Source organism: Azospirillum sp. SYSU D00513, from assembly GCF_017356015.1.
Taxonomy (GTDB): Bacteria; Pseudomonadota; Alphaproteobacteria; order Azospirillales; family Azospirillaceae; genus Azospirillum.
The window spans coordinates 1-55,903 of sequence record NZ_JAFIQV010000022.1; the positions used below are offsets into that span (position 1 = coordinate 1).

The 55,903-nt window shown below is 67.5% G+C and carries 52 protein-coding genes and 1 riboswitch (1 of these 53 cut by a window edge); of the genes, 29 read left to right on the plus strand and 23 right to left on the minus strand.

The window, feature by feature from the left end:
* Window positions 1-125: 125 nt before the first annotated feature.
* Together JUB11_RS16905 and JUB11_RS16910 are read right to left on the minus strand one after the other, a co-directional pair.
* Window positions 126-566, minus strand: coding sequence for a CBS domain-containing protein (locus JUB11_RS16905; RefSeq protein ID WP_207459748.1), 441 nt, complete (start codon window positions 564-566; stop codon window positions 126-128).
* A gap of 58 nt (window positions 567-624) precedes the next feature.
* Window positions 625-1,665: a 2-dehydropantoate 2-reductase gene (locus tag JUB11_RS16910; RefSeq protein WP_207459749.1), complete on the minus strand. Its 1,041-nt coding sequence runs from the start codon at window positions 1,663-1,665 to the stop codon at window positions 625-627.
* A 206-nt stretch (window positions 1,666-1,871) separates the two neighbouring features.
* Here JUB11_RS16910 and JUB11_RS16915 point away from each other — a divergent pair, with 206 nt between their 5' ends.
* The 7 genes from JUB11_RS16915 (at window position 1,872) to JUB11_RS16945 (ending at window position 7,932) form a co-directional block, all read left to right on the plus strand.
* The gene (locus tag JUB11_RS16915; protein WP_207459750.1) at window positions 1,872-2,612 is read left to right on the plus strand and encodes a sulfite exporter TauE/SafE family protein; all 741 of its coding nucleotides are present in this window, start codon (window positions 1,872-1,874) and stop codon (window positions 2,610-2,612) included.
* Window positions 2,613-2,719: 107 nt separating this feature from the next.
* On the plus strand, window positions 2,720-3,718 hold the full coding sequence (locus JUB11_RS16920) for an NAD(P)H-quinone oxidoreductase (protein ID WP_207459751.1): 999 nt from the start codon (window positions 2,720-2,722) through the stop codon (window positions 3,716-3,718).
* A 22-nt stretch (window positions 3,719-3,740) separates the two neighbouring features.
* On the plus strand, window positions 3,741-4,592 hold the full coding sequence (gene panB / locus JUB11_RS16925; protein ID WP_207459752.1) for a 3-methyl-2-oxobutanoate hydroxymethyltransferase: 852 nt from the start codon (window positions 3,741-3,743) through the stop codon (window positions 4,590-4,592).
* 130 nt (window positions 4,593-4,722) lie between these two features.
* A complete protein-coding gene (locus tag JUB11_RS16930; RefSeq protein WP_207459753.1) occupies window positions 4,723-5,169 on the plus strand; it encodes a GNAT family N-acetyltransferase in 447 nt (148 codons plus the stop codon).
* A 216-nt stretch (window positions 5,170-5,385) separates the two neighbouring features.
* Window positions 5,386-5,838, plus strand: coding sequence for a CBS domain-containing protein (locus JUB11_RS16935; protein ID WP_207459754.1), 453 nt, complete (start codon window positions 5,386-5,388; stop codon window positions 5,836-5,838).
* Window positions 5,839-5,985: 147 nt separating this feature from the next.
* Window positions 5,986-6,915 carry a histone deacetylase family protein gene (locus JUB11_RS16940; protein ID WP_207459755.1) on the plus strand — a complete coding sequence of 310 codons (930 nt, stop codon included), beginning with the start codon at window positions 5,986-5,988 and terminating at the stop codon, window positions 6,913-6,915.
* Window positions 6,916-7,017: 102 nt separating this feature from the next.
* Window positions 7,018-7,932: an EamA family transporter gene (locus tag JUB11_RS16945; protein WP_207459756.1), complete on the plus strand. Its 915-nt coding sequence runs from the start codon at window positions 7,018-7,020 to the stop codon at window positions 7,930-7,932.
* 1 nt (window position 7,933) lies between these two features.
* Here JUB11_RS16945 and JUB11_RS16950 read toward each other — a convergent pair whose 3' ends face one another.
* Window positions 7,934-8,698 (minus strand): NUDIX domain-containing protein, encoded by a 765-nt coding sequence (locus tag JUB11_RS16950; RefSeq protein ID WP_207459757.1) that lies wholly within the window; start codon window positions 8,696-8,698, stop codon window positions 7,934-7,936.
* 269 nt (window positions 8,699-8,967) lie between these two features.
* Between JUB11_RS16950 and pyk the strand changes: the two genes are divergently transcribed.
* On the plus strand, window positions 8,968-10,443 hold the full coding sequence (pyk, locus tag JUB11_RS16955) for a pyruvate kinase (protein ID WP_207459758.1): 1,476 nt from the start codon (window positions 8,968-8,970) through the stop codon (window positions 10,441-10,443).
* A gap of 102 nt (window positions 10,444-10,545) precedes the next feature.
* Here pyk and JUB11_RS16960 read toward each other — a convergent pair whose 3' ends face one another.
* The 3 genes from JUB11_RS16960 to JUB11_RS16970 form a co-directional block, all read right to left on the minus strand.
* A complete protein-coding gene (locus JUB11_RS16960; RefSeq protein WP_207459759.1) occupies window positions 10,546-11,235 on the minus strand; it encodes a GntR family transcriptional regulator in 690 nt (229 codons plus the stop codon).
* Window positions 11,236-11,433: 198 nt separating this feature from the next.
* Window positions 11,434-12,294: a thiamine phosphate synthase gene (locus JUB11_RS16965; RefSeq protein ID WP_247887119.1), complete on the minus strand. Its 861-nt coding sequence runs from the start codon at window positions 12,292-12,294 to the stop codon at window positions 11,434-11,436.
* Window positions 12,251-12,424 (minus strand): BrnT family toxin, encoded by a 174-nt coding sequence (locus JUB11_RS16970; protein WP_207459760.1) that lies wholly within the window; start codon window positions 12,422-12,424, stop codon window positions 12,251-12,253. Before JUB11_RS16970 ends, JUB11_RS16965 begins: the two co-directional genes overlap by 44 nt.
* A gap of 592 nt (window positions 12,425-13,016) precedes the next feature.
* On the opposite strand from JUB11_RS16970, the gene JUB11_RS33210 reads away from it, so the two are divergent.
* The 3 genes from JUB11_RS33210 to JUB11_RS16985 all read left to right on the plus strand — a co-directional run bounded on the left by JUB11_RS33210 (window position 13,017) and on the right by JUB11_RS16985 (window position 15,471).
* Window positions 13,017-13,376: a response regulator gene (locus JUB11_RS33210; protein ID WP_207459761.1), complete on the plus strand. Its 360-nt coding sequence runs from the start codon at window positions 13,017-13,019 to the stop codon at window positions 13,374-13,376.
* 392 nt (window positions 13,377-13,768) lie between these two features.
* Entirely contained in the window at window positions 13,769-14,497 is a 729-nt protein-coding gene (locus JUB11_RS16980; protein WP_207459762.1) for a polymer-forming cytoskeletal protein, read from the plus strand.
* A gap of 293 nt (window positions 14,498-14,790) precedes the next feature.
* Window positions 14,791-15,471 (plus strand): DUF882 domain-containing protein, encoded by a 681-nt coding sequence (locus JUB11_RS16985; protein ID WP_207459763.1) that lies wholly within the window; start codon window positions 14,791-14,793, stop codon window positions 15,469-15,471.
* A gap of 127 nt (window positions 15,472-15,598) precedes the next feature.
* Here JUB11_RS16985 and JUB11_RS16990 read toward each other — a convergent pair whose 3' ends face one another.
* Window positions 15,599-17,626, minus strand: a complete 2,028-nt coding sequence (locus JUB11_RS16990) for a methyl-accepting chemotaxis protein (RefSeq protein WP_247887120.1) — start codon at window positions 17,624-17,626, stop codon at window positions 15,599-15,601.
* 390 nt (window positions 17,627-18,016) lie between these two features.
* On the opposite strand from JUB11_RS16990, the gene JUB11_RS16995 reads away from it, so the two are divergent.
* From JUB11_RS16995 to glxR, 5 genes are all read left to right on the plus strand, one after another.
* Complete coding sequence (locus JUB11_RS16995; RefSeq protein WP_207459765.1) at window positions 18,017-18,214, plus strand: hypothetical protein; 198 nt, start codon at window positions 18,017-18,019, stop codon at window positions 18,212-18,214.
* 20 nt (window positions 18,215-18,234) lie between these two features.
* Entirely contained in the window at window positions 18,235-20,004 is a 1,770-nt protein-coding gene (gcl, locus tag JUB11_RS17000; protein ID WP_207459766.1) for a glyoxylate carboligase, read from the plus strand.
* Between the two features lie 328 nt (window positions 20,005-20,332).
* Window positions 20,333-21,250: an IclR family transcriptional regulator C-terminal domain-containing protein gene (locus JUB11_RS17005; RefSeq protein ID WP_207459767.1), complete on the plus strand. Its 918-nt coding sequence runs from the start codon at window positions 20,333-20,335 to the stop codon at window positions 21,248-21,250.
* Window positions 21,251-21,413: 163 nt separating this feature from the next.
* The gene (gene hyi / locus JUB11_RS17010; protein ID WP_207459768.1) at window positions 21,414-22,199 is read left to right on the plus strand and encodes a hydroxypyruvate isomerase; all 786 of its coding nucleotides are present in this window, start codon (window positions 21,414-21,416) and stop codon (window positions 22,197-22,199) included.
* Window positions 22,200-22,256: 57 nt separating this feature from the next.
* On the plus strand, window positions 22,257-23,162 hold the full coding sequence (gene glxR / locus JUB11_RS17015; RefSeq protein ID WP_207459769.1) for a 2-hydroxy-3-oxopropionate reductase: 906 nt from the start codon (window positions 22,257-22,259) through the stop codon (window positions 23,160-23,162).
* A gap of 96 nt (window positions 23,163-23,258) precedes the next feature.
* Here glxR and JUB11_RS17020 read toward each other — a convergent pair whose 3' ends face one another.
* The 3 genes from JUB11_RS17020 to thiC form a co-directional block, all read right to left on the minus strand.
* Window positions 23,259-24,086, minus strand: a complete 828-nt coding sequence (locus JUB11_RS17020) for a GNAT family N-acyltransferase (protein ID WP_207459770.1) — start codon at window positions 24,084-24,086, stop codon at window positions 23,259-23,261.
* Window positions 24,087-24,341: 255 nt separating this feature from the next.
* A complete protein-coding gene (locus tag JUB11_RS17025; RefSeq protein WP_207459771.1) occupies window positions 24,342-24,620 on the minus strand; it encodes a hypothetical protein in 279 nt (92 codons plus the stop codon).
* 27 nt (window positions 24,621-24,647) lie between these two features.
* Window positions 24,648-26,465, minus strand: a complete 1,818-nt coding sequence (gene thiC / locus JUB11_RS17030) for a phosphomethylpyrimidine synthase ThiC (RefSeq protein WP_207459772.1) — start codon at window positions 26,463-26,465, stop codon at window positions 24,648-24,650.
* Window positions 26,466-26,596: 131 nt separating this feature from the next.
* Window positions 26,597-26,708, minus strand: a riboswitch (TPP riboswitch).
* 189 nt (window positions 26,709-26,897) lie between these two features.
* On the opposite strand from thiC, the gene JUB11_RS17035 reads away from it, so the two are divergent.
* Window positions 26,898-27,092, plus strand: a complete 195-nt coding sequence (locus JUB11_RS17035) for a hypothetical protein (protein ID WP_207459773.1) — start codon at window positions 26,898-26,900, stop codon at window positions 27,090-27,092.
* Between the two features lie 131 nt (window positions 27,093-27,223).
* Here the strand turns inward: JUB11_RS17035 and oxlT are convergent, their stop codons facing one another.
* The 9 genes from oxlT to pqqA all read right to left on the minus strand — a co-directional run bounded on the left by oxlT (window position 27,224) and on the right by pqqA (window position 37,639).
* Window positions 27,224-28,486 carry an oxalate/formate MFS antiporter gene (oxlT, locus tag JUB11_RS17040; RefSeq protein WP_247887121.1) on the minus strand — a complete coding sequence of 421 codons (1,263 nt, stop codon included), beginning with the start codon at window positions 28,484-28,486 and terminating at the stop codon, window positions 27,224-27,226.
* A gap of 449 nt (window positions 28,487-28,935) precedes the next feature.
* The gene (gene coaD / locus JUB11_RS17045; protein ID WP_207459775.1) at window positions 28,936-29,508 is read right to left on the minus strand and encodes a pantetheine-phosphate adenylyltransferase; all 573 of its coding nucleotides are present in this window, start codon (window positions 29,506-29,508) and stop codon (window positions 28,936-28,938) included.
* A gap of 125 nt (window positions 29,509-29,633) precedes the next feature.
* Window positions 29,634-32,399 carry a formate dehydrogenase subunit alpha gene (fdhF, locus tag JUB11_RS17050; protein ID WP_207459840.1) on the minus strand — a complete coding sequence of 922 codons (2,766 nt, stop codon included), beginning with the start codon at window positions 32,397-32,399 and terminating at the stop codon, window positions 29,634-29,636.
* A gap of 5 nt (window positions 32,400-32,404) precedes the next feature.
* Entirely contained in the window at window positions 32,405-34,108 is a 1,704-nt protein-coding gene (locus tag JUB11_RS17055) for an NAD(P)H-dependent oxidoreductase subunit E (protein WP_207459776.1), read from the minus strand.
* A gap of 210 nt (window positions 34,109-34,318) precedes the next feature.
* A complete protein-coding gene (pqqE, locus tag JUB11_RS17060; RefSeq protein WP_247887122.1) occupies window positions 34,319-35,452 on the minus strand; it encodes a pyrroloquinoline quinone biosynthesis protein PqqE in 1,134 nt (377 codons plus the stop codon).
* Window positions 35,449-35,739 (minus strand): pyrroloquinoline quinone biosynthesis peptide chaperone PqqD, encoded by a 291-nt coding sequence (pqqD, locus tag JUB11_RS17065; RefSeq protein ID WP_207459777.1) that lies wholly within the window; start codon window positions 35,737-35,739, stop codon window positions 35,449-35,451. Before pqqD ends, pqqE begins: the two co-directional genes overlap by 4 nt.
* A 56-nt stretch (window positions 35,740-35,795) precedes the next feature.
* Complete coding sequence (gene pqqC, locus JUB11_RS17070; protein ID WP_207459778.1) at window positions 35,796-36,599, minus strand: pyrroloquinoline-quinone synthase PqqC; 804 nt, start codon at window positions 36,597-36,599, stop codon at window positions 35,796-35,798.
* Entirely contained in the window at window positions 36,596-37,525 is a 930-nt protein-coding gene (gene pqqB / locus JUB11_RS17075) for a pyrroloquinoline quinone biosynthesis protein PqqB (protein ID WP_207459842.1), read from the minus strand. Before pqqB ends, pqqC begins: the two co-directional genes overlap by 4 nt.
* 18 nt (window positions 37,526-37,543) lie before the next feature.
* Entirely contained in the window at window positions 37,544-37,639 is a 96-nt protein-coding gene (gene pqqA, locus JUB11_RS17080; RefSeq protein ID WP_348771455.1) for a pyrroloquinoline quinone precursor peptide PqqA, read from the minus strand.
* Window positions 37,640-37,930: 291 nt separating this feature from the next.
* Here pqqA and JUB11_RS17085 point away from each other — a divergent pair, with 291 nt between their 5' ends.
* A complete protein-coding gene (locus tag JUB11_RS17085; RefSeq protein WP_207459779.1) occupies window positions 37,931-39,313 on the plus strand; it encodes a PIN domain-containing protein in 1,383 nt (460 codons plus the stop codon).
* Complete coding sequence (locus JUB11_RS17090; RefSeq protein ID WP_207459780.1) at window positions 39,291-39,638, plus strand: hypothetical protein; 348 nt, start codon at window positions 39,291-39,293, stop codon at window positions 39,636-39,638. The genes JUB11_RS17085 and JUB11_RS17090 overlap by 23 nt, the downstream gene beginning before the upstream one ends.
* A gap of 325 nt (window positions 39,639-39,963) precedes the next feature.
* Here JUB11_RS17090 and JUB11_RS17095 read toward each other — a convergent pair whose 3' ends face one another.
* Both JUB11_RS17095 and JUB11_RS17100 read right to left on the minus strand, forming a co-directional pair.
* Window positions 39,964-41,160 (minus strand): MFS transporter, encoded by a 1,197-nt coding sequence (locus JUB11_RS17095; RefSeq protein ID WP_207459781.1) that lies wholly within the window; start codon window positions 41,158-41,160, stop codon window positions 39,964-39,966.
* 200 nt (window positions 41,161-41,360) lie between these two features.
* A complete protein-coding gene (locus tag JUB11_RS17100) occupies window positions 41,361-42,356 on the minus strand; it encodes a LysR family transcriptional regulator (RefSeq protein ID WP_207459782.1) in 996 nt (331 codons plus the stop codon).
* A gap of 138 nt (window positions 42,357-42,494) precedes the next feature.
* On the opposite strand from JUB11_RS17100, the gene JUB11_RS17105 reads away from it, so the two are divergent.
* The 10 genes from JUB11_RS17105 to JUB11_RS17150 all read left to right on the plus strand — a co-directional run bounded on the left by JUB11_RS17105 (window position 42,495) and on the right by JUB11_RS17150 (window position 52,912).
* A complete protein-coding gene (locus JUB11_RS17105) occupies window positions 42,495-43,958 on the plus strand; it encodes a form I ribulose bisphosphate carboxylase large subunit (protein WP_207459783.1) in 1,464 nt (487 codons plus the stop codon).
* A 118-nt stretch (window positions 43,959-44,076) separates the two neighbouring features.
* A complete protein-coding gene (locus JUB11_RS17110; RefSeq protein ID WP_207459784.1) occupies window positions 44,077-44,496 on the plus strand; it encodes a ribulose bisphosphate carboxylase small subunit in 420 nt (139 codons plus the stop codon).
* 10 nt (window positions 44,497-44,506) lie between these two features.
* The gene (rpe, locus tag JUB11_RS17115; protein ID WP_207459785.1) at window positions 44,507-45,247 is read left to right on the plus strand and encodes a ribulose-phosphate 3-epimerase; all 741 of its coding nucleotides are present in this window, start codon (window positions 44,507-44,509) and stop codon (window positions 45,245-45,247) included.
* Between the two features lie 94 nt (window positions 45,248-45,341).
* Window positions 45,342-46,283, plus strand: coding sequence for a CbbX protein (cbbX, locus tag JUB11_RS17120; protein ID WP_207459786.1), 942 nt, complete (start codon window positions 45,342-45,344; stop codon window positions 46,281-46,283).
* A 40-nt stretch (window positions 46,284-46,323) separates the two neighbouring features.
* Window positions 46,324-47,418, plus strand: a complete 1,095-nt coding sequence (locus tag JUB11_RS17125) for a class 1 fructose-bisphosphatase (RefSeq protein WP_207459787.1) — start codon at window positions 46,324-46,326, stop codon at window positions 47,416-47,418.
* 3 nt (window positions 47,419-47,421) lie between these two features.
* Entirely contained in the window at window positions 47,422-48,297 is an 876-nt protein-coding gene (locus tag JUB11_RS17130) for a phosphoribulokinase (RefSeq protein ID WP_207459788.1), read from the plus strand.
* A 245-nt stretch (window positions 48,298-48,542) separates the two neighbouring features.
* Window positions 48,543-50,567, plus strand: coding sequence for a transketolase (gene tkt / locus JUB11_RS17135; protein WP_207459789.1), 2,025 nt, complete (start codon window positions 48,543-48,545; stop codon window positions 50,565-50,567).
* A gap of 44 nt (window positions 50,568-50,611) precedes the next feature.
* Complete coding sequence (fba, locus tag JUB11_RS17140) at window positions 50,612-51,676, plus strand: class II fructose-bisphosphate aldolase (RefSeq protein WP_207459790.1); 1,065 nt, start codon at window positions 50,612-50,614, stop codon at window positions 51,674-51,676.
* 455 nt (window positions 51,677-52,131) lie between these two features.
* A complete protein-coding gene (locus tag JUB11_RS17145) occupies window positions 52,132-52,326 on the plus strand; it encodes a hypothetical protein (RefSeq protein WP_207459791.1) in 195 nt (64 codons plus the stop codon).
* A gap of 223 nt (window positions 52,327-52,549) precedes the next feature.
* Window positions 52,550-52,912, plus strand: coding sequence for a hypothetical protein (locus tag JUB11_RS17150; protein ID WP_247887123.1), 363 nt, complete (start codon window positions 52,550-52,552; stop codon window positions 52,910-52,912).
* A 95-nt stretch (window positions 52,913-53,007) separates the two neighbouring features.
* Here JUB11_RS17150 and JUB11_RS17155 read toward each other — a convergent pair whose 3' ends face one another.
* Both JUB11_RS17155 and JUB11_RS17160 read right to left on the minus strand, forming a co-directional pair.
* Window positions 53,008-54,000, minus strand: coding sequence for a C4-dicarboxylate TRAP transporter substrate-binding protein (locus JUB11_RS17155; protein ID WP_207459792.1), 993 nt, complete (start codon window positions 53,998-54,000; stop codon window positions 53,008-53,010).
* A gap of 116 nt (window positions 54,001-54,116) precedes the next feature.
* Window positions 54,117-55,903, minus strand: partial view of a methyl-accepting chemotaxis protein gene (locus JUB11_RS17160; RefSeq protein WP_207459793.1) — the 3' portion only. The gene runs 802 nt beyond the window's last position; the window shows 1,787 of its 2,589 coding nt (coding positions 803-2,589); its start codon lies beyond the right edge, outside the window; the stop codon is at window positions 54,117-54,119.

Here is a 55,903-nt window from a genome sequence, read left to right on the forward strand (position 1 = left end):
CCTTCCGCAGTTGCGCTTCACTTCGCTCGCCGTGATCAGCTTACGATGGGACTTGCACCCACAAGAGAACGCCCATGCTGGGCGCACATTGAAAAAGGCCGGGAACGCGTCCCCGGCCTTTCCCGTCATTCGGCCGCGGCCAGCGGAGTCTCGGACTCGTCCTCGGGCAGCGCCTCGAGCTGCGTCTTGATGAAGTCGCGCACGCTGATCACGCCGATGAGGTTCATGCCCTCCAGCACCGGCACATGACGGATCGAATGCTTGTCCATCAGCGACAGCACATGGCGGATCGAGTCCCCCGGCGCGCAGCAGATGGGGTTCTTCGACATCAGGGTCGCGACCGTCTGCTTCAGCACGGTCGGCCCCTGCTGCACCAGCCCGCGCACCACATCGCGCTCGGAAATGACGCCGACGACGGTGTTGCCCTCCGTCCGGCAGACGTCCTTGACCACGAGGGCGCCGATGTTCTCGGACGCCATGAGCCGGAGCGCCGTCTCGATGGGCTCGTTCACCCGCACCGTGTTGATGCGCGTGCCCTTCCTGCGGAGAATATCCTCGACCTTCATGACGCACCTCTCTTGCAGCCGCTCCCCGCGCCCGTCCCGGGACACGGGGGCCACGGGATCACTGGGCGGCGACGGCGGGGGCCGGAGCGGCGGCCTCGACGGCCTCGCTCTCCTGCTTCGGGCGGGTGTAGCAGCCGGCGATCTCGCCGCGCTGCCGGACCAGCGCCAGCACCACGTCCATCGTCGGGGTGGGGACGCCGACCATGCGGCCCATCTCCTGGACGACGGCCAGCAGGGCGTCGATCTCCATCGGTCGGCCACGCTCCAGGTCCTGGAGCATGGAGGTCTTGTGCGCGCCCACCGCGGCCGCACCGTTGATGCGGCGCTCGACGTCGACGCGGAAGTGGACGCCCAGACGGTCGCCGATCTCCTTGGCCTCCAGCATCATCGCCTTGGCGACGGCGCGGGTCTCGGCGTCGCCGCAGATCTGCTCCAGCGTGCCGTGGGTCAGCGCGCTGATCGGGTTGAAGCAGAGGTTGCCCCACAGCTTCAGCCAGATCTCGTCGCGGATGCGGTCGAGCACGGGGGCGCGCAGGCCGCCCTTCTCCATCATGGCGCTCAGCGCCTTGACGCGCTCCGACTGGCTGCCGTCCGGCTCGCCGAGCGAGAACTTGTCGCCGTAGACATGCTGGATGACGCCCGGGGCCACGACCTCCGTCGCGGGATAGACGACGCAGCCGATCGCGCGCTCCGGCCCGAAGCCGTTCCACTGCACCGCACCCGGATCGACCGTCTCGAGGCTGCGCCCCTCGAACTCGCCGCCGTTCTTGTAGAAGTACCAGTAGGGGATGCCGTTCACGGCGGTGACGATGGCCGTGTCCTTGCCCAGCAGCGGCTGGATCGCGTCGACGACGCCCGGCACCGAATGGGCCTTCAGCCCGATGATGACGTAATCCTGCGGGCCGAGTTCGGCCGGATCGTCCGTGCAGCGCGGATGGGCGACGATCTCTTCCTCGCCCATGATCAGCTTCACGCCGTTCTCGCGCATCGCCGCGAGATGGGCGCCGCGCGCCACGAAGCTGACATCGGCGCCCGCCTGGCAGAGCCGCACGCCGAGATAGCCGCCGATGGCGCCCGCGCCATAGATACAGATCTTCATACCCGTCCCTCCCCGAAATTTTGAGCCGAATTCGCAGGGCCACGCGCCATTTTTCGGCGTTTGCGTTGGCCGTAAACAGTCCGCTTCACAAGCTTTTCAGAGCTTGGTATACAAGATACCCGAAGTCAATGGACAAAAGGTCGCAGAGTTTCCGCCTCTCGGAATCGTTGCCCCTACCCCTCTCTCCCTCCCATCCAAGAGGCTCCATGCTCACCCTGGTCCTGCTGATGGCGGCCGCCTTCGCCTCGGGCATCCTCAACGCGATCGCCGGCGGCGGCGCCTTCATCACCTTCACCGCTTTGCTCTTCGCCGGCGTGCCGCCCGTCGCCGCGAACGCGTCGAGCACGGTCGCCCTCTTCCCCGGCCAGGCGGCCAGCGCCTGGAGCTACCGCGAGGACATCCGCGGCGTCGAGGAGGTGAGCGTGAAGGCCTTCGTGGCGCTCAGCCTCGTCGGCGGGCTGCTGGGCGCTCTGCTCCTGCTCGTCACGCCGAACGCGCTCTTCGCCGACCTCGTGCCCTGGCTGCTGCTCTTCGCGACCGCCCTCTTCGCGCTCGGCACCTTCGCGCCGAACGCGACGAAGGCGCTGCGGCTCGGCGGGCGCGGCGTGCTGGTCGCGCAGTTCCTCATCTCCATCTACGGCGGCTATTTCGGTGGCGGGATCGGTTTCCTGATGCTGGCCGCCCTGACCATGTTCGGCATGACCAACATCCACGCGATGAACGGGCTGCGCATCCTGCTGGCGACCCTGATGAACGCCGCCGCCGTCGCGGCCTTCGTCGCGGCGGGTGCGGTGTCCTGGCCGGAAACGCTGGCCATGGCCGCGGCGGCGGTGGCCGGCGGCTTCGCCGGCGCCATCGGCGCCAAGCGCGTGAAGCCGAAGGTGCTGAAGAGCCTCGTCGTCGCCATCGGCACGGTCCTCACCCTCTACTTCTTCGTGAAAGGCTGAAGCGGCGGCGCTTTCCGCAGGATGAAATCATCTTCCACGGCCGTTGCCGCGGAACCCCGGCGGCGGAAAAGATCGCCCGCTCTCCCAACCATCCAAGAGAAGAGCCCATGAGCCGGCCCGAGACCATGACCGCGATCGAGGTGAGCCGCCCCGGCGCGCCCGAGGTGCTGACCCCGGCCCGCCGCCCCGTTCCGGAGGCCGGACCGGGCGAGCTGCTGATCGAGGTCGCGGCGGCCGGCGTGAACCGCCCGGACGTGCTCCAGCGGCTCGGCAAGTACAACCCGCCGCCGGGCGTGACCGACATCCCCGGGCTGGAGGTCGCGGGCCGCGTCGCCGCCCTGGGCCCGGAGGTCACGGGCTGGTCGGTCGGCGATCCGGTCTGCGCGCTGCTGGCCGGCGGCGGCTACGCCGAATATTGCACCGTGCCCGCCATGCAGTGCCTGCCGGTGCCGGAAGGGCTGAGCATGATCGAGGCGGCCTCGCTGCCCGAGACCCACTTCACCGTCTGGTCCAACGTGTTCGAGCGCGGCGGGCTCCAGCCCGGCGAGAGCCTGCTGGTCCATGGCGGCACGTCGGGCATCGGCACCACGGCCATCCAGATGGCCAAGGCGCTGGGTGCGCGCGTCTTCGCCACGGCCAAGGGTGCCGACAAGTGCCGGGCCTGCCGGGATCTCGGCGCCGACCGCGCCATCGACTACACGGAGGAGGATTTCGCCGCCGTCGTGAAGGAGGAGACCGGCGGGACCGGCGTGGACGTCGTGCTGGACATCGTCGGCGGCGACTATGTCTCCCGCAGCCTCGACTGCCTCGCGGTGGAGGGGCGCTACGTGGTCATCGGCTTCGTGCGCGGGGCCACGGCGTCGGTCAACCTCTTCCCCGTCATGATCAAGCGGCTGAGGATCACCGGCTCGACACTGCGCGCGCGGCCGGCCTCCTACAAGAAGGCGGTGGCCGACCAGCTCCGCGCGCGGGTGTGGCCGCTGGTGTCGGCGGGCACCATCCGGCCGGTCGTCCACCAGACCTTCCCGCTTGCCGAGGCGGCCGGGGCGCACGCCCTGATGGAAAGCAACCGCCATGTCGGCAAGATCGTCCTGACCGTCCGCTGACCCCCCGCATGAGGATTCGGACATGAGCGTCACGCCAGGTTCCAAGCGGGTGAGCGTGCCCGCGCTCGCACGGCGCAAGGGTGGGGAGCCGCTGGTCTGCCTCACCGCCCACAGCACCCCCGTGGCCAAGCTGATCGACCCGCATGTGGACATGATCCTGGTCGGCGACAGCCTGGGCATGGTGGTCTACGGTTTCGAGAGCACCCTGCCCGTCACGCTCGACATGATGATCGCGCACGGGGCGGCGGTGTGCCGCGGATCCTCGCGCGCCTGCGTCATCGTGGACATGCCCTTCGCGAGCTACCAGGAATCGCCGCAGCAGGCCTTCCGCAACGCCGCCCGCGTCATGGCGGAGACTGGCTGCGCCGCCGTCAAGCTGGAGGGCGGCGCCGAGATGGCGGAAACGGTGGCGTTCCTGACCGCGCGCGGCGTGCCGGTGATGGGCCATGTCGGGCTGACGCCGCAGTCGGTGAACGCGCTGGGCGGCTTCCGCACGCGCGGCCGCACGGAGGCCGAGGGCGACGCCATCCTCGCCGACGCCCGGGCCATCGCCGAGGCCGGCGCCTTCAGCATCGTGGTGGAAGGCGTGGTCGAACCCCTGGCCGACCGCATCACGGCGGCGGTGCCCGTGCCGACCATCGGCATCGGCGCCTCGCTCGGCTGCGACGGACAGGTGCTGGTCACCGACGACCTGCTCGGCCTGTTCAGCGACTTCACGCCGAAGTTCGTGCGCCGCTACGCCCAGCTCGGGGGGCAGATCTCGGAGGCTGCCGCGTGCTTCGCCGACGACGTGCGCAACCGCCGCTTCCCCGGCCCGGAGAACGTCTTCGCCCCGGCGAAGCCGAAGCCGGCCCTGGAGCCGGCCGGGGACTGACCGCGCCCATTGTTCGGTGTGCGGACAATTTGCCGCACCCGCAGGGCGCATGGGGCGGCTAGGCACCATCCGGTTGTTGGGATACCGTATACCAGAACAGCACGAACCCCAGGGGAAGGAAAGCAACGCCATGGAACAGCAGTCCGCCACCATCGACATCACGCTCGCCAAGGACGACGCCGACATCGCCGCGAGCTTCCCGGTCGTCAAGGAACTCCGCACCAGCTTCACCGACGAGACGGTCTACCGCGACCAGATCCGCCGCCAGATGGACGACGGCTACAACCTTGTCCTGCTGCGGGTCGACGGCGAGGTGGGCGGCTGCGCCGGCTTCCGCGTGCACGAGACGCTGTCGCGCGGCCGCTACATGTATGTCGAGGATCTGGTGACCTCGCCGAAGATGCGGTCCTTCGGCCTGGGCGACAAGCTGTTCGACTGGCTGGCCGACCAGGCGAAGCAGCGCGGCTGCGCGCAGATGGAGATCATCTCCGGCATCCAGCGCGGCGACGCGCACCGCTTCTATCACCGCAAGCGCATGACCATCAAAGCCTTCCAGCTCGTCCTGCCGATCGCCTGAGGCAAGGCTTCGGGACGGCGGAACGGCCCGGCGGCATCACCCGCCGGGCCGTTCGCGTTGGCGATTCCGGCGGCGATATGATACGTAAGTTCAACAGTCCGTATTCGGAATTACTTTGCACCTGCATTCTGGATTTGGTATACCAGAACTCACCAGGGCGCCGCCGCAGTCAGCTCACCGCCCCCATCTCACCGCCCGTTCCGAGGAGCGCCTGCCATGAACGTCGAACATATTCTCCGCAAGAAGGAAGCCCGCGTCGTCGCCGTGCGCTCGGGCTCCACGGTCGAGGAAGCGATCCGGCTGATGAAGGCGGAAAACATCAGCTCCCTCGTGGTCAAGGATGTCTGCCGCACGGAGGGCAACACGCTGGCCGGCGTTCTGTCCGAGCGCGACATCGTGCACGCGCTGCTGGAGAAGGGGCCGGCGCTGATGCAGACGCCCGTCTCGCAGCTGATGACCCGCTGCCCGGTGACCTGCGCGCCGACCGACAGCCTGCGCCACGCGCTGCAGCTGATGGAGGACCACCACATCCGCCATCTGCCGGTGCTGGACGACGGCCACCTCATCGGCGTGGTCAGCGCCCGCGACTTCACCCGCCTGCAGCTCGAGGAATTGGGCTCGACCGCGGACCGCACGGCGCCCCACCAGCCCAGCGCCTACGCCCACTGATCGCGCCTGGGAGGACACGAGCGTCCGACGCCCCGGAGCCTCGCGCTCCAGGGGCGTTTTTCGCGTGCCGTTCCGTTACCTTCATAACGATCACGGGCAACAGACAATGCCCGGCAACAGCGCTCCGACCGACGAAAGAGGGTGTTCATGACGACCTTGATCTTCACCCATCCCGACTGCGAGCATCACGATACCGGCCCCGGCCATCCGGAACGCCCGGAACGGATCCGGGTCGTCTGGCAGGTGCTCGACCGCGAGGAGTTCCGCGGCCTGGAGCGGCGCCCCGCCCCGGAAGCCGAAGCCGAGCAGCTCAAATGGGTGCATGATCACAGTTACGTGGACGAGGTCATGGCCTCCTTCCCCGAGGAGGGTTATGTCCGGCTCGACGCCGACACGGTGCTGTCACCGGGGTCGCGCTCCGGCATCCTGCGCGCCGCGGGCTCGGTCTGCGCCGCCGTGGACGCCGTGCTCGGCGGCGAGGCGGACAACGCCTTCTGCGCCGTGCGCCCCTGCGGCCACCACGCCGAGCCGGCCCGCGCCATGGGCTTCTGCGTCTTCAACAACATCGCCGTCGGCGCCGAGCAGGCGCGCAAGCGGCACGGGCTGACGCGGGTGGCGGTCGTCGATTTCGACGTCCACCACGGCAACGGCACCCAGGCGATGTTCTACAACGAGCCGGGCCTGTTCTTCGCCTCCACCCACCAGTCGCCGCTCTATCCCGGCACCGGCCGGTCGCACGAGCGCGGAGTGGCGGAGAACATCGTCAATGTGCCGCTTGAGCCCTACAGCGGCTCGGTCGAGTTCCGGCAGGCCATGGAGCGGGCGATCATCCCGGCGCTCGACGCCTTCGCGCCGGAGCTGGTGATGATCTCCGCCGGCTTCGACGCCCACGCCCGCGATCCCCTGGCCAACCTGAACTTCACCGGCGCCGACTTCGAATGGGCGACCCGCCAGCTCATGGCCGTGGCCGACAAGCATTGCGGCGGGCGCGTCGTCTCCGCGCTGGAGGGCGGCTACGACATGACCGGCCTCGCCGAGGGTGTCGAGGCTCATCTGAAGGCGCTGACGCGGGCCTGATCCGCCCGGCCCTTCCCCGACCCGGTCGCTTCGGTCCCGGCCGAAGCGACCGCCTCCCGCCCGGTGGCATGCTCCCCGCCGTCCGAACAAGGTGGGGGAAAGATGACACATCCGCGGAACAACGGGGCAGCCGATCTCGGCCTGCTTCTCCTGCTGGCGACGCTCTGGGGGGCGTCCTACAGCTTCATCAAGGTCGGGGTGGAGACCATCCCGCCCGTGACGCTCATCGCGGGGCGCACGCTGATCGCCGGGCTGCTGCTGCTCGCCGTCATCCGCTGGCGGGGCTCGGCCCTGCCGCGGGACCGCGCGACCTGGACGCGCTTCCTGGTCCAGGCCTGCCTCAACAGCGTCCTTCCCTTCACGCTCATCGCCTGGGCGGAGCGCACGGTGGAGGCGGGGCTCGCCGCCATCCTGAACGCGGGCACGCCCATCTTCGCCTTCCTGCTGACCGCCGCCGTCACCCGGCACGAGGCGGTGACCGCGCGCAAGTCCTTCGGCGTGCTGGCCGGCCTTGCCGGGATCTCCCTCATCGTCGGCGTCCAGGCCTTCGGCGGGCTCGGCCGGAACCTGCTGGCGCAGCTCGCCATCGTCGCGGCCACGGTCTGTTACGCGGGTGCCGCCATCTTCGGGCGGGGCTTCAAGGGGTTGGACCCGGTCATGCCGGCGGCGGGCTCGCTCCTGTGCGGGGCGGCGCTGCTCATCCCCGTGAGCCTGGTGGTGGACGCGCCCTGGGGGCTCCGGCCCTCGGCGGAGTCCATGGTGGCGCTGGCGGCCCTCTCGGTCTTCTCGACGGCCTTCGCCTTCGTCCTGTATTTCCGGCTCGTGAACCGGCTGGGCTCGGTCGGCACGACGGCCCAGGCCTATCTGCGCGTGCCGATCGGCGTCGCGATCGGGATGGCCTTCCTCGGCGAGAGCCCGAGCCCGACCGCCTGGGCCGGGCTGGTCCTGGTGATCGCCGGCGTGCTCGCCATGACCCTGCCGTCCGGCGTGCGCGCCCCGGCCTTGCGCGCGGGCTGAGCTAGCCCAGCGTGACCTCGGCCTCCGGGAACTCCGTCGGGCTGTAGCCGGCGTCGGCGCGGATGCGGAAGACCGGGCCGGCCGGGGTCTCGACCCGCACCGGCATCACCGGGACGAGCGGCCGTTCCCGCGCGGCCAGCACCGCCGCTCCCATGTCCGCGCAGCCGGCGAGGCGGCGCAGGATCATGCGGGTGACGAAGATCAGCTTCAGCTCGCCGGCGTCGGCCCGCGCCAGGATCGCCCGCGGCGTCGCCCAGAGCGCGTCCACCGCCTCCCCGGCGTCGATGCGCAGCTCCTGCCCCGCCGGGGCGGGCGCCAGGTAGAAGAGCGTGTCGAAACGCCGCCGCAGGATCTCCGGCGTCACCCAATGGGCGAAGGGCACGAGCCGGTCCGTCGCCAGCTCCAGCCCGGACCGCCGCAGGGCGTCGAGAAGCGTCTCCCCCGTGTTGGGCAGGAAGGCCGCGCGCTGCTCCTCCCCCGCCAGCCCGTCCGTTCCCATCGAACCGGCGAGCAGCAGCCCGCATTCCTCGAAGGTCTCGCGGATGGCGGCGACGCGGTGCGCGGCGTCGTCCGGATGGAGGCGGCAATGGTCCCGCCAGTCCGGGTCGTGGTCCTGCTCCTCCAGCCCGCCGCCGGGGAAGACCATGGCGCCGGGCGCGAAGCGCAGGCCGGCGTGCCGCCGGATCATCAGCAGTTCCAGCCCGTCGGCGCCGTCGCGCAGGAGGATCAGGCTGGCGGAGGGGCGCGGCTCGGCGGGAGGCGTCATGCTGGGTCCGGATCGGGATCGACCAGCCATCAGAGCATGGCGCGGCGCCCGCCGGTCAAGCGGGCGTGGCGCCTATGCCCTCGGCCGAATGGCGTGAGAATCATGTGGCATGCCGTACATTCCGCTATCCGGAAAACGGTAATACCCATGATTGACCCCATGGGCGGCCCGGTCCCAGCATCCGGGCAATCCTTACATGGCCGGGCTTTTCCAAGCCCGCCTCATCCATCCCGGGCCGTCGGGCTTCCGGGCCACAGGGGTATACGCACATGCCGCGCAACCGCAGCACCAAGATCGTCGCCACGCTTGGACCGGCGAGTTCGACCTACAGCCAGATCTTCGACCTCGCCGAGGCCGGGGTGGACGTGTTCCGCCTGAACGCCAGCCACGGCACCCAGTTCGAGCATGCCGAGCGCTACCAGCAGATCCGCGCGGTGGAGGCCACGCTCGGCCGCCCGATCGGCGTGCTGCTCGACCTCCAGGGGCCGAAGCTGCGCGTCGGCACCTTCGCGAACGGCCCGGTGGCGCTGAAGGCGGGCGACCGCTTCCGCCTCGACCTCGATCCCACGCCGGGCGACGCCACCCGCGCCTGCCTGCCGCACCCGGAGATCTTCGCCAGCCTCACGCCGGGGCTGGACCTTCTGCTGAACGACGGGCGCATCCGCCTCCAGGTGCGGAGCTGCGGCCCCGACCACGCGGAGACCGAGGTGCTGGCCGGCGGCACCCTGTCCGACCGCAAGGGCGTGAACGTCCCCGGCGCCGAGCTGGCGCTGAGCGCCCTGTCGGAGAAGGACCGCAGCGACCTGCGCTTCGGCCTCGGCCTCGGCGTGGACTGGATCGGCCTCAGCTTCGTGCAGCGTCCGGAGGACATTCTGGAAGCGCGCGAGCTGATCGGCGACCGCGCCCACATCATGACCAAGGTCGAGAAGCCCGCCGCCCTGCCGCGGCTGAGCGAGATCATCGACCTGTCCGACGCCATCATGGTGGCGCGCGGCGACCTGGGCGTGGAGCTGCCGCCGGAGGACGTGCCCGGCCTGCAAAAGCGCATGATCCGGGAGTGCCGCGCCAAGGGCAAGCCGGTGATCGTCGCCACCCAGATGCTGGAATCCATGGTGTCGGAGCCGACCCCGACCCGCGCCGAGGCGTCGGACGTGGCGACCGCCGTCTATGACGGCGCCGACGCGGTGATGCTGTCGGCGGAGTCCGCGTCCGGCCGCTACCCGGTCGAGGCGGTGGCGATGATGGACCGCATCGTCCGCCGGGTGGAGCACGACCCGCTCTACCGCCGCATCATGGACGCCGAGCACCCGGCACCCGAGGCCACCGTGTCCGACGCCGTGTCGGCGGCGGCGCGCCAGGTGGTGGACACCATCTCGGCCGCCGGCATCGCCACTTTCACCCTGACCGGCGCCACGGCGCGGCGCGCCTCGCGCGAGCGTCCGGGCGTGCCGATCCTTGGGCTATCCGCCCGCCAGCAGACGGCCCGCCAGCTCTCGCTCGCCTGGGGCGTCCATTCGGTCTGGACCACGGACGTGGAGAATTTCGCGGAGATGGTCAGCCGGGCCAGCGCCGTAGCGGCGCAGGAGGGCATCGGCAAGGTCGGCCAGATGCTGGTGATCACCGCCGGCGTGCCCTTCGGCAAGGCCGGCACCACCAACATCCTGCGCGTCGTCACCATCGAGGCCAGCGGCAACGCCGAGGCCCAGGCCGCCGGCGCCGTGCGGAAGGCCCCGGTCACCGCGTAGAGCCCGGCGCAACGAAAAGCGGCGGCGGTTCCGGGGATGCCCGGGACCGCCGCCGTCAGTTCATGACAACGCCTTCAACACGCGCCCTGGAAGGACAGCCCCTTATTCCAGGAAGTCGCAGTGCTTCTCGACATGGGCGGCGAGGCCCAGGGCGTGGTCGCGGACCAGCCGTTCGGCGAGGTCGGGGTCGCGGCTTTCCAGCGCCTTGATGATCGCCTTGTGGTCCTGGATCGAGCGCTCGGCCCGGTCGGTCTGGCCGATGGTCAGCTTGCGGATGGCGCGGACGTGGATGAACAGGTTGTCGGTCATCTCCCGGATCAGCGCCGAGCCGCTGAGCGCGATGATGCTCCGGTGGAAGGCGATGTTCGCGTCCGAATACTCGTTCACATGCTCCTTCGGGCTGCTGTTCTCGAAGTCGCGGAACAGCTCCCACAGCTTGGCGATGTCCTCGGCCGGGGCATTCTCCGCCGCCATGCGGGCGGACATGCCCTCCAGCGCCGCCCAGACATGGATCATCTCGACGATCTCGGCCTTGGTCTTGCGCACGACGAAGACGCCGCGCCGGGGCTGGAGGCGGATGAAGCCCTCCTGCTCCAGCAGGGTCAGCGCCTCGCGGATCGGCGTGCGGCTGACGCCCAGCATCTCGCTGAGCTGGCGTTCGTCCAGCCGGATCTCCTCGGAGTGGTCGTAGATGTCCATCTCCATGATCGCCTGCTTCAGCGAATGGTAGACCTGGTTGCGGAACGTCGTGCCGGTGTCGAGCGGACGCACGTTGAGCGGCAGGGCGGTCATGGTGTCACGGTCCTTCGTGCTTCGTGTTTTCGTTTTTCCATGGGCGTCCCATTTTCCATGGATTTCCCAAGGGCGGGCCGTTGGCCGGTTTCCGCCTGATTTCTCGTATCTCAAATACCAGATGCGTATATTTTTTACAAAGTCCAGTGGTGCCGGCGGCATCGGCCCGGCGTGGCCGCGCGGCCGGCCAGCAGACCGTCAGCGCGCGGCGGCCCGAACGGCGTCGAGCAGCCCCGCCAGCGCGTCGGGCCGCCGCATCGCCAGCCCCATGACCGCGACCCCGGCCGCCCCCGCGCCGAGGCAGGCGCCCGCCGCCGCCGCGTCCTCGATCCCGCCCAGCCCCAGCAGCGGGACGGGGCTCGCCTCCGCGAGTCGCCGCACCCCCTCCGCCCCCAGCAGCGGCCCGTAGCCCGGCTTGCTGGCCGAGGCGAAGACGGGGGAGACGGTGACGTAATCCACCTCCTGCCCCGCCGCGCGCGCCAGCGCCTCGGGTCCATGCACCGACTGCCCGATCAAGGCCCCGTCCCCCAGCAGCGCCCGCGCCCGCCCGGCGTCCGCCCCGTCCGGCAGATGCACGCCCGCCGCCCCGGCGAGCAGCGCCAGCTCCGGTTCCCCATGCAGGGTGACCGTGGCGCCCCAGGGCCGCGCCGCCCGCACGAGGTCGCGGGCGAGCGCCAGCCGCTCAGGATCCGGCAGGTCCTTGTCGCGCAGGGACAGCCAGCGCAGCCCGCCGGCGAACAGCCGCTCCGCCAGCAACGGAAGCGGCGCCGCCGCCTGCCAGCGGTCGGTGATGACGAGGAGTGGCGGCACGGGAAGCTGGAAGGCCTGCGCGAACTCCATCCGGGTCATGCCAAGCCGCTGCCGCAGGACCTTCACGCGCGAAACCCGGCGCATCCTGGCCAGTTGCTCGGGTGCGAGCGGTTGCGCATCGGGATCGTCCTGAGCGGCGGCCAGGATCTCCTCGTCGGTCATGGCCTCCAGCCGTGCGCAATCGGTGTCGCCCCGGGGCGGAGCCTCACCACTCTTCACGGTCACCAGCGTGGTATCGGTCTTGTTCATGGCGCGTCGCCCTCCGGGCGGAGATGATGCGGCATTTGTTCTCGTCCCGCATGGTGGCGACCACGAACAGGACGTTGCCGTAGGCCATGCCGATCACCTGCATGCGCTTCATCCGGGACGACACGTTCATGCGGATTCGCGAGTCGGCGCCCTTCCTTAAGGGCCGGAATGGCATCCTCGAACGACAGGCCGTGCGTCTGACGGTACCGGAATCCGGCAGTTCCGTGCAACGGCGCGCCATGCGTTTCGGCCGTTGAAGCCGGCCAATGCGCTGAATGGTGCGCAGCGCTCCGCGACGGGAGCATCGCGCCGCCCGCCGAGCCGACGACCACGAGCATCGCTCCTCCGACTCGCCGATTCGGCCCCATGTCCGCACGCGGTCACAGCGCCCGGCCGCCCCGCCCGCCATCCAGAAGTATAGGTAGAGGTGAAAGCCGGGGTCCTATGCGGATGGGCGGGATTGACCAGGGAATCCGCGAAAGACGGCCCTGACGGCCCGGAGGCGGTCGGGACGGGAAGGGAGAACAAGCATCGAACCTCAATCCGTCACGGCACGGATTCGCGCCGAATCGCGGAATCTTTTTAGCTTGCGAAATCGTATGATGAAGGAAACGTTAATTTTTATCGTTCGCCTTCGCGGCCGCGTTCTGGCAGGTTCGCCTCACCAGTCATTCACCCCGTCCTGCTCCGCAAGGAAAGGGATCAGAAAAGGAGATACGATCGTGAAGGCCATCGTGGTAGAAGACGACGCCGTCGTTTCTCTCTATATCAAAATGGTATTAAAAGATTTGGGACACGATGTCTGTGCCGTTGCGGCAACAGTTCCGAAAGCCATTTCCGACATCGAATGCCACAAGCCGGATTTTGTTACCTGTGATGTCAGCCTGGCCGGCAAAGGTTCGGGCGCCGAGGTGGCGCGGGCGGCTTATGAGCGGTGGGGCATCAAGACCCTGTTCATCTCCGCCAACATCGACAGCGCTCTCCGTAAGGAGACCGAGGATCTCGGCCCGCTCGGCTATGTGTCCAAGCCTTTCGTGACGGGCACGCTGGCGAGCGCGCTGGCCTTCGCCGCGCTGAACTGATCCGCCCCGGCGCCAGGATCTCCCGCGCGGCCCGCAGGATTTCGGTCGGGCGCAGGCGCCGCCGATCCCCGCCCCGCCATCCATAGGTTCCTTTCCCCGACTTTTGTGACCATGCGCCTCCTGTCCTTTCCCCATCCCGCAGCGGTTCCGGGCCTGACGGCCCGCGCCTTGCCCGCCGCGCGGACGCCGTGCTTCCGAATGGCCGAGGCAGCCCGCCCGGCGGCCTCGGCCGGCCCCAGCGCCGGAACCGCCCGTGGCCGTTCCCCTGCCCTCCGGCCCGTGTTCCGCGCCAAGACGCGTTGAGCCGCCGGGGTGGCCGGGCGCCCTGTCCTGCCCGCACCCTTTCCCTCCGACGCCAGCCGAACCCCACCCTGACCCAAGGAGCCAAGACCATGTTGTTCGGACGACGAAACCAGACCTCCGGCACGGCGGAAGCCGCCACCGCGCCGCCGCCCGCGGAACAGCCGCCGGCCTCCGCCGCGCAGACCATCGCCCAGATCAACGACGCCCCCACCTTCAGCCCGCTCGCCAGCAAGGACACCGACATGAACGCCCCCACCGTCACGCCCGTCCTGGACACCGTTCCGCCGCAGTCCTCCAGCCGGACGGACGTTCCGCGCAAGCTGATCGACCGCCCGGTCGCCGTCCCGCGCCGGATGCCGGAGAGCGCCTCCGCCCCGAAGGCGCCCGCCGCCGTGGCGGAGCCGGCGCCGGCCTCGGCCGAGCCCCGCCGCCTGATCGTCGGGCGCGGCATCTCCCTGTCCGGTGAGATCGGCGCCTGCGACGCGCTGGTGATCGAGGGCACGGTGTCCGCCAAGCTGCACCAGGGCCAGTCGCTGGAGATCGCGGAAAGCGGCCTGTTCAACGGGTCCGTGGAGGTGCAGGACGCGGACATCGGCGGCCGGTTCGAGGGCAGCATCACCGTGCGCGGCCGGCTGACCGTGCGCGCGACCGGCAAGGTCACCGGTTCGATCAAGTACGGCGAACTCGGCGTCGAGGCCGGCGGCCAGCTGGCCGGCGACATCCAGTCCGTGACGCCCGCCAGCACCAACAGCGCCGCCAAGCCGGCCGCCGCTCCCCTGGCCGCCGCCGCGACGGCCTTCGCGGGCGCTGCCGAGTAACCTGCCGCCACGGATTCCGCCGGGGCCGGCGAACAGCGCCCCGGCGGACCGCCATGCCACCCGCCAGCCATTCGCGCCGCCCGCCGTGACGGGCAAAGGGAAGCCTACCCACATAGGCTTCCGATGAGGTGACCCTGCGGGACCAGGACGGCCTTCCCCGCGACGCGCCCTTCGGCGCCGGTGCACCGGCGGCCGGGCCGAACCGGCCTGTCCGACGCGGCCTGCCCGCGGCCACCCTCGCCCCTCCCCTGCTTTCCAAGCCTTCCCGCCTCAGCCAACCCGAGGACACGCCCATGCTGCCCGACCGACAGGAACACCCGATCCATGACATGGCGGAACTGCCGGAGCCTCAGGCAAGGACGATCTCGCGCCGTGGCATCCTCGCCGGCCTCGCCGCCTTCGCCACCATCGGCGCGCCGCCCCTGACGGGCGAAGCCGCCGCCCGCCCGGTCCAGCCCGGCACGCGCAAGGGGCGGAGCCTCGCGAAGGGCGTGGGGAGCAGCACCCAGGACGACAGGAGCCCGAAGGTGCGCAGCCTGCGCCTGGTCCACATGCACACCGGCGAGGCCTTGTCGCTGCCCTACCGGCGCGGGAACGACTATGACCGGGCGGCGCTCGGCCAGCTGAACCATTTCTTCCGGGACTGGCGCACCGGCGACGTGCAGCCGATCGACCCCGGCGTTCTGGACATCATGTGGGAGGTGCAGCGCGCCTGCCGGACCAAGAGGCCGATCACCATCTTGTCCGGATTCCGGACCATCGGCACGAACCGCATGCTCCGCGCCCGGCGCGGCGGTGCCGCCGAACACAGCCTGCACCTCGTCGGCAAGGCCATCGACTTCACCTGCACCGACGTGAACGTCACCGCGCTTGCCCGCCACGCCCTGTCCCTGCGTCGCGGCGGGGTCGGCATCTACCCGGACAACGGATTCGTGCACATCGACTGCGGGCCGGTGCGGACGTGGAATGGGTAGAGGGCATTAGCCGTGGCCGCGCCAACGGCTGAATGACGGGAAGCCGGACACCGGGCGCTCCGAACGGCGGCACCCGATGCAGAAGGGACAGTTCCCCGCCTCCGGGACTCTCAAAATCCGGCAGAACCTAGAACTTGCGGGCGGCCGCGAAGAAGGATTCCACTTCCGCCGTCAGTGCCTGGGAGCGCTGACCGACAGCGTCCGCCGATGTCAGCACCTGCGAGGCGGCGTTGCCTGTCCCGGCAGCGGCGCCACGTATTTCGCCAACGATGCTGCTGACCTCCTGCGCGCCGAGTGCCGCCTGCTGGATGTTGCGGACGATCTCCACGGTGGCGGCACCCTGTTCCTCCATGGCCAGTGCGATCGTGGATGCGATCTGGCTGACGTGAGTGATGGTGTTGCCGATGCCACGCATCGATCCGACCGTGCGTTCCGTGACCGCGCGGATTTCCTCCACCTGCACCACGATGTCGCCAGTCGCCTTGGCGGTCTGGTTCGCGAGGCTCTTCACCTCATTGGCAACGACAGCGAAGCCCTTGCCCGCCTCGCCTGCGCGAGCAGCTTCGATCGTGGCGTTCAGTGCGAGCAGATTGGTCTGGGCCGCGATCGACTGGATCAGTGTGACCACATCGCCGATCTGTTGAGCCCTTTGCGCCAGGGCATCGACCGTCTTATTGGTGCTTTCCACGTCGGCCACCGCCACACCGGCAACTCGCGCCGCATCATTGACTTGCCGGGTGATTTCGCGGATCGAGGCAGACAATTGATCCGTCGTCGTCGCGACAGCCTGAACGTTGCCGGAGGACTGGCTGGCCGTGGCCGCGACCGAGGCCGCCTGATCATCGGTGCGGTCAGCAATGGACGAAAGGTCTTCCGCCGTCGTCCTCAGTTGCACGGCAGAAGAGGCAAGCTCCCTGGACAGACCACTCGCCTTGGCCTCGAAGTCCCGCTGCAATTCAGCAAGCGCACGCGCGCGGCTCTCTCGTTCCTGCCATTCAACCTTCCGAGCCTGATCCAGGTCGCGAGCCCGGATCAAGCCGGCTTTGAAAACATCGACCGCGCGCGCCATGGTTCCTGTCTCGTCCCTACGGTCAAGTGCCGGGATCGGCGTTGCAAGATCGCCGTCGGCCAGACGCGCCATCGCCGATGTCATCGCCGTCAGGGGACGCGCCAGCCCACCACCGATCATCAGCGCGACCACGGCGCCGAAGGCGATGCTGATCAAACCGACCATGGCCGACAGTTGGGTCAACCGGTCGGCATTCGCCATGATGCTGGCCTGCGGCACCGCCACCAAGAAGGACCAGGCGGTCTCGGCCTGGCCGAAGCGAATTGGCAGCACACGAAGGTGATGGGGCTGGCCGGCAAGCATCACCGTGTCCTGGAACACACGCCCCTCGCTCACCGCGGACCGCACCTCGGCGGGCAGATCATCACTGACTTGCGACAGCCGGGACGCGTTGGGATGAGCGACATATCGCCCCGAAGGCGACAACACGGCCACATAGCCGTCACCGTAAGGACGGACCGACTGCACGATCTCCGTCAGACCCTGGAGTGACAGATCGACTCCAGCCACACCGATGACGTTCCCGGCATCGAGCACCGGCATGGCGGCGCTGGCCATCAACTGCTTTGTGAATTCGTCAAGATAGGGTTCCGTCACCACCTCCTTCTTCGCGGTGGCGGCGTCCTTGTAATACTCCTTCTCCTGGACTTCCTCGTAGCTGACACCCTCGCTGTCATCGGCTTTGGGTCCGGTCTCGCCGGGCAGCCACAACAGGCTCATTCGTCCAGTGTTGGGCAGGCCCAGGATTTCGTCTGTGCGTGTGGCGAAATGAGCGTCGCGGCCGTCGAAACCATCATCGGCCATATCGACCCAGACTCCAGCGAAAGCCGGGTTTGAAGCCAGACGCTGCAAGTACCGGTTCACGACCTCCCGCCTGGGCGACTGGGTGCTTCGCTCCGCGTCGATGAGATCGGCAATGCTTCGGGCGCTGTTCAAGGCATGGGTGATGCCTGCCGCAACGCGGACAGCCTGATGTTCGGCAATTTCGGATGTCAGTGTTATCGCTGCCTTCTGGGCTGCTTGGCGCGACAGCCAAAGCGATATCCCGGTGAACGCTGTTGTGCTTGCCACCAGTACGGCCACCATTCCGACCACGATCTTTGTCCGCAACCGGACTTGCCACCAACGTGCCACGACCACCCATCCCCACAAACAATGCAATGCTGATTGATTTAGGACCATTATATTAGAAATTTATCAACAGCCAAACGCAAAGAGAGAGGCATTCTCATCTCTTAACTTTCTTTAACACAGTGTTTCAGATTCTAAACATGGGCTACTGAAGCATGAAGTCTGCACTCAGCCATCCCGGATCTCTGTTGCGCAGCAGAGAGAAGTTTTGCTGGATGTGGAACGGAAGCTTTCACCTCCGCTGTTCGAGGCCTGCCGCCGGCGTGGCGAGGCGCTGCCCCGGTGTCCGCAGTGCCAGAAGATGCCGAGGGGACCGTCGCATTCCTGAACCAGGAGTCTTGGCCGATGGGCATCACCACACCGTCGATGACGTTCATTGCTGTTCGGAATGGCTCAACCCTTTGTCGTGACTTGCTTTTCGGCCTCCCCTTCCACATTGCGAAAAGCTTTCCGCAAACCGTTGCCTCCCCACGCCGAGCGCGCCACTCTGCGGCCATGCAGGATGATCCGCTGGACGATCATTCTTTGAAAAAACGCATGTGATTCAAGCGAGGAGGCCGGTTATGGCTAGGATGAGGGCGATTGAGGCGGCGGTCCATGTTCTGGAGAAGGAGGGCGTCACCGTCTGCTTCGGCGTTCCGGGCGCGGCCATCAACCCGTTCTACGCGGCGCTTCAGCAGAACGGCCGGATCGGCCACGTGCTGGCCCGCCACGTCGAGGGCGCCTCGCACATGGCGGAGGGCTACACCCGCGCCGATCCGGGCAACATCGGCGTCTGCATCGGCACCTCCGGCCCGGCCGGCACGGACATGATCACCGGCCTCTATTCGGCCATCGCGGATTCGATCCCCATCCTCTGCGTCACCGGTCAGGCGCCGCGCGCCCGCATGCACAAGGAGGATTTCCAGGCGATCAACATCGCCGACATCGCCAAGCCCGTCACGAAGTGGGCGACCACGGTGCTGGAGCCGGGCCAGGTGCCCTACGCCTTCCAGCAGGCCTTCCACATCATGCGCTCCGGCCGCCCCGGCCCGGTGCTGATCGACCTGCCCATCGACGTGCAGATGGCGGAGATCGAGTTCGATCCAGACAGCTACGAGCCGCTGGCCCCCTACAAGCCCGCCGCGACGCGCAAGCAGGTCGAGAAGGCGCTGTCGATGATGCTCGAGTCCGAGCGTCCGCTGATCGTTGCCGGCGGCGGCATCATCAACGCCGACGCCAGCGCGCGTCTGGTGGAGTTCGCGGAGACCATCGGCGTTCCCGTCATCCCGACGCTGATGGCCTGGGGCGCCATCCCCGACGACCATCCGCTGATGGCCGGCATGGTGGGGCTGCAGACGGCGCACCGCTACGGCAACGCGACGATGCTGGAATCGGACTTCGTGCTGGGCATCGGCAACCGCTGGGCCAACCGCCACACCGGTTCGGTGGACGTCTACACCAAGGGCCGCAAGTTCGTGCACGTGGACGTGGAGCCGACCCAGATCGGGCGCGTCTTCACGCCGGACCTGGGCATCGTGTCCGACGCGGGCGCGGCGCTCGACCTGTTCGTCGAGGTGGCAAAGGAGTGGAAGGCCGCCGGCAAGCTGAAGGACCGGTCGGAGTGGGTGTCGCAGTGCCAGACGCGCAAGCGCACCATGCTGCGCCGCAGCGACTACGACAACACGCCGATCAAGCCGCAGCGCGTCTACCAGGAGATGAACCAGGCCTTCGGCCGTGACGTCTGCTACGTCACCACCATCGGCCTGTCGCAGATCGCCGGCGCGCAGTTCCTGAACGTCTACAAGCCGCGCCACTGGATCAACTGCGGCCAGGCCGGCCCGCTGGGCTGGACCCTGCCGGCGGCGCTGGGCGTGCGCGCGGCCGACAAGACGCGCAAGATCGTGGCCCTGTCGGGCGACTACGACTTCCAGTTCATGATCGAGGAGCTGGCGGTCGGCGCCCAGCACAAGCTGCCCTACATCCACGTGCTGGTGAACAACAGCTACCTCGGCCTGATCCGGCAGGCGCAGCGCGCCTTCCAGATGGACTTCCAGGTCCAGCTCTCCTTCGAGAACATCAACGCGCCCGAGGTCAACGGCTACGGCGTCGACCACGTCAAGGTGGTCGAGGGGCTGGGCTGCAAGGCGATCCGCGTCACCGACCCGAACGACCTGCAATCCGCCTTCGCCCAGGCCCAGTCGCTGATGGACCAGCACCAGGTGCCGGTCGTCGTCGAGGTCATCCTGGAGCGCGTGACCAACATCGCCATGGGCCAGGAGATCAACGGCGTGACCGAGTTCGAGGAAGTGCTCGACATCCCGGCGGATGAAGCGCAGCTGGTTCGGGTGTGATCGGCGGGCGGCGGTTCCTCGCTCTCCGGGGAACCGCCTTCGTGCGCATCGTGATGCCGTGATTGAAGGAACACCGGCCACTTAGCCGTCACCCCCGCGAAAGCGGGGGTCCAGGACTCCCCCGGAACGACCCTTATGGGAACGTCTGGATCCCCGCTTTCGCGGGGATGACGGAAAAGTGGTTTTCCTTCGATGGCGTGCTGAAAAGCACAGCCTACCGGCCCTCACCCTCCCTCTCCCCGGTGGGGAGAGGGCCGGAATTCGCGGTTCCCTTTTCTAAATCCTATTCCTCCTTTCCAACGCGCCTCATCCAGACCGGGAGCCGAGCATGACCAAGAGTCCCGTGCGGGAGCGGCGGGTTGGCGGGCGGGGTGCTGCTCCGGACCAGGCCGCCGACCGCACCTCTGACCGTGCGACCGAGCGCTCCTCGCAGGTGCAGTCCCTGCTGCGGGCGCTGTCCATCGTCAACGCGCTGGCGGAGTCGGACGAGGGCACCGGGCTGACCGATCTGGCGCAGCGGGTCGGGCTGTCCACCTCCACCGCGCACCGGCTGCTGACCACGCTGGAACAGGAACGCTACGTCCATTTCGACGCGGAGCGGAAGCTCTGGTCGGTGGGGGTCCAGGCCTTCCACGCGGGCAGCGCCTTCATCCGCTCGCGCAACCTCGTGGTCGTCGCCCGGCCGCACATGCGCAGCCTGATGGAGGAAAGCGGGGAGACGGTGAACCTCGCCGCCGAGGATGACGGGCAGGCCATCTACATGGCGCAGATCGAATGCCGGCAGATGATGCGCGCCTTCGCCAGCCCCGGCGGGCGGGTGCCGCTGACCTGTTCGGGCGTCGGCAAGGCGCTTTTGTCGGAGATGACCGACGCGGAGGTCGGCCGCATCCTGCGCCGCACCGGCATGGTCCGCCCCACCGAGAAGAGCCTCGCCACCCCCGCCGCCCTGCGCGACGAGCTGGAGCGCACCCGGCGGCGCGGCTATTCCATCGACGACGAGGAGCATGCCGTGGGCATGCGCTGCTGCGCCTCGGTGATCTTCAACGAGTTCGGGGAGCCCGTCGGCGCCGTCTCCGTCTCCGGCCCGATGGCGCGCATCACCGACGACCGGCTGCCCCTGCTCGGCGCCATGGTGAAGGCGACGGCGGATGCCATCTCCCACCAGTTCGGCGGGCGCATCCCGCCGAAGCGGGGGCAGGAACGCGTTGCCGGTCAGGCACTTGGGGAAATCACTTCCGCATCATGAAATTCCATTCCACGAACCATTGACGGGACCGTGCCGGGCGGTGTCTGCTGGGCGGAACCATGCCGGTCCGCCGGCAAGCCAACGCCGGCACCGCACCCACGTGCCCGTTCGCCGGTGAAGAACCGGCGAGAAACCGGCGAGAAATTCCAAGGGAGGAGACGACATGCCGAAATTCGCGGCCAACCTGACCATGCTCTATGGCGAGCACGGATTCCTCGACCGCTTCGCCGCCGCCGCGGCGGACGGCTTCAAGGGGGTCGAGTATCTGTTCCCCTACCCCTTCGCCAAGGAAGAGTTGGCCGAGCGGCTCCAGCAGCACGGGCTGACGCAAGTCCTGCACAACCTGCCGGCCGGCAACTGGGACGGGGGCGAGCGCGGCATCGCCGTGCTGCCGGACCGGGTGGGCGAATTCCAGGACGGCGTCGGCAAGGCCATCGAATACGCCAAGGCGCTGGGCTGCACGCAGGTCAACTGCCTGGCCGGCAAGACTCCGGCGGGTGCTTCGGCCGACGCGGTGGAGCGCACCTTCGTGGACAATCTGGCCTTCGCCGCCAAGGCGCTGAAGGCGGAAGGCATCCGCCTGCTGGTGGAGCCGATCAACACCCGCGACATCCCGGGCTTCCACCTGACCACCACCGCGCAGACCGAAGCGCTGCTGGAGACGGTCGGGTCGGACAACCTGTTCATCCAGTACGACGTCTACCACATGCAGATCATGGAAGGTGACGTCGTGCCGACGATGCAGCGGCTTCTGCCGAAGATCGCGCACATCCAGATTGCCGACAATCCCGGCCGCAACGAGCCCGGCACCGGCGAGATCAATTATTCCTTCGTCTTCAACGCAATCGACCGCATGGGCTTCCAGGGCTGGGTCGGCTGCGAGTACAAGCCGGCCGCCAGGACCAGCGACGGGCTGGGCTGGATGCGCGCGGCGGCCGCCACGGCCTGACCGCCCCTTCCCCGACCGATCCCTGCCGCACACGCATTCTTTAAAAGGAGTTCTTCCATGAACGTCGGATTCATCGGCCTCGGCATCATGGGCGCGCCGATGGCGGGCCACCTGCTGGACGCCGGCCACACGCTCTACGCCTTCGACATCAAGCCGGTCTCGTCCGAGCTGACCGGCAAGGGCGCCGTCGCCTGCGCCTCGGGCAAGGAAGTCGCCCAGAAGGCCGATGTCATCATCACCATGGTGCCCGACACTCCCCATGTCGAGGCCGCCCTGTTCGGCGCCAACGGCATCGCCGAGGGGCTGAGCGCCGGCAAGCTGGTGATCGACATGAGCTCGATCTCCCCGATCGAGACCAAGAAGTTCGCGGCGCGCATCAACGAGCTGGGCTGCGACTATCTCGACGCGCCGGTGTCCGGCGGCGAGGTCGGCGCCAAGGCCGCCTCGCTGACCATCATGGTCGGCGGCCCGGACGCCGCCTTCGAGCGCGCCAAGCCGCTGTTCGAGAAGATGGGCAAGAACATCACGCTGGTCGGCGGCAACGGCGACGGCCAGACCACGAAGGTCGCCAACCAGATCATCGTTGCCCTGAACATCGAGGCGGTCGGCGAGGCCCTGCTGTTCGCGTCGAAGGCCGGCGCCGATCCCGCCAAGGTGCGCCAGGCGCTGATGGGCGGCTTCGCCTCCTCGCGCATCCTGGAGGTGCACGGCGAGCGCATGGTGAAGCGCACCTTCAACCCGGGCTTCCGCATCGAGCTGCACCAGAAGGACCTGAACCTGGCGCTGGCCGGTGCCCGCGCGCTCGGCGTCTCGCTGCCGAACACCGCCACCTGCCAGGAGCTGTTCAACAGCTGCGCCGCCCATGGCGGTTCGGCCTGGGACCATTCCGGCATGGTCCGCGCGCTGGAGATCATGGCCGACCATGAGATCGGCCAGAACCACCGGACCGACGCGGCGGAGTAAGGCCGCGCCGCACGGCGCATGAGGCGGAAAGGCCCCGCCCCCACATCGGGGGCGGGGCCTTTTTCATGGGAGCGGCCGTCGCCGTGCCGCGGAGGGTCAGGCCAGCCGTTGCAGGAAATGCCGGGCGTATTTGCCGGCGACGTTGTCGAGCGGGACGATGAGGCAGACGTCGGTGGTGTTGAAGGCCTGGTCCACGACGGCCCCCTCCCCGACGAAGCCGCCGAGCCGCAGGTAGCCCTTCAGCAGCGGCGGCAGCCCGGCGACCGCGGCCTGGCCTTCGAACTGGCGCGCCGCCATGTCGTGGGACACGCAGGAGGCCGGCGCGCGGTTCATGTCCACGTAGCGGTCCGGCAGGGCGCGGGCGCGCAGCTCCGGCGGGGCCAGGTGGCGGTGGTGCAGGTAGGACAGGGCGGGCGCCAGGGCGTCCACGTCCGTGCCCGGCAGGCTGGCGCAGCCGAACATCAGCGACACGCCGTGGCGCAGCACATAGGCGGAGATGCCGCGCCAGAGCAGCTGCATCGTGGCCCGCGTTCGGTAGGCCGGATCGACGCAGGAGCGGCCCAGCTCCAGCAGCTCGCCGGGCTGGGCGAGCAGCGGGGCGATGTCGAACTCGGTGGCGCTGTAGAAGCCGAGGGCGCGCTCCGCCACCGAGCGGCGCAGCAGCCGGTAGGTGCCGACCACGGCACCGCCCGGGGCCGCCGCGTGGTCGAGGATCACGAGATGGTCGCAGACCGCGTCGAACCCGTCCACGTCGCGGCCGGGCACGGCGCCCGACGGCGTCGCCCGAAGCTCCTCGTGGAAGACGCGGTAGCGCAAGGCCTGGGCCGCGTCGATCTCCCGCGCGCCGCCGGCCAGCCGCACCTCAAGGCGCGAGGACTCGGCCGCGATGTCCGCCGCAACTGCCATCGGATTCCGCATGCTCATGGCTGATCCCTTCCCTCGTGACCGGGCACCAGCCCTGGGGATCATTCATGCCGGAACTTCGCGAAACCCTGATGACAGCCGCGCGACGGTTGGGCTGCGGTTGCGTTTCGGATTGGGGAGGGGGGACGTGGTTTGTCTTGCATGCCCGTGACGGCAGCCGTATGTGTGGGCTATGCGCTGTTGGAATCGCTTGCCGGAAACGGTCAGGCCCCGACAGACCCTGACGAAGGGGGCGGGCTTAAGGGCGCCGCCCCCTCATCGTTTCTGGAAGCCTGACCTCACGTCATTGAAAGGCAGGGCTGTGTTCCTGCCCTGCGCCAGTTCCAGCAGCCATTCCCGAACCCGTTCATGAGGAATGACCTCGCCACGTCGGACGGCCTCGCGGGCTTCCTCGACGGCCGCGCGAAGCGGTTCCGTTTCGAGAAGGTCGCTGTCATTCGTCGGCCGGTGAGCTTGGGTCATAAGGCCGAGCATGGCATCCGGACAGGCTTCCGTCGATAGGCCGCTCGCCGGAAACGCCCTCCCCTTTTCCATGGGGAGGGCGTTCAGGTGGTGCCGCCCCTACTCCGCCGGGCGGTAGATCTCGCCGCCGGTCGCCTTGAAGGTTTCCGACATCTGGGCCATGCCGGATTGGGCGTAGTCGCGGACCTCCTGGGTGATCTTCATGGAGCAGAATTTCGGCCCGCACATGGAGCAGAAATGGGCCGACTTGGCGCCCTCCGCCGGGAGGGTCTGGTCGTGGAACTTTTCGGCCGTCTCGGGGTCGAGGGAGAGGTGGAACTGGTCGCGCCAGCGGAACTCGAAGCGGGCGCGGGACAGGGCGTCGTCGCGGATCTGCGCCGAGGGATGGCCCTTGGCGAGGTCGGCGGCGTGGGCGGCGATCTTGTAGGTGACGACGCCGGTCTTCACGTCGTCGCGGTCGGGCAGGCCCAGATGCTCCTTCGGCGTGACGTAGCAGAGCATCGCCGTGCCGAACCAGCCGATCATGGCGGCGCCGATGGCGCTGGTGATGTGGTCGTAGCCGGGCGCGATGTCGGTCGTCAGCGGCCCGAGCGTGTAGAAGGGCGCCTCGCCGCAGAGCGCCAGCTGCTTGTCCATGTTCTCCTTGATCTTGTGCATCGGAACATGGCCCGGCCCTTCGATCATGGTCTGGACGTCGTGCTTCCAGGCGATCTGCGTCAGCTCGCCCAGCGTTTCCAGCTCGGCGAACTGGGCCGCGTCGTTGGCGTCGGCGATGGAGCCGGGTCGCAACCCGTCGCCCAGCGAGAAGCTGACGTCGTAGGCCTTCATGATCTCGCAGATCTCTTCGAAATGCGTGTAGAGGAAGCTCTCCGCGTGGTGCGCGAGGCACCATTTCGCCATGATCGAGCCACCGCGCGAGACGATGCCGGTGACGCGGCGCGCGGTCAGCGGGATGTGGGCGAGCCGCACGCCGGCGTGGATGGTGAAATAGTCCACCCCCTGCTCCGCCTGCTCGATCAGCGTGTCGCGGAAGATCTCCCAGCTGAGATCCTCGGCCTTGCCGTTGACCTTCTCCAGCGCCTGGTAGATCGGCACGGTGCCGATGGGAACGGGTGCGTTGCGCAGGATCCATTCGCGGGTGGTGTGGATGTTGCGGCCGGTGGACAGGTCCATGACCGTGTCGGCACCCCAGCGGATCGCCCAGACCATCTTGTCCACCTCCTCCCCCACCGAGGAGGCCACGGCGGAATTGCCGATGTTGGCGTTGATCTTGGTGAGGAAGTTGCGGCCGATGATCATCGGCTCCGATTCGGGGTGGTTGATGTTGGCCGGGATGATGGCGCGGCCGCGGGCGATCTCGTCCCGCACGAACTCCGGCGTCACGAGGTCGGGGAGGACGGCGCCGAAGGCCTCGCCGTCGCGCGGCTTGCCGGAGGCCTCCATCCGGCCGAGATTCTCGCGCACCGCCACATATTCCATCTCCGGCGTGACGATGCCGGCGCGGGCGTAGTGCATCTGCGTGACGTTGCGGCCGGACCGGGCGCGCAAGGGGCGGATGCCCTCGCGGCCGAAGACCGGCACGGGGCGCGTGTCGCCGGGGCGCAGCCCGTCGTCCTCGGGCCGGGCGGCGCGGCCCTCGTAGGGCTCGACGTCGCCGCGCCCCTCGATCCAGGCGCGGCGCAGCTCGGGCAGGCCACGGCGGATGTCGGTCGTGACGGCCGGGTCGCTGTAGGGGCCGGAGGTGTCGTAGACGGGCACCGGCGGCTCCCCGCCGCCGACGTCGATGAGGCGCATGGCGACCCGCAGGTCGGGGAAGCGCTGGCCGGCGGCATGGACCTTGCGCGAGGCCGGCAGCGGCCCGGTCGTCACGTCGAAGCGGTCGGGCTGTTGGGTGTCGGGAGTATGGGTGTCGGGCATGTGGATCTCCATCCGATAAGGGTCGGGGAGATCCGGGTGTTGTGACGGAGCGGCAGTGCGGTGATCGGGGCACCCGGCCCATGCGGGGCCGAAAGAAGGAGAAGCGCCCGTGATCGGGGCGGCCGTTCGCGTGCGGCCACCCGTTCCTGTCCCTACGCCGGTACGACCCGGATCAGGTTCGAAGGGTGCACGCGCGCTCTAGCGTTATCTCAGCCCCTTGCCGGGGCTCCCCTCGGAACGGTTCGATGGTCCAACAAGGCTTGTGTTGCCGTCAAGCGCCATCTCCGCTCCGGAAATGGAAAAGCTTTGGCTTAACCATGCACCAAGCGGGACCCTGACATCGTGCATCTGGTATACGAAATTCTATTGCGCGGCCTAGGCCCCAATCCTATCTTGCTCCGCAACAAAGCCTCCCCCGAAGGTGCAAGAACAATGGTCGAAGCCCAACTGATCTCCTTCGTCGCCCTCATCAGCCTGATGGGCCACGCCCTGTCCCTCACCATCCGCGGCGGCTTCGATCCGTCCTCCTCCCTCGAGGACGAGTCCGACGAGCCCGGCATCTTCTGGTCCTCGGACCGCTTCCATCAGTCCGGAGAGGGCAGCGACCGCCCCTACATGCCGGAGTAAAGGGCCGGAACAACAAGCCGGAAAACAGTTCGGCCGCCGAACCCCTTGGGGGCGCGGCGGCCGGACCGTGTCGAGAGTTTTTCCGCGGGGTGGCCCGCCCCGGATGAGGGCGGGCCGTTCGGCGGAAGAGGTCAGGCGGTGGCCATCGACGCGCGGGCGGCGGCCTCGGCCTCGTTGCGGGCGTGGTGGCGCTTCAGCATCGGCTTGAGGACGGTGATCGCCAGGATGGCGGAGGTCAGGTCCATGGCCGCGCAGACATACAGCACGGTGTTCCAGGTGCCGGTCGCCTCCATCAGCAGGTTCGACAGCGGGACCAGCAGGGCCGCGATGCCCTTGGCGCAGTAGAGGACGCCGTAGATCTTCGCGACGTGCTTGGTGCCGAAGGTGTCGCCGGTGGTGGCGCTGAACAGGCTGTACACTTCGCCCCAGGCCAGGAAGACCAGACCCGACAGGATCAGGAACCAGAACGGGTCGTGTCCGAGCTTGCCGAGCAGGATGATGCCCAGGCCTTCGAGCGTGAAGGCGATGAACATGGTCGATTCACGGCCGATGTGGTCGGAGATGAAGCCGAACAGCGGGCGCGAGATCCCGTTCATCACGCGGTCGAGCATCAGGGCGAACGGCAGGGCCGCCATGGTGATGCCCATGAAGTTGATCGGGTATTCCTTGACGCCCAGGTCGTGGGCGATGACGCCCAGCTGAGCGACGGCCATCAGACCACCGGAGACGGTGCAGATGAACATCAGGAACATCAGCCAGAAGACCGGGGTCTGCATGGCCTCGGCGAGCGTGTAGTCGCGGCGGCTCTGGGCGACCTTGGTCGAGCCCGTCACTTCGCCCTTGCGCGGGGCGCGCAGGAAGAAGGCGGCGGCGATGATGATGGCACCCTGGATCAGGCCGAACCAGAAGAAGGTGGCCTGGTAGCCGCTGCTCTGGATCATGTTGGCGATCGGGAGGATCGTCACGGCCGAGCCGGCGCCGTAGCCGCCCGCGGTCAGGCCGACCGCCAGGCCGCGCTTGTCCGGGAACCACTTCAGCGCGCTGTTGACGCAGGTGGCGTAGACGCAGCCGACGCCGATGCCGCCGAGGGCCGAGCCGATGTACAGCACGGTCAGCGAGGTCGCGTAGCTGTCGACGATCCAGGACAGGCCGGTGAAGAAGCCGCCGACGGCGACGATCAGGCGGGGACCGAACTTGTCGATGAAGTAGCCCTCGATCGGGGCCAGCCAGGTCTGGACGACGACGAAGATCGTGAAGGCGGTCTGGATCGAGGCGCGGGTCCAGTTGTGGGTGGCCTGGATCTCCGGCACGAAGAGCGTCCAGGCGTACTGGATGTTCGCCGCGGCGACCATGCAGACCACGCCGACCACGATCTGCAGCCAGCGGTTGGCCAACGGCGCGGGATCTTGCGAGTTCCCCGCGTAGGATGCTGTTGATTGAACCATTCGTCCCCTCCCTCAGGAAACCAGGTATGTCGTGTCGAAAGCGCCGAACGTCTCTTGGGCTTGTGCGGGCAAGGGATAGGCTCTTGTCCGACCGGGCCCGGGCCGCTGGGCTGAAAGCCTCCCCCGAGGCTCGGCCTAGCGTTGCGCGTTTTGAAAGTCAGTCCGGATACTTGGCGCGCCAAATATGGGATATGGCATACCAGGAACCAGATAAGGTTGGCAACAGGAACTTTCCGGGATTCCAACTGGTCAGACTACGGACAGAACTGGCGCGACGTCCCGGAGCACGGCGCCGATCGATGCAACCCGTTGAATTCGCATAGAAAAAAAGCCGCGCCCTCAACGGCGCGGCTTTTCTTTGTCATGGGAACGAGTGGGTGGAAAGGCCGAGGCCGGGCTTATCCGGGCAGCGTCTCCACCCGTGACCTGTCCGGAATCGGAGCGGAAACGCCCTCCGCGGGGATTGGTAACGCCGCCGGGAATCGGGCGGCGAGCTGCCGGACGACGGAGGGAGGAACGAAGTTCCGGACGTCGCCACCCATGGCGGCCACCTCCTTGACGAGGCGCGACGCGATGAACTGGTTGCCCTCCGAGGCCATCAGGAACAGCGTTTCGATGGAGCGGTCGAGGCTGGCGTTCATGCCCGTCATCTGGAACTCGTAGTCGAAATCGGAAATGGCGCGCATGCCGCGCAGGATGACGGCGGCGCCGCGCTCGCGGGCGAACTCCACGAGCAGCCCTTCGAAGGGGCTGACCTCGACGCGTCCAGCGAGGTCCTCGATCGCCGCCACCTCCCGCCGCACCATGGCGACGCGCTCGTCGAGGCTGAAGAGAGGGCCCTTGCCGCTGTTGCGGTGGACCGCGACGACCAGCCGGTCCACCAGACGGGCGCTTCGGACGATGATGTCCAGATGCCCGTTGGTGACGGGGTCGAAGGTGCCCGCATAGACCCCTACCCTGCCCTGCGGCATGGCGTCCTCGCTTGGAAAGGATTCTCATCCGAAAACGAAGGCGCCGCGCCGGACCCGCCCCCTTTCAAAGGAGCAGGCCCGGACGCGGCGCCGGTTACCGAACCAACCCTAGGCCACCCTGCTTTTTAGGCGAGGGCCTTGGCTTCGATCTTGGCGGCGGAGAACTTGAACTCCGGGATCTTGCCGTAGGGGTCGAGCTTGGGGTTGGTGAGGATGTTGGCGGAGGCCTCGGCGTAGCAGAAGGGGATGAAGATCAGCCCCGACGGCATGCCGTGATCCGAACGCGCCTTCAGCTCGATCGAGCCGCGCCGCGTCGTGATCCGCACCATGTCGCCCGCCTTCGCACCCACCCGCCGCAGGTCCGCCGGCGACAGATAGGCCACCGCCTCCGGCTCGATGTCGTCCAGAACCTGCGCGCGCCGCGTCATCGACCCGGTGTGCCAGTGCTCCAGCTGACGCCCCGTCGTCACCACCATCGGGTACTCCGCGTCCGGCTCCTCCGCCGGCGGGATCACGTCCGCCGGAACCAGACGCCCGCGGCTGCTCGCCGTCGGGAAGCCGTCCCCGAACACGATGTCCTGCCCAGGCTCGGTCTCCGACAGGCACGGGTAGGTCACCGACCCCTCCCGCTCCAGACGCTCCCAGCTGATGTTGTCCAGCGACGGCATCGCCTTCTTCATCTCCGCGAACACGTCGCGCGGGTGCGAGTAGTCCCAGTTCAGACCCAGCCCGACCGCCAGCTGCTGGATGATCCACAGGTCCTGGCGCGCCTCGCCCGGCAGCGGCAGGGCGCGCCGGCCCAGCTGAACCTGGCGGTTGGTGTTGGTCACCGTCCCGTCCTTCTCCGGCCAGGCGGACGCCGGGAGCACCACGTCGGCGTATTTCGCCGTCTCGGTCAGGAAGATGTCCTGCACCACCAGATGCTCCAGCTTCGCCAGGGCGTGGCGCGCGTGCTCCACGTCCGGGTCCGACATGGCCGGGTTCTCGCCCATCACGTACATGCCCGTCAGCTGGTCGGCATGGATCGCGTCCATGATCTCCACCACCGTCAGGCCGCGCTTGGGATCGAGCTTGGTCCCCCACAGGTCCTCGTAGAAGGCCCGCACCTTCGGGTCGTCCACCGGGCGGTAGTCCGGGTACATCATCGGGATCAGCCCGGCGTCCGACGCACCCTGCACGTTGTTCTGGCCGCGAAGCGGGTGCAGGCCCGTGCCCGGACGGCCGATCTGGCCGGTGACCAGCGCCAGCGCGATCAGGCAGCGCACGTTGTCGGTGCCGTGGATGTGCTGCGACACGCCCATGCCCCAGAAGATGATCGAGCCCTTCGAGGAGGCGTACAGGCGCGCCACCTCGCGCAGCGTGTCCGCGGGGATGCCGCAGATCGGCTCCATGGCCTCGGGCGTGAAAGACTTCACATGCTCCTTGAGCTTCTCGAAGTCCTCCGTGTGCTCGGCCACGTAGTTGGGGTCGTGCAGCCCCTCGCTGATGATGACGTTCAGCATGGCGTTGAGCATGGAGACGTCGCGGCCGGGCTTGAACTGCAGCATGTGCGTGGCCAGACGCTTCAAGGCCAGGCCGCGCGGGTCCATGACGACCAGCTTGGCGCCCTTCTTGGCGGCGTTCTTGAAGAAGGTCGCGGCGACGGGGTGGTTCTCGGTCGGGTTGGAGCCGATGACGACGATCACCTCGGCGTCGAGTGCGGCCATGAAGGGGGCGGTCACGGCACCCGAGCCGATGCCCTCGATCAGCGCCGCCACCGAGGAGGCGTGGCACAGGCGCGTGCAATGGTCGACGTTGTTGGTGCCGAAGCCGGTGCGCACCAGCTTCTGGAACAGGTAGGCCTCCTCGTTGGAGCCCTTGGCCGAGCCGAAGCCGGCCAGCGCCTGCCCGCCGCGGGTGTCGCGGATCCGCTTCAGGCCGTCAACGGCGACCTGCAAGGCCTCTTCCCAGCTGGCTTCGCGGAAATGCGTCCAGGGGTTGGCGGGGTCGAGCGTCTCCATGTCGTGCTTGGAGGCACCCGGCTTGCGGATCAGCGGCTTGGTCAGCCGGTGCGGGTGGTGGATGTAGTCGAAGCCGAAGCGGCCCTTCACGCAAAGCCGGTTCTGGTTGGCCGGCCCCTCGCGGCCCTCCACCGACAGCAGACGGTCGCCCTTGATGTTGTAGGTCAGCTGGCAGCCGACGCCGCAATAGGGGCACACGCTGTCCACCTTGCGGTCCGGCGCCTCCGAGAAGACGCCGGTCTGCAGGTCCACCTGCGTCTTGGGCATCAGCGCACCCGTCGGGCAGGCCTGCACGCACTCGCCGCAGGCGACGCAGGTGCTGTCGCCCATGGGATCGTCGAAGTCGAAGACGATCTTCTCGTTGTGGCCGCGCAGGGCCATGCCGATGACGTCGTTGACCTGGACCTCGCGGCAGGCCCGGACGCACAGGTTGCACTGGATGCAGGCGTCGAGCTGCACCGCCATGGCCGGGTGGGAGAAGTCCTTCTCCACCGGATGCTCGCGGCTCGGGAACCGGCTCTCCGTCACGCCGACATGGTCGGCCCATTTCCAGAACTTGGACTCGGGGTCATGGGCGCGGGCGCGCTCGGGCTGGTCGCCGACCAGAAGCTCGAAGACCAGCTTGCGGGCGCTCTTGGCGCTCTCGCTGGCGGTCTTGACCTTCATGCCGGCGACCGGCTTGCGCATGCAGGAGGGTGCGAGCACGCGCTCGCCCTCGATCTCGACCATGCAGGCGCGGCAGTTGCCGTCGGCGCGGTAGCCGGGGGCGGTCGAGTAGCACAGGTGCGGGATCTCGGTGCCGACGCGCGTGGCGACCTGCCAGATGCTCTCGCCCGGCTGCGCCTCGACCAGCTTTCCGTCCAGCTCGAACTGGACCGACACGGGGCTCATCTGGTTCACAGGACGTCCTCCCGGAAATGCTTCAGCACGCTTTTCAGTGGGTTCATGGCGGCCTGGCCCAGGCCGCAGATCGAGGCGCTGGTCATCACCTGCGCCAGCTCGGTCAGCAGGGGCTCGTCCCAGGCCGGCTGGTCGACCAGCTTGACGGCCTTTTCCGTGCCGACGCGGCAGGGCGTGCACTGGCCGCAGCTCTCGTCCTCGAAAAAGGCCAGCAGGTTGCGCAGCACCGCGCGCATGTCATCCCGGTCCGACAGCACCACCACCGCGGCCGAGCCGATGAAGCAGCCGTGCTGCTCCAGCGTGCCGAAGTCCAGCGGGATGTCGGCCATGCTGGCCGGCAGGATGCCGCCGGACGCACCGCCGGGCAGGTAGCCCTTGAGGGCGTGCCCGTCGGCCATGCCGCCGCAATATTCCTCGATCAGCTCGGCCATGGTGATGCCGGCCGGGGCCAGCTTCACGCCGGGGTTCCTGACGTGGCCGGAGACGGAGAAGCTGCGCAGCCCCTTGCGCCCGTTGCGCCCGTGGCTGGCCCACCAGTCCGCACCCTTCTCGACGATGTCGCGCACCCAGAAGAGGGTCTCGACGTTGTTGATCAGGGTGGGACGGCCGAACAGGCCGACGACCGAGGGGAAGGGCGGCTTCTGGCGCGGCAGGCCGCGCTTGCCCTCGATGCTCTCCAGCATCGCCGATTCCTCGCCGCAGATGTAGGCGCCGGCGCCGCGCCGCAGGTGGATGCGGGTGTGCGGCGACAGGCCGGCCGCCTCGACCGCCGCGATCTCGCGGGCGAGGATGGCGATGCACTGCGGGTATTCGTCGCGGATGTAGACGTAGACGTCGGTGGCCTCGACCACCCAGGCGCCGATCAGCATGCCTTCCAGGAAGCGGTGCGGGTCGGTTTCCAGATAGTGGCGGTCCTTGAAGGTGCCGGGCTCGCCCTCGTCGCCGTTGACGGCCATGAGGCGGGGGGCGGCCTCCTGGCGGACGAAGCGCCACTTGCGCCCGGTGGGGAAGCCGGCGCCGCCCAGGCCGCGCAGGTTGGAGGATTCCAGCGCCTCGATCAGGCTGTCGGGCGTGCGCGCGCCGTCCAGGCAGGCGCGCAGCAGGCCGTAGCCGCCCTCAGCCTTGTAGGCCTCAAGCCCCGGATAGTCGGGGATGTGGGGATGGGTGTGCCCGTGGGCGACGGCCTCGGCAACGCTGTCGGCGGTGGCATGCTCGTGCAGCGCGTGGCCGATGGCGACGGCGGGCGCGTTGTGGCAGGCACCCATGCAGGGGGCGCGCACGACGCGAACGTCCGGGCCGAGCTTGGCCGGCAGCTCCTCCAGCAGCTTTTCGCCGCCGGCCATGCAGCAGGAGAGGCTGTCGCAGACGCGCACGGTGACGGGCGGGGGCGCCTGCTCCTCGTCCATGACGATGTCGAAATGGGCGTAGAAGGAGGCGACCTCATAGACCTCGACCAGGGCCAGGCGCATCTCCGCCGCGAGTGCGGCCAGATGGCGGGCGTGCAGGCAGTGGAAGCGGTCCTGGAGCTTGTGGAGATGCTCGATCAGCAGGTCGCGGTTGCGCGAGCCCTCGCCGAGCAGTTCCTGCACCTCGGCCAGAGCCGCCGGATCGACCTGCCGCCCCTTGGGCTGGATCCGGGTGTTCCGACGCCCGGCACCCGGATGAATGGCTTTCTTCTTCTCAGCGATGGCCGTGTCCATGGCCTGTCCCCCAACACCCAGATGATCTTGTTCGCATGGCTTTTGGCGATGCCGCGCGCCACGAGGGGACGGTGCCGCAGGCCATGCCTGCCCGCTCACCCCCTTGGTGCGCATCATACGGGATGCAGTATTCCAGATAAACAGTTCGGCCCGCCAGCATTATCGACGGCGGACCGAACCTATTTTCGGGACAGCCTGTTTCCGGGCACCCTATTTCCGGGTCACGTAGCCCCGGTAGGTGATCGCCTGCCCTGCCGTGCTGTCGCGCTCGGCCAGTTCGGCCACCAGCGCGTGCTTGTCGGACCGCTCGCAGATCGGGTCGGTGGCCGAGGCGTCGCCGGCGATGGCGAGCGCCTGGCAGCGGCAGCCGCCCCAATCGACCTCCTTGAACTCGCAGCCCTGGCAGGGCTCCGGCATCCAGGCGGTGCCGCGGTAGGCGGCGAAGGCCGGCCCGTCGGTCCAGATCTCGGCCAGCGAGCGGTCCTTCACCGTCTCGAAGGCGAGGTTCGGGATCGTCTCCGCCGCGTGGCAGGGCAGCACCTTGCCGCTGGGGGTGATGTTCATGAAGCGCCGGCCCCAGCCGCCCATGCAGGCCTTCGGCCGCCGCGCGTAATAGTCCGGCACCACGTAATCCACGACCAGCCGGCCCTTCAGCGAGGGCAGCCGGGCGCGGATCTTCTCGTCCATGCGGATGAGCTGCTCGCGAGTCGGCATCAGGGCCGGGCGGTTCAGCAGCGCCCAGCCGTAATATTGGACGTTGGCGATCTCGATGCGGCCGGCGCCCAGTTCGAGCGCCAGGTCGATGAACGCCTCGGCGTGGTCGATGTTGGAGCGCTGGATCACCGCGTTGACGGTCAGCGCCACCCCAGCCGCCACCACCTCGCGCGCGGCCTTCAGCTTGCGCTCGTGCCCGCTGGGGAAGCCGGCGATGCGGTCGGCCTCCTTCGCTTCGGTGTCCTGGAAGCTGATCTGGATGTGGTGCAGCCCGGCGTCGCGCAGCCGCTCGATCCGCGCGCGGTCGAGTGCGGCGGCCGAGGTGATGAGGTTGACGTAGAGGCCGGCGCCGCTGGCGTGGGTGATCAGCTCCTCGATGTCGCGGCGCAGCAGCGGCTCGCCGCCCGAGAAATGGACCTGGAGGACACCCATCTCGGCGGCCTCGTCCAGCACGCGCTTCCAGGTCGCGGTGTCCAGTTCGCGCGACTGCGCCTCCAGCTCCAAGGGGTTGGAGCAGTAGGGGCAGGCCAGCGGGCAGCGGTGGGTCAGCTCCGCCAGGATCGCCAGGGGCGGTTCGAGCCCGCCGCCGACGCCACAGGCCAGGGGCTTGGTTCCGGTCATCACGGTCATGATACGAGGAATCCCCGGTTGCGGAGGTCGGTCAGGAGGTCGAGCACGTCGCTGGTGATGTCGGACCGCGGCGCGTCGAAGCTTTGCGACAGGGCGTCGATGCCCTCGGACACCGAGGCCTTGCCTTGGGCGCAGGCGCGGACGACCTCGAGCGCGATCTCATCCAGCACCAGCACCCGTTCCGGCGCCATCAGCACCCAGGAGCCGCGCGTGCGGTCCTGGCGCAGCATCACCCCCGGCGCAAGCCGGAGGTTCGCCTCTTCGGTAATGGGGGCGGCTTCGCTCATCGAGGGCACTCTGTCGTCGGGTAGGATTCACCAGATGGGCATGGCCCGGCGGAAAGTCACCGGGTGAAGCGGGTCGGCTCCATGCCTTCGGGCACGAAGGCGCCCGGCGGGATCAGCCCCGGCGTCACGTATGCGTGGTGCAGCGCGTCGAGCTGCGCCCACAGCAGCTCCGTCTTGAAGCGCAGGGCGGCGATGGACTTCACCTGCTGCTCGTACGTGCGGGCATGCTCCAGCACGTAGGACAGGCCGAAGCGCACGTCGCGCGGGGCCTCGTCCAGCCGCTTGCGGAAGTAGGACAGGGTCTGGTCGTTGGCGAACTCGTAGTTCTGCTCGAAGCCGGCGATGCGCTCCTTGTGGATCGCCGAGGCGAACAGCTCCGTCAGGGAGGAGGCGACGGCCTCCAGCGTCGTCCGGGTGGAGACGAAATGAACGTAGGCGTCCACCGCGAAGCGCGTCGCCGGCAGAATGCCCTCCAGCGAGCGGACATAGTCGCGGTCGAGCCCGAGCCCGTCGGTCAGCTTCAGCCAGCGCTCGATGCCGCCGTCCTTGCCCTCCTTCTGGCTGCCGTCCTCGTTCAGCCCGTCATGGTCGAGCACGCGGTGCAGCCATTCCCGCCGCAGCGCCGGATCGTCCATGCGCGACATCAGGGCCAGATCCTTCTTCGGGATCGACACCTGATAATAGAAGCGGTTCAGCGCCCAGGCCTGCACCTGCCCGTGGGCGAGCTTGCCGCCGTGCAGCAGCTTATGGAAGGGGTGGAGGTCGTGGTACTGGCGCTCCCCGACCTTGTAGAGTTCGGTCTCGAACTCCTCCCGCGACATCGGCGCCGATTGGGGGGAGCGGGACTCCAGGCTCGTCATACCGAAAACTCCATGCCGTCGTGCGCGACCTCCCAGCCGGCCGCCTCGACCTGGCGGCGCTCCGCGGAATCCTCCAGCAGGACCGGGTTGGTGTTGTTCAAGTGAATGTAGACCTTGCGGGCGACGCCGAGCCCGTCGAAGGCGGCAAGGCTGCCATCCGGGCCGGAGATCGCCATGTGGCCCATGCGCTGGGCGGTCTTCACGCCGGTGCCGGTGCGCGCCATCTCGTCGTCCACCCAGGTGGTGCCGTCGAAGAAGACCAGCGGCGCGCCCCGCAGCCGGTCGGCGAGCCAGCCCGGCAGGCTGGCGCAGCCCGGCATGTAGAAGAAGCTGCCGCCCCCTGCGGTGTCGGTGATGCGCACGGCCACCGTGTCCTCGGACACGGCACCGAGGTTCAGGCCAATGGATTCGTCCTCAAGGTAGAGGGCGACCTTTCCGGGAATGGCGAAGACCTCGACCTCCAGCCCCAGCCCCTCCCCGTCCGGGCCGGCCGGCTGGAAGGGCGTGCCGAGCGCCATGGCGCGGCGCGGCACCATCTCCGGCTTCAGGACCTGGAAGACGCTGTTGGCGGCGAGCACGCCCTGGACGCGGGCCGTCGCGTAGAGCGCGAAGGGCTGGCTTTCGCGCAGGGTCAGCAGGCCGGTCACATGGTCGATGTCGGCGTTGGTCAGCAGCGCCGCCGAAATCGGCGTGCCGCGGCGCTCACCCACGGCGTGCAGCGCGGGGGTGGCGAGAATCTGGGCCCTCAGATCGGGCGAGGCGTTCAGCAGCAGCCAACGCCGGCCGTCCGCCGAAACCGCAAGCGAGCTTTGAGTGCGGGGACGGGCGAGCGGATCACCCGAACGGGCGCGGCGGCAGCCTTCACAGTTGCAGTTCCACTGCGGAAAGCCGCCGCCGGCCGCGGAGCCGAGCACGATGATCTGCATCGTCACGGCTCAGTCGCCTTAGAGACCGGCGCAGGCGTACGCGTTGATTTCGCAGCCAACGGAGATCTCGGCAACCTTGGGCTTGCGCCAAACCTTCATGATAGATCCTCCCATTTGCGTTTTCGGAGCGGCCTCGCCGCCCTAGGACGATACCCTACCCCAAGTCGGTCCGGGGTCAATATAATACTTTGGTTAGCGAACAAACATTGGCCGGGGCGGGGCGGCGGCTATGACCTGGGGCCGCCCTGCTCACTGAGCCTTCAACGCAGCAGGCTTGCCTTGCCACCGCACCTAAACAAAACTATCTTTCGTAGCTTAAAGGTACATATAGCCTTGAGGCTCCAGCTTCGGCAATGGGCGCCATTCTGTTCATCCGATTTGTCCACTTTTAGAAAGCTTGCACTTATGAGTGAACCAAGCCAGATAATTTTTATCGATACTAATTGCCTAATTCATCTTCGTGATTTGAAGGATCTACCGTGGCAAAGTCTATTTCCTAAATCAAAATGGATTGATATAGCAATCGCTCCTATAGTGATCGAAGATCTTGACAAATTCAAAGTCGATCGCGAAAGTCGACGACGTGATCGCTCTAGACAAGCACTAGCAATTATCGAAGAAGCATCAACAAAGGCGGACTTCCGGCTCTTTTTAAAAGAAGGATCAATTAAATTAAGCTTGCGTGTCTCAAGCGCAAGCCGTGTTGATTGGAGTAGCTTCCCATCACTTGATCCCACTCGCGCCGACGATCAATTGGTTGCGACCGCCCTATCAGAAAATGCCCTCAGCCCCTGCGTCCTTTTATCTCACGACACTGGCCCCTTGATTCGGGCACGAATGACTGGCCTCGCCGCACATCGCCCACCCGCTGACTGGCATCTGCCTGAGCAACCGGATAGTACAAAACAGGAGATTGCGCGCCTAAAGCGCGAGATTGAAACTCTCCGAGCAACGCGACCCTCCATCCATGCAGCTTTTGAGTTAAATGGGTCTGTTACTACGGAGATAGTATTCCCCATTATTCAACTTCCACAAATTCCATTGGAGATCCGAAAAATTCTTTCTACTGAATGGATTAGCCGCCACCCCAAGATCTTCCTGTCATCGCCTGACCCACACCTTCGACTAGGAACGATGTATTTTGAAGATGGGTACTCAAAGTACGATATTGATAAATATCAGAAGGACTATGATGACTTTGAGAGAGCAACCGAGTCATATTTCGAGAATATGCACAAGATTTTAAAGAAAACATCAATGATCATGGAGGTTCAGTACGCAATAGAAAACACTAGCTCGGTAACAGCTACAAACCTTACTATAAAGTATACCGGACCAGATGACACAATTCTCTTCGGAGACAAAGAAGAAGTACCACACTGGACAGACTCTCTAGACATGCCATTACCACCCGAACAGCCGAAAACTCGCCAGCAATCGAGATATGAGTCGTTCGCGCAGTTCCATACACCCATTATCAATCAGATGAAACCGCGCGATCCTACAAAATTTTATTGGCAAGATCGCCCCAAAGCTTCGACACGTAGTGGGTCGTTGATATGCGCCGAATTTCGCGCAATGCGTACGTGGCGCGATAGTTTTTTTCTTATCCCTGAAAAAAAGCCCTTTTCTGGTCCTGTTACACTAACACTTTCAGCCACAAATCTGCCTGCGCCATATGAAGCAAAAGCAAACATTAAGCTACAAGAAAAGTTGATGAATTGGACGGATGCAGAAGTACTGAGCAGAATCGACCCCTGGATCCATGAACATCTTAAAGCTATATAACAGGATGCGGAGGGATTATAAAAATTATGAAATATTAGGTTTTTTACAGGAGGCGACCTATCCTCATGGGTTTGCGATGATTTCAGCCGCGCGCTTGGCCGCCAGGGCACTCAGAGGCGTTTGCGTTAAGCACTTCATCATCTATGAGCAGGCAGTCGAGTCGCATCTAAGGATCCCGGACCGACATCGCGTCAAGCACCCTATCAAAGCCAAGTACGAGTTTAGTCTCATGGAAATGCGCAGCCGCATAGATGTAGGCGTGACTGTCAGAAACGGCGATCAACCGCTGGCCTCGCGTTTTCTTATCCAGCAGCTTGATGCGTGATTTCGAGTAGTTTCTTGAATTTCTTCACACCGAAAGATCCAACCGCCAGTACTAAGAGGTTCTTCTTGACCTTACTGATTTCTATAAGAATTAATGGTGTTTCTAGAAGATTCAGTTATAGAGAAAAGGTTTTATGTGGCTTATAACGTATATACTTTCTTAATCGCGCATACCCTCCATCGGTATCAGTGTTGTGGTACATTATGCACAAGGTCACGGCGTATGCCGCCTTTGTATATTCTCCATGCAGGCACGGCGCTATCGTATCGAAGAATCAATTCTCTTTAACAGCTTCCTACCTTTTATATTGAACAACTATCGTCCCTTATTTCACCCGAAGCCCCCTCTCCAGCGGACGAATCCCCAAGGCAAGCACCAGCCCAATCGCCGTGGCGCAGGCGATGTAAAAGGGCGCCGCCGACCAGCCGTGGGTGGCGACGACGGAGGCCAGCAGCGGGGGGCCGATGAACTGGCCGATGTTGGAGCCTTGCATGACGAAGCCGCTGATCGTGCCGACGAGGTTGGGGCGCGGGGCGAAGGCCGGCAGGGCTCCCATGATGGTCGCCGGCAGCAGGCCGCCGATGACGGCGTACAGCAGGGCGGCGCCATAGCGCAGGCCGAAGGGCAGGCCGCCGGTGAACACCACCAGTGCCGTCAGGCTCAGCATGACGCAGGGGCCGGCGATCAGCACCCAGCGCGGCACGCCCATCCGCGCCAGCACGCCGCTCATCACGTTGCCCAGGGCGTTCGCCAGCACGGCCACGGCGCACAGGACGGAGGCGGTGGCGGCGTCCATGCCCAGCTGTTCGACCAGCATGGTCGGCAGGAAGCCGAAGACCGACATGAAGCTCATGCTGTAGGCGACGAAGACGCCGGCCAGCATCCAGGAGGCGGGCTGGGCCGCGGTCAGACGCACCGCCGTCAGCAGGGAGGGCGCCGCCACCCCGCCCTCGCGCGGCGCCACGCGCGGGCTCGCCAGTAGGGCCGCCGCCGAGGCGAGGCAGGCCAGCGCCGCCACCGCCCAGGTTCCGCGCCAGCCGAATTCGGCCAGCAGCGGCGGCGAGGCCAGCATCATGGCGGCGACGCCGGCCGGCAGCCAGACGCCCCAGAGGGCGAGCGACAGGCGCATGTCCCGCGGCCGGGTGACGGAGGCGATGTGGCCGGGGGCGGCGACGATGGTCAGGATCAGGCCCATGCTCTCCAGGAGCCGGCTCGCCAGCAGCGGCCCGGCCGAACCGGACAGGGCGCCGGCCAGGCTGCCCGCCGCCAGGGTGGCGAGGCCCAGCAGCATGGCGGTGCGGTGGGTGAGCTGGTCGGCGAGCCGGCCGAACAGCAGGCCCGACACGGCGCCCAGGCCGCTGACAAGCGCCATCAGCCAGCCTGCGGCCACGAGGTCCATGCCCAGCTCGGCGCGCAGCATGGGCAGGGCCGGCGGCACCTTGCCGATGTGCAGGGCCGCCGCGATCCCCGCCAGCACGGCGACGGTGACCTGGCCCCAGCGGGTTTCTGGAGCGCGTTGCATGATTCTCCCTGGGGGTGGCGGTTTCCCTCGCCCCTCCGGGGAGAGGGAGGGGCCCAGCCCGCAAGGGCTGGGAGGGTGAGGGCCGGCGTCCCGTGGGACGCCGCAAATGGCCTTTACGGCCATTTGCCTGAAGTTTCCACCCTCACCCTATCCCTCTCCCGGGGCGGGAGAGGGGATTAGGCTGCATCTTTGCGCAGGCCTCAACTCGGCGCGTGCACGTCCGAGCGGGCCAGGGCGTCGTCGCTGCCGGGCTCCACGCCGTTGATCTCGTCGATGATGTTGCGGCCGTTCTCGATGAGGTAGTTGCAGAGCTGCTGGTGGACCGGCAGCAGGGGCATGTTGCGGCGGTGGGTGACGTACCAGCTGCGCATCAGCGGCAGGCCCTCCACTGGCAGGACCGCCAGCATGCCCAGCTTCAGCTCCAGCCCGATGGTGTGGCGGGAGATGAGGGAGACGCCCATGCCGGCGATGACCGCCTGCTTGATGGTCTCGTTGCTGCTGGAGATCATGGTGATCTCCGGCGCGAAGCCGTGATCCTGGAAATAGCGGTCCATCAGGGCGCGGGTGCCCGACCCCATCTCGCGCAGGATGAAGCGGTCGTTGGCGAGCGCGTTCAGCGGAATGTTGCGCGCCCAGAGCTGGGCGGCGCTGCCGTGGGCCAGCGGGTGGTTCGGGGGCGCGATGATGACGGAGGGGTGCGGGGCGAAGGGGTGGGCCTCCACCTCCGTTTCGTCGGGCGGGCGGCCGGTCACGGCGATGTCGATCTCGCCCTTCATCAGGGCTTCCTGGATCTCCCGCCGGTTGCCGTCCTGGAGGTGGATGGAGACGCCGGGATACATGGTCTGAAAGCGGCCGAGCATGTGCGGCACGATGTATTTCGCTGTGCTGACCAGCCCGATGGTGACCTGCCCGCCGCTCAGTCCCTTGAGCGCCATCATGCGCTGGTCGGCGTCGTGCAGCGCCTTCAGCACGATGGCGGCGTAATCGACCAGCGCCTTGCCGGCGTCGGTCAGCACCACCCGGCGCCCCACCCGCTCGAACAGCGGGAACCCGCTCAACCCCTCGATCTGGCGGATCTGGAAGGAGACGGCGGCGGGGGTGAGGTTGAGCTTCTCGGCCACGCGCGTGAAGGAGAGCGATCGCGCCGCCTCCACGAAGATCTGGAGCTGGCGGACCGTCGCGTGGCGGATCGTCATGACAAGCCTTTCCTTGTTATAATGGTTGATACTATTGAATATTCCTTAGCATGTCCAGCTGATAGTTTGATTTCACAACAAACGGACTTCAAACCCCTCCCTACCAAATCCCCCATAAGCAATCACCGAGGTCGCCCCATGAATACCTTGGAAGACGCCAAGATCACCGACATGAAAGCCCGCTACAAGCCGGGCGTTCTCAAGTACCGCCAGATGGGGTACTGGGTCCCTGATTACGAGATCAAGGAGACCGACGTGCTCGCGGTGTTCCGCATCACGCCGCAGGACGGCGTCGATCCGGAAGAGGCGGCGGCGGCCGTTGCCGGCGAATCCTCCACGGCGACCTGGACGGTGGTCTGGACCGACCGGCTCACCGATTGCGAATACTACCGCGCCAAGGCCTACCGCGTCGATCCGGTGCCCGGCCAGCCCGGCCAGTATTTCGCCTACATCGCCTACGACCTCGACCTGTTCGAGGAGGGCTCGATCGCCAACCTGACGGCGTCCATCATCGGCAACGTCTTCGGCTTCAAGCCGCTGAAGGCCCTGCGGCTGGAGGACATGCGCATCCCGGTCGCCTACATGAAGACCTTCCAGGGTCCGGCCACCGGCATCATCGTGGAGCGCGAGCGCCTGAACAACTACGGCCGCCCGCTGCTAGGCGCCACGATGAAGCCGAAGCTGGGCCTGTCGGGCCGCAACTACGGCCGCGTCGTCTACGAGGCGTTGCGCGGCGGCCTCGACTTCACCAAGGACGACGAGAACATCAACTCGCAGCCCTTCATGCACTGGCGCGACCGCTTCCTCTACTGCATGGAAGGCGTCAACAAGGCCTCGGCCGAGACAGGCGAGATCAAGGGCACCTATCTGAACGTCACCGCCGGCACGATGGAGGAGATGTACGAGCGCGCCGAGTTCGCCAAGGCGCTGGGCAGCACGATCATCATGATCGACCTCGTGATCGGCTACACGGCCATCCAGTCCATGGCCAAGTGGGCGCGCCGGAACGACATGATCCTGCACCTGCACCGCGCCGGCCATTCCACCTACACCCGGCAGAAGTCGCACGGCGTCTCCTTCCGCGTCATCGCCAAGTGGATGCGCATGGCCGGCGTCGACCACATCCACGCGGGCACCGTCGTCGGCAAGCTGGAAGGCGACCCCGCCGTCATCCGCGGCATCTACGACACCTGCCGCGAGCCGGTCACCCGCGCGAACCTCGCCCACGGCCTGTTCTTCGACCAGGAATGGGCCAGCCTTAAGAAGCTGATGCCGGTCGCCTCGGGCGGCATCCACGCCGGCCAGATGCACCAGCTGCTCACATATCTCGGCGACGACGTGGTGCTCCAGTTCGGCGGCGGCACCATCGGCCACCCCATGGGCATCCAGGCGGGTGCGACCGCCAACCGCGTCGCGCTGGAATGCATGATCAAGGCCCGCAACGAGGGGCGCGACATCTGGAACGAGGGTCCGGAGATCCTGGCGGCCGCCGCCAAATGGTGCACGCCGCTGCGCGCCGCACTCGACACCTGGAAGGACGTCACCTTCGACTACGCCTCCACCGACTCCGTGGACTACGCACCGACGCCGACCATGGCCTGACGCGGCCCCTGCAGGCCCGTCCACCGGAAGCTGCCCTCCGGCGCCCCTCCTCCTCCCGGGGCCGCCGGAGGACCAGCCGAACCAAATCCGCCGAACGCAAAGTGAAGGATCGCCGACCATGCGCATCACGCAAGGACAGTTCTCGTTCCTCCCCGACCTGACGGACGAGGAGATCACCATGCAGGTCCAGTACGCGCTGGACCAAGGCTGGATCGTGGCCATCGAGCACACCACCGACCCGCACCCCCGCAACGCCTATTGGGACATGTGGGGCCAGCCGATGTTCGACCTGGCCGACGCCGCCGGCGTGATGATGGAGCTGGGGGATTGCCGCCAGGCCAACCCGAACAGCTACATCAAGATCCTCGCCTTCGACTCCAACAAGGGGTTCGAGAGCATCCGGATGAGCTTCCTCGTCAACCGCCCCGCCGAGGAGCCCGGCTTCGAGCTGGTGCGCGCCGAGGCCGCGGGGCGCCAGCTCAACTACACCATCCGCAGCTACGCGACCGCCCAGCCAGCGGAAACCCGTTACCGGTGAGGGCATGAGCATGGTTACGACCGCAACCGGCCCCACCCGCCGCCCGGCCCACCTCATTGCGCCGAGCATCCTGTCCGCCGACTTCGCGCGGCTGGGGGATGAGATCGAGAACGTGATCGGCGCCGGCGCCGACGTGGTCCATTTCGACGTGATGGACGGCCATTACGTGCCGAACCTCACGATCGGTCCCCTGGTCTGCGAGGCGATCCGCCCCCGGACCACGGCCCCGATCGACGTGCACCTGATGGTCAAGCCGGTCGACGCGCTCGTAACCATGTTCGCCAAGGCTGGCGCGGACATCATCTCCTTCCACCCCGAGGCGTCGGAGCATGTGGACCGCACCCTGTCGCTGATCCGCGACCTGGGCTGCAAGGCGGGGATCGTCCTCAACCCCGCCACGGGGCTCCACCATCTCGACTATGTCATGGACCGGCTGGACCTCATCCTCGTGATGTCGGTCAATCCGGGCTTCGGCGGGCAGGCCTTCATCCCGGAATCCCTGCGCAAGATCGCGCAGGTCCGCCGCCGCATCGACGGGCACCGGGCGGCGGGCGGGGGCGAGATCCTGCTGGAGGTGGACGGCGGCGTGAAGGTGAACAACGTCCGCGCCGTCGCCGAGGCCGGGGCCGACATGTTCGTGGCCGGCTCCGCCATCTTCGGGGCCAGGGACCCCGACGGCGGCTTCCGGGGCGTGATCGGCGAGTTCCGGCGCGAGCTGGAGGCCGCCGCGGCCGTGGGAGCGGCGGCCTGACGGCCGCCCTTCCCCACCCCTCCCCCAACGCGGGGTGGCGGGTCCGTCCTCCCCTCCGGACCCGCCACCCTTCCCTAAAAGCTTGGTGACCGACATGACCGCACTCGCCCCCGCAGACACGAAGACCACCACCGAACTCACCACCACCGCCACGACCATCAGGGACGTGCCGGGGACGGTGGACCTCGACGCGCTCTACACCGGCGCCGGGATCGAGGCCATCCTGTCCGGCATGGACCGGGAGCTGATCGGGCTGGTGCCCGTGAAGACCCGCATCCGCGACATCGCCGCCCTGCTGGTGGTGGAGCGGGCGCGCCGCACGCTCGGCCTCCAGGCCGACCCGCCGTCGCTGCACATGAGCTTCACCGGCAACCCCGGCACCGGCAAGACCACCGTGGCGCGCCGCATCGCCGGCATCCTGCACGGGCTCGGCTACATCCGGCGCAACCACGTCGTCAGCGTCACGCGCGACGACCTGGTCGGCCAGTACATCGGCCACACCGCGCCCAAGACCAAGGACGTGCTGAAGAAGGCGATGGGCGGCGTGCTGTTCATCGACGAGGCCTATTACCTGTACCGGCCCGAGAACGAGCGCGACTACGGCCAGGAGGCGCTGGAGATCCTGATGCAGGTGATGGAGGAGAACCGCGACGACCTCGTGGTCATCCTCGCCGGCTACCGCGACCGCATGGACACGCTCTACAAGAGCAACCCCGGCCTCAGCTCCCGCATCGCCCACCACATCGAATTCCCGGACTATTCCCCGGACGAGCTGCTCCACATCGCTGAGAAGATGGTGGAGACCATGCAGTACCGGCTGGACGAGGACGCCCGGTCGGCGATGCGCGAGTACATCGAGCACCGCATGCGGCAGCCCCGTTTCTCCAACGCCCGCTCCATCCGGAACGCGCTGGACCGCGTGCGCCTGCGACAAGCTAGCCGTTTGTTCGCCGCGCGCGGAGACGCGGTCGATGCTATAACACTACAGACGCTCCGCGCTGAGGACATTCGGGCGAGCCGGGTCTTTACTCAGTGACGGCAATAAACAAAGGCAGACGCTGCCGTGGGAGGACAACATGCCGCATCGCCGTACCACCCTCAGCAAGTTCATCATAGAGGATCAGCGCCGGCGCGGTGGGCCGGACACGGACTTGACGGCCCTTCTGAACGACGTGCAGACCGCGTGCAAATTCATCTCCTCGGCGGTGGCCCGCGGCAACCTCCGCCCGCCGCCGGAGTTCGACACGGGCGTGAACGTGCAGGGCGAGGAGCAGAAGCCGCTGGACGTGCTCGCCAACGACATCGTGCTGCGCTGCTGCGAATGGGGCGGTGAACTCTGCGGCATGGCCTCGGAAGAGATGGAGGAGCCCTACTCCATCCCCGACAAGTATCCGCGCGGCCCCTATCTGCTGGTCTTCGACCCACTGGACGGCTCCTCCAACATCGACGTGAACCTGACGGTCGGCACGATCTTCTCCGTGCTGCGCGCGCCGGACGGGGTGACCGACCCGACGGCGGAGGATTTCCTCCAGCCCGGCACCCGCCAGGTCGCCGCCGGCTTCGCGCTTTACGGGCCGAGCACGATGATCGTGCTGACCTTGGGCGACGGGGTGCACGGCTTCACGATGGACCCGGAGATCGGCGCCTTCACCCTCACCCACCCGGACATGAAGGTGCCGGAGACCACCTGCGAGTTCGCGATCAACGCGTCGAACGAGCGCTTCTGGGAGCTGCCGGTCCGGCGCTACGTGGAGGAGTGCATCCAGGGCAAGACGGGGCCACGCGGTGCCGACTTCAACATGCGCTGGGTCGCCTCGCTGGTGGCGGAGGTCTACCGCATCCTGATCCGCGGCGGCGTCTTCATGTACCCGACCGACAGCAAGAACCCCAAGCAGCCCGGCCGCCTGCGCCTGCTGTACGAGGCGAACCCGATGGCGATGATCATCGAACAAGCTGGGGGTGCCGCCTCCACGGGGCGCAAGCGCATCCTGGAGGTCGTGCCCGACCGGCTGCACCAGCGGGTGCCGCTGATCCTGGGCTCCAAGGCCGAGGTCGAGCTTCTGGTGAAGTACCACCAGACCCACGATTCGGGCGAGGAGATCACGTTCCAGTCGCCGCTCTTCAACACGCGCTCGCTGTTCCGGACGACCGGACCTGCCCTGGAGACCTGATCCATGTCGGTGAAGCATCCCATCATCGCCGTGACCGGCTCCTCGGGCGCCGGCACCACGACCGTCACCAACACCTTCCAGAAGATCTTCCGCCGCGAGGGCATCAAGGCCGCGATCATCGAGGGCGACGCCTTCCACCGCTTCGACCGGCTGGAGATGCGCCAGCGGCTGGCCGAGGCCGAGGCGTCGGGCGTGCGCAACTTCAGCCATTTCGGACCGGACGCCAACCTGTTCGAGGAGCTGGAGCGGGCCTTCATGAGCTACGGCGAGAGCGGCACGGCGCGGGTGCGCAAGTACCTGCACGACAGTGTCGAGGCCGCCCCCTACAAGCAGGATCCCGGCACCTTCACGCCCTGGGAGGACATCGAGCCGGACACCGACATGCTCTTCTACGAGGGGCTGCACGGAGCGGTGAAGACCGAGAGCGTGAACATCGCGCGGCACGCCGACCTGAAGATCGGCGTCGTTCCGATCATCAATCTGGAATGGATCCAGAAGCTGCACCGCGACAAGAACGCCCGCGGCCATTCGCAGGAAGCCATCGTCGACAACATCTTGCGGCGCATGCCCGATTACGTGACCTACATCTGCCCGCAATTCTCGCTGACCGACGTGAATTTCCAGCGCGTGCCCACGGTGGACACGTCGAACCCCTTCATCGCCCGCGACATCCCGTCGCCCGACGAAAGCATGCTGGTCATCCGCTTCGCCAACCCCCGGGGGATCGACTTCCCCTACCTGCTGTCGATGCTGCACGACAGCTTCATGAGCCGCCCCAACACCATCGTCTGCCCCGGCGGCAAGATGGGCCTCGCCATGCAGCTGATCTTCACGCCGATGATCCTGCAGCTCTGGGACCGGAAGAAGAAGGCGCTGTAGGGGGGCGGCTCCCTAGTCCCCTCTCCCCTCTGGGGAGAGGGTCAGGGTGAGGGGGTCCCGCGTTTGCCGGACTTTTCCGTCCCCCCTCACCCCCCTCACCCGGCCCTGGCGGGCCACCCTCTCCCCAGGGGGAGAGGGAAAGAACGTCCGACATTGCATGCCGCTTTCCCGCGACGCGGGGATGACGGGGACGTGCGGCCTGAATTCGGCCACGCAAAAAACAAAAGCGTCTGGAGGAGTCCACCATGACCGTCATGCTGCAAAGGCAGACCACGCGCGACCACCGGTCGCTTGCCAACGCCCTGCGCTTCCTCGCCATCGACGCGGTGGAGCAGGCGAAGTCCGGCCATCCCGGCATGCCCATGGGCATGGCGGACATCGCCGAGGTCCTGTGGAACGGCCATCTGAAGCACAACCCGGCCGACCCGGCCTGGCCGGACCGCGACCGCTTCGTGCTGTCGAACGGCCACGGCTCGATGCTGCTCTACGGGCTGCTGCACCTGACCGGCTACGACCTGCCAGCGGACGAGCTGAAGCGCTTCCGCCAGTTCGGCTCGCGCACCCCCGGCCATCCGGAGGTCGGCATCACGCCGGGCGTGGAGACGACGACCGGGCCGCTCGGCCAGGGCATCGCCAACGCGGTCGGCATGGCGCTGGCCGAACGGCTGCTGGCGGAGGAGTTCAACCGGCCGGGCCACCGGATCGTCGATCACAGGACCTACGTGTTCCTGGGCGACGGCTGCCTGATGGAGGGCATCTCGCACGAGGCCTGCTCTCTGGCCGGCACGCTGGGGCTGGAAAAGCTGGTGGTCTTCTACGACGACAACGGCATCTCCATCGACGGCCATGTCGAGGGCTGGTTCACCGACGACACGCCGGGCCGTTTCGAATCCTACGGCTGGCGGGTGATCCGCAACGTGGACGGCCATGACGCCGCCGCGCTGGACGCCGCCGTCCGCGAGGCGCTGGAGCCCTGCGGCAAGCCGACCCTGATCTGCTGCCGCACGGTGATCGGCTGGGGCGCCCCGAAGATGGCGGGCACCCACGACGTGCATGGCGCCCCGCTCGGCGCCGACGAGACGGCGGCCTGCCGCACGGCGCTGTGCCACCCGCACGCCCCCTTCGAGACGCCGGACGCGCTGGCCTCGGTCTGGGACGCCCGCGAGCGCGGCGCCCAGCAGCAGCGGGAGTGGGAGGACCGCTTCGCGGCCTACGCCGCCGAATACCCGGTCGAGGCGGCGGAGTTCCGCCGGCGCATGGCCGGCGACCTGCCGGCCGACTTCGCCACTCGGGCCGACGCCTGGATCGCGTCGGTCGCCAGGGCGCCGGAGACGGTTGCCACGCGCAAGGCGTCGCAGAAGGCCATCACCGGGCTGGCACCGCTGCTGCCGGAGTTCCTGGGCGGCTCGGCCGACCTCACCGGATCGAACCTGACGAACTGGCCGGGCTGCCGCTCGGTCACCCGGGAGAGCGGCGGCAACTACATCCATTACGGCGTGCGCGAGTTCGGCATGACCGCCGTGATGAACGGGGTGGCGCTGCACGGCGGCTACATCCCCTTCGGCGGCACCTTCCTGACCTTCTCCGACTACGCCCGCAACGGGCTGCGGCTCGCGGCGTTGATGCGCCAGCGCTCCATCTTCGTCTTCACCCACGACAGCATCGGGCTGGGCGAGGACGGGCCGACGCACCAGCCGGTCGAGCACGCCGCCTCGCTCCGCCTGATCCCGGACCTGGACGTCTGGCGCCCCTGCGACCTGCTGGAGACGGCGGCGGCCTGGCGCGCGGCGGTGGAGCGGCGCAACGGCCCGAGCTGCCTGCTGCTGTCGCGCCAGAACCTGCCGGCCCAGCCCGGCGGGGAGGAGCGCGCCGGCCTGGTCGCCCGGGGCGGCTACGTCCTGGCGGAGGCCGAGGGCGGAACGCCCGGCCTGATCCTGATCGCCACGGGGTCGGAGGTGGCCCTGGCGATGGAGGCGCGCGATCTGCTGGGCCAGCGCGGCGTGGCTGTTCGGGTGGTCTCCATGCCCTCCACCACCGTCTTCGACCGGCAGCCGGCCGATTACCGTGCGTCCGTCCTGCCGGCCGGGGTGCGCCGGGTCGCGGTCGAGGCCGGATCGACCTCGGGCTGGTGGAAGTATGTCGGGCTGGAGGGGGCGGTCATCGGCATCGACCGCTTCGGCGAATCCGCCCCCGCCCCCGCCCTCTTCAAGCATTTCGGCTTCACCGCCGACCGGGTCGCGGCCACCGCGGAAGCCGTGCTGAAGGGCTAAGCCCGCTCCACAAACGCACAACGACAAACCCCTGGGAGAGATCGATGGCCCTCGTTTCGATGCGTCAGCTTCTGGATCACGCGGCCGAGAACGGCTACGGGATCCCGGCCTTCAACGTGAACAACATGGAGCAGGTCCAGGCGATCATGCAGGCGGCCGACGCCTGCGACAGCCCGGTGATCCTGCAGGGCTCGGCCGGTGCCCGCAAATACGCCGGCGAGCCGTTCCTGCGCCACCTGATCGAGGCGGCGCTGGAGAGCTGGCCGCACATCCCCGTGGTCATGCACCAGGACCATGGCGCCAGCCCGGCCGTCTGCCAGCGCTCCATCCGCTCGGGTTTTTCCAGCGTGATGATGGACGGCTCGCTGATGGAGGACATGAAGACCCCCTCTTCCTACGAGTACAACGTGGACGTCACCCGCCGGGTGGTGGAGATGGCGCACGCGGTCGGCGTCTCGGTCGAGGGCGAGCTGGGCTGCCTAGGCTCGCTGGAGACCGGCATGGCCGGGGAAGAGGACGGGTCGGGTGCGGAGGGCGTGCTGACGCACGACCGGCTGCTGACCAGCCCGGCGGAGGCGGCGCAGTTCGTGCGCGACACCAACGTGGACGCGCTGGCCATCGCCATCGGCACCAGCCACGGCGCCTACAAGTTCACCCGCCGGCCGACGGGCGACATCCTCGCCATCGACCGCATCAAGGAGATCCACGCCCGCATCCCCAACACGCATCTGGTGATGCACGGCTCCTCGTCGGTGCCGCAGGAGTGGCTGGACATCATCCGCGAGCATGGCGGCTCCATCAAGGAGACCTACGGCGTGCCGGTGGAGGAGATCGTCGAGGGCATCCGCCACGGCGTGCGCAAGGTGAACATCGACACCGACATCCGGCTGGTGATGACCGGCGCCATGCGCCGGCTGATGGGGCGCAAGCCCGACGAGTTCGACCCCCGCAAGTTCCTGGCCGCCGCCGTGGAGGCCGCGCGCGGGCTCTGCGCCGAACGGTTCGAAGCCTTCGGCAGCGCCGGCCAGGCCTCCCGCATCAAGCCGATCCCGCTGGACACCATGGCGCTGTCCTACGCCAAGGGATCGCTGAACCAGACGGTCCACTGAGGCCCGGTAGGGGTTTCCGGCCGGTATCTGTCTTTGGTTGATACCCGCCTTTGCTTGGTTCGGTGTGCTCCCTTCCGCCTCGGCGCCCGGATTCCCCCGGGCGCCACTTTTGCGTTATGTTGCGCCGCAAAATAATTGTGGAAGGCCGCTGGGGAAGTGATCTACTTTGCCGGCCAGCGCAAAAAAACAGGCGCTTTTTTGTGCGGAACGGGCAGCCTCTCTGTTGATGCCTGTGACGATGCACGGACGCCGACCTTCCCGTGCAAGCGCCTGCAAGAGCCGGAACGGCTCTCAAACCCGCCGCAGCCTTCAACGCGCGCGAGGACACGAGCCCCAGCCTGACGGATGGGCCTCGGCAAATTGGTGGAAACGTCCAGCGGTATGATTGTGCAAGCCTTTATCAGGGGCGGGGACCGACCTGACGCGTCGTCCGGCCGCCGAACAGGAGATGATGCATGGTCGAGTTGGTTCTCGTTATCTGCCTGCAAGCCCAGCCGGACCGCTGCGCGATCGAACGCCCGCAGTTCCAGGAAAGCTACCCGAACGCGATGGCCTGCATGTACCACGCGATGTTCCGCGTGGTGCAATGGGCCGAGCAGCATCCCAACTACAACGTGCGCCGCTGGCGCTGCGAGGCTCCGCAAGCCTGACGGGGGGCAGGCCTGATGGGAAACGGCCGCCCGGCCCGGCACGGCGGGCGGCACCCGTTCGAGGCGAGCCGCAGCCATAGTTCAAAACCGTCCTTTCAAAACCGTCCTTTCAAACAGGGCTTCCATTCCGCGCCCGCATGAGCGCACGCTTGCGTCGTCCCGGTGAAAGGTGGAGCATGGCTGACGGCCGCCGAGAGAGCGGATTCGAGGGAGGATCGTGCCTATGAAGTTTTCCGTTGCGCCCCGCCGGGCCGGCCTGCTGTTCGGCAGCGCGATGCTGTTCGCGTCTCCGGCCTTGGCCGCCACCCCGGTCAACGACTACCCGACCGAGGCGCGGGTCGATTACGTGATCGGCTGCATGATGACCAACGGCCAGAGCCACGAGTCCATGCGCAAATGCTCGTGCAGCATCGACAAGATCGCCGACGCCATCACCTACAAGGACTATGTGTCCATCGAGACGCTCCAGACGCTCGGCGAGGTGCCGGGCGAGCGCGCCGCCGCGATGCGCATCAACAACTGGGCCAAGGACATGCTGGACAAGTTCCGCCAAGCCCAGGTGACCGCCGACCGCGAGTGCTTCTGACGCGCCGCTGACACAGCCGCTGGAACGAGAAAACCCGGAGCAGCGGCTGCCCCGGGTTCTTCCCGATCCATGCCTGACGAAGGATCAGGCCGGGATCACTTCCCGATGTCCTTGTGCACGGCGTCGCGCGCCTCGGTGAGGTTGAGCGCGCCGTAGGCGGCGTCGCCCGCCTTGCGGAAGGCGGCGAGGTCGATGTCCTCGACCACGGTCATGCCGCCGGCCTTCAGCTGCTCCTTGGTCTTCCGCGACAGCTCCTCGATCTTCTTCGAGGTTTCCTGGCCCGCCTTGACGCATTCCTCGACCAGCGCCGTCTGGTGATCCTGGGGCAGGCCGTCGAAGAACTCCGCGCCGACGACCTGGAAGTTGATCAGCAGGATGTGCTTGGTCTCGTTCGCGTATTTCAGGACTTCCTGGAAGCGGCCGCCGGGAATGTTGTTGTAAACCAGCTCCACCCCGTCGATCGCCTGCTGCTGCAGGGCCGGGAACATCTCGCCGAAGGCCATCGCCACCGGTGCCGCACCCAAGGACTGGATCGACTTCTGCCAGATCGGCGCGCCGGGCGTGCGGATGCGCAGGCCGGCCAGGTCCGCCGGCGTCCGGACGGGCTTGTTGGTGAAGAAGTGGCGGAAGCCCTGGACCCAGTCGAAGCAGACCACCTTCAGCCCATGGTTGGCCGCCAGTTCCTTCTGCCACTTGATCATGGTGGGCGATTCACGGAGCTTCGCCACCTCCTCCAGTGTTTCCACGAAATAGGGGCCGTTCACGACGGCGAGGTTCGGAACGAAGGTGCCGAGCCGGGCCGCGTCGGTGTTCTGGCCGACATTGCCGCCCTGACGCATGTTCTCGATGATGTCTTCCTCGACGCCCAGCTTGGCGCTCGGGAAGACCTGGATGCGCAGCCCGCCCTTGGTGCGCTCCTCGACGCGCTTGGCCCAGAGAAGAAAGCCCTCGTGGAAGGCTTCGGTCGGCGCCAGCACATGGTTGAGGCGCAGCGTCTGCTTTTCCTGAGCCTGAACGGTTGCGCCGCCGACGGCCGTGAGGCCAAGGACCGCGCAGATGGCGGCCAGCGATTTGCGCAAAGACGACATTTGCTTTTCCACTCCTGATGAAACCGGGATCGTGCCCTTAACCCAAGGCAGGGCTCCCGGGGCGGCCTGGCCGTCCCCGGGGCCACCGCCCCTTCATTCTTTGCCGGAGGTCCGGCTTACGACGCGCGGATCTGCTTCAGCACGGCCGCCATGTCCTTGCGCAGCGTTTCCGCCTGCATGTTCACCTCGGCGGAGGCGCTGAGCACCTGGGAGGCCGCCTCGCCGGTGCGGGCCGTGGCCGCAGACACCGTGTCCATGCTGCTGAACAGCGCGTTGGTGCCGCTCGCCGCCTGCTCGACGTTGCGGGCGATTTCCCGCGTGCCCGCCTCCTGCTGCTCGACCGCGGCCGCGATGCCGGAGGAGATCTCATTGATCGAGCCGATGGTCTCGGCGATGCGGCGGATGGCGGCGGCGGCCTCCGTCGTCACGGCCTGGATCGACCCGACCTGCTGCGCGATCTGCTCGGTGGCGCCCGCCGTCTGGTTGGCGAGGCTCTTCACCTCGCTGGCGACGACGGCGAAGCCCTTGCCCGCCTCGCCCGCCCGCGCCGCCTCGATGGTGGCGTTGAGCGCCAGAAGGTTGGTCTGGCTGGCGATGTCCTGGATGAGCTGAACCACGGCGCCGATCTCCACGGCCGCGTTCTGGAGCGTCCGAACCGTCGCGTCGGTCTTGGTGGCCTCGTCGGCGGCCTGGCCGGTGAAGCGGGCGGAGTCCGTCACCTGCCGCCCGATCTCGGCGATGGAGGCGGACAGCTCCTGCGCCGCGGCCGAGATGGTCTCGACGTTGCTGCGCGTCTGGTCCGCCGTCACGGCGGCGTCGGACGCTTCGCGGCGGTTCCGCTCCGCCGCCTGGGTCATCTCCTCCGCCATGCCGTGCATGTCCTCGGCGCGGCCGGACAGGGTGCCGACCACGGCCTGGATGCTGCGCTCCAGGTCGTCGGCGAGGCCCAGCATCATCGACCGGCGCTCCTCGGCGGCGCGGGTCCGCTCGGCCTCGGCACGGATGTTGGCCGCCTCGACCTCGCGCGCGGTGTCGCGGAAGACCAGGAGCGCCTGCGCCATGTCCGCGATCTCGTCCTGGCCCGAGGCCTTGATCGGGTGGTCGAGCCTGCCGCCCGCGATGACGCGCATCGCCTCGGCGAGTGCCGTCAGGCGCAGCACGATGTGGCGGCGCACGACCAGCCAGATGATCAGCGCGGAGGCGACGATGCTGAAGATCGCGAGGCCGGTCAGCCAGGCTTGGCCCTGCCGGACCGCCTGCCCCGCAGCCTCCGAAGCCACGGACGCCTGCGTGCCGGCGGACTGCACGAGGGTCGCCGCCGCCTCGCTGAGGCGGGTTGCCGACTGGGCGTTCGCCGCGAGAAGGGCCTTGCCCTCCTCCTGTGCCGCCAGGGCGGCGCGCCGGACCTGGAACACGTTGCGGTCGCGCGCCCCGAAGTCGAGCAGCGCCCGGCCGCCCGCCACGATCCCGCCGTCCTCGATGCCGGCGATGATCTCCAGCCGCTTCTCATACTCGGCCTTCGCCGCGTTGAAGGCGGCCTGGAGCCCTTCCACCGCCGCGAGGGTCGGCGCCGTGCCGGCCTGGTTCATCTGGCCGGTCAGCAGGTTCCCGTAGGCCGCCAGTTCCAGAAGCGTGCGCAGGGAGGTCAGGTCGCGCTTGACGTCGGTCAGCCGGTCCGAGGCCTCCGTCTTCAGGTCCACGGTCGCGAGCTTGAAGGCGCCGCGCGACATCCGGAGGATCCGGTCGATGGTGCCCATGAGCTTCTGCTCGAATTCATGGGCCTTATGAACCGATTCCGCGACCCGTTCGGCGAGGGCCGCCCGTTCCTGCGCCGGCGTGTCGGGCGACAGCTGCTGCCGCTTCCAGTCGAACGCGTCGGTCGGCTTCACCCCGAGCTTCACCA

Bases quoted from the DNA above. Each gene is read 5' to 3' on its own strand.
- JUB11_RS16905 (WP_207459748.1), bottom strand. From the start codon at position 566: ATGAAGGTCGAGGATATTCTCCGCAGGAAGGGCACGCGCATCAACACG.
- JUB11_RS16910 (WP_207459749.1), bottom strand. From the start codon at position 1,665: ATGAAGATCTGTATCTATGGCGCGGGCGCCATCGGCGGCTATCTCGGC.
- JUB11_RS16915 (WP_207459750.1), top strand. From the start codon at position 1,872: ATGCTCACCCTGGTCCTGCTGATGGCGGCCGCCTTCGCCTCGGGCATC.
- JUB11_RS16920 (WP_207459751.1), top strand. From the start codon at position 2,720: ATGAGCCGGCCCGAGACCATGACCGCGATCGAGGTGAGCCGCCCCGGC.
- panB (WP_207459752.1), top strand. From the start codon at position 3,741: ATGAGCGTCACGCCAGGTTCCAAGCGGGTGAGCGTGCCCGCGCTCGCA.
- JUB11_RS16930 (WP_207459753.1), top strand. From the start codon at position 4,723: ATGGAACAGCAGTCCGCCACCATCGACATCACGCTCGCCAAGGACGAC.
- JUB11_RS16935 (WP_207459754.1), top strand. From the start codon at position 5,386: ATGAACGTCGAACATATTCTCCGCAAGAAGGAAGCCCGCGTCGTCGCC.
- JUB11_RS16940 (WP_207459755.1), top strand. From the start codon at position 5,986: ATGACGACCTTGATCTTCACCCATCCCGACTGCGAGCATCACGATACC.
- JUB11_RS16945 (WP_207459756.1), top strand. From the start codon at position 7,018: ATGACACATCCGCGGAACAACGGGGCAGCCGATCTCGGCCTGCTTCTC.
- JUB11_RS16950 (WP_207459757.1), bottom strand. From the start codon at position 8,698: ATGACGCCTCCCGCCGAGCCGCGCCCCTCCGCCAGCCTGATCCTCCTG.
- pyk (WP_207459758.1), top strand. From the start codon at position 8,968: ATGCCGCGCAACCGCAGCACCAAGATCGTCGCCACGCTTGGACCGGCG.
- JUB11_RS16960 (WP_207459759.1), bottom strand. From the start codon at position 11,235: ATGACCGCCCTGCCGCTCAACGTGCGTCCGCTCGACACCGGCACGACG.
- JUB11_RS16965 (WP_247887119.1), bottom strand. From the start codon at position 12,294: ATGAACAAGACCGATACCACGCTGGTGACCGTGAAGAGTGGTGAGGCT.
- JUB11_RS16970 (WP_207459760.1), bottom strand. From the start codon at position 12,424: ATGAACGTGTCGTCCCGGATGAAGCGCATGCAGGTGATCGGCATGGCC.
- JUB11_RS16980 (WP_207459762.1), top strand. From the start codon at position 13,769: ATGTTGTTCGGACGACGAAACCAGACCTCCGGCACGGCGGAAGCCGCC.
- JUB11_RS16985 (WP_207459763.1), top strand. From the start codon at position 14,791: ATGCTGCCCGACCGACAGGAACACCCGATCCATGACATGGCGGAACTG.
- JUB11_RS16990 (WP_247887120.1), bottom strand. From the start codon at position 17,626: ATGGTGGCCGTACTGGTGGCAAGCACAACAGCGTTCACCGGGATATCG.
- JUB11_RS16995 (WP_207459765.1), top strand. From the start codon at position 18,017: ATGGGCATCACCACACCGTCGATGACGTTCATTGCTGTTCGGAATGGC.
- gcl (WP_207459766.1), top strand. From the start codon at position 18,235: ATGGCTAGGATGAGGGCGATTGAGGCGGCGGTCCATGTTCTGGAGAAG.
- JUB11_RS17005 (WP_207459767.1), top strand. From the start codon at position 20,333: ATGACCAAGAGTCCCGTGCGGGAGCGGCGGGTTGGCGGGCGGGGTGCT.
- hyi (WP_207459768.1), top strand. From the start codon at position 21,414: ATGCCGAAATTCGCGGCCAACCTGACCATGCTCTATGGCGAGCACGGA.
- glxR (WP_207459769.1), top strand. From the start codon at position 22,257: ATGAACGTCGGATTCATCGGCCTCGGCATCATGGGCGCGCCGATGGCG.
- JUB11_RS17020 (WP_207459770.1), bottom strand. From the start codon at position 24,086: ATGAGCATGCGGAATCCGATGGCAGTTGCGGCGGACATCGCGGCCGAG.
- JUB11_RS17025 (WP_207459771.1), bottom strand. From the start codon at position 24,620: ATGGAAAAGGGGAGGGCGTTTCCGGCGAGCGGCCTATCGACGGAAGCC.
- thiC (WP_207459772.1), bottom strand. From the start codon at position 26,465: ATGCCCGACACCCATACTCCCGACACCCAACAGCCCGACCGCTTCGAC.
- JUB11_RS17035 (WP_207459773.1), top strand. From the start codon at position 26,898: ATGGTCGAAGCCCAACTGATCTCCTTCGTCGCCCTCATCAGCCTGATG.
- coaD (WP_207459775.1), bottom strand. From the start codon at position 29,508: ATGCCGCAGGGCAGGGTAGGGGTCTATGCGGGCACCTTCGACCCCGTC.
- fdhF (WP_207459840.1), bottom strand. From the start codon at position 32,399: ATGAGCCCCGTGTCGGTCCAGTTCGAGCTGGACGGAAAGCTGGTCGAG.
- JUB11_RS17055 (WP_207459776.1), bottom strand. From the start codon at position 34,108: ATGGACACGGCCATCGCTGAGAAGAAGAAAGCCATTCATCCGGGTGCC.
- pqqE (WP_247887122.1), bottom strand. From the start codon at position 35,452: ATGACCGTGATGACCGGAACCAAGCCCCTGGCCTGTGGCGTCGGCGGC.
- pqqD (WP_207459777.1), bottom strand. From the start codon at position 35,739: ATGAGCGAAGCCGCCCCCATTACCGAAGAGGCGAACCTCCGGCTTGCG.
- pqqC (WP_207459778.1), bottom strand. From the start codon at position 36,599: ATGACGAGCCTGGAGTCCCGCTCCCCCCAATCGGCGCCGATGTCGCGG.
- pqqB (WP_207459842.1), bottom strand. From the start codon at position 37,525: ATGCAGATCATCGTGCTCGGCTCCGCGGCCGGCGGCGGCTTTCCGCAG.
- pqqA (WP_348771455.1), bottom strand. From the start codon at position 37,639: ATGGGAGGATCTATCATGAAGGTTTGGCGCAAGCCCAAGGTTGCCGAG.
- JUB11_RS17085 (WP_207459779.1), top strand. From the start codon at position 37,931: ATGAGTGAACCAAGCCAGATAATTTTTATCGATACTAATTGCCTAATT.
- JUB11_RS17090 (WP_207459780.1), top strand. From the start codon at position 39,291: ATGAACATCTTAAAGCTATATAACAGGATGCGGAGGGATTATAAAAAT.
- JUB11_RS17095 (WP_207459781.1), bottom strand. From the start codon at position 41,160: ATGCAACGCGCTCCAGAAACCCGCTGGGGCCAGGTCACCGTCGCCGTG.
- JUB11_RS17100 (WP_207459782.1), bottom strand. From the start codon at position 42,356: ATGACGATCCGCCACGCGACGGTCCGCCAGCTCCAGATCTTCGTGGAG.
- JUB11_RS17105 (WP_207459783.1), top strand. From the start codon at position 42,495: ATGAATACCTTGGAAGACGCCAAGATCACCGACATGAAAGCCCGCTAC.
- JUB11_RS17110 (WP_207459784.1), top strand. From the start codon at position 44,077: ATGCGCATCACGCAAGGACAGTTCTCGTTCCTCCCCGACCTGACGGAC.
- rpe (WP_207459785.1), top strand. From the start codon at position 44,507: ATGGTTACGACCGCAACCGGCCCCACCCGCCGCCCGGCCCACCTCATT.
- cbbX (WP_207459786.1), top strand. From the start codon at position 45,342: ATGACCGCACTCGCCCCCGCAGACACGAAGACCACCACCGAACTCACC.
- JUB11_RS17125 (WP_207459787.1), top strand. From the start codon at position 46,324: ATGCCGCATCGCCGTACCACCCTCAGCAAGTTCATCATAGAGGATCAG.
- JUB11_RS17130 (WP_207459788.1), top strand. From the start codon at position 47,422: ATGTCGGTGAAGCATCCCATCATCGCCGTGACCGGCTCCTCGGGCGCC.
- tkt (WP_207459789.1), top strand. From the start codon at position 48,543: ATGACCGTCATGCTGCAAAGGCAGACCACGCGCGACCACCGGTCGCTT.
- fba (WP_207459790.1), top strand. From the start codon at position 50,612: ATGGCCCTCGTTTCGATGCGTCAGCTTCTGGATCACGCGGCCGAGAAC.
- JUB11_RS17145 (WP_207459791.1), top strand. From the start codon at position 52,132: ATGGTCGAGTTGGTTCTCGTTATCTGCCTGCAAGCCCAGCCGGACCGC.
- JUB11_RS17150 (WP_247887123.1), top strand. From the start codon at position 52,550: ATGAAGTTTTCCGTTGCGCCCCGCCGGGCCGGCCTGCTGTTCGGCAGC.
- JUB11_RS17155 (WP_207459792.1), bottom strand. From the start codon at position 54,000: ATGTCGTCTTTGCGCAAATCGCTGGCCGCCATCTGCGCGGTCCTTGGC.